The 57,671-nt window shown below is 48.5% G+C and carries 56 protein-coding genes, 1 riboswitch and 1 other annotated feature (1 of these 58 only partly in view); of the genes, 51 read left to right on the forward strand and 5 right to left on the reverse strand.

All coding sequences use genetic code 11. The annotated features are described in order from the left end of the window. Positions 1 to 286: 286 nt before the first annotated feature. The 21 genes from MCG46_RS07830 to MCG46_RS07930 all read left to right on the forward strand — a co-directional run bounded on the left by MCG46_RS07830 (position 287) and on the right by MCG46_RS07930 (position 23,274). Entirely contained in the window at positions 287 to 658 is a 372-nt protein-coding gene (locus MCG46_RS07830; RefSeq protein WP_240279121.1) for a desulfoferrodoxin family protein, read from the forward strand. Positions 659 to 830: 172 nt separating this feature from the next. Continuing rightward, a complete protein-coding gene (pnp, locus tag MCG46_RS07835) occupies positions 831 to 3,026 on the forward strand; it encodes a polyribonucleotide nucleotidyltransferase (RefSeq protein ID WP_020223207.1) in 2,196 nt (731 codons plus the stop codon). Between the two features lie 54 nt (positions 3,027 to 3,080). Further along, positions 3,081 to 3,722 (forward strand): tRNA (guanosine(46)-N7)-methyltransferase TrmB, encoded by a 642-nt coding sequence (trmB, locus tag MCG46_RS07840; RefSeq protein ID WP_240279123.1) that lies wholly within the window; start codon positions 3,081 to 3,083, stop codon positions 3,720 to 3,722. A gap of 48 nt (positions 3,723 to 3,770) precedes the next feature. After that, positions 3,771 to 4,532 (forward strand): hypothetical protein, encoded by a 762-nt coding sequence (locus tag MCG46_RS07845; RefSeq protein WP_240279126.1) that lies wholly within the window; start codon positions 3,771 to 3,773, stop codon positions 4,530 to 4,532. A 50-nt stretch (positions 4,533 to 4,582) separates the two neighbouring features. Beyond that, complete coding sequence (locus MCG46_RS07850) at positions 4,583 to 5,227, forward strand: hypothetical protein (RefSeq protein ID WP_240279128.1); 645 nt, start codon at positions 4,583 to 4,585, stop codon at positions 5,225 to 5,227. A gap of 13 nt (positions 5,228 to 5,240) precedes the next feature. Further along, a complete protein-coding gene (gene murC / locus MCG46_RS07855; protein ID WP_240279130.1) occupies positions 5,241 to 6,548 on the forward strand; it encodes a UDP-N-acetylmuramate--L-alanine ligase in 1,308 nt (435 codons plus the stop codon). Positions 6,549 to 6,800: 252 nt separating this feature from the next. After that, positions 6,801 to 8,570: an oleate hydratase gene (locus MCG46_RS07860; RefSeq protein WP_240279132.1), complete on the forward strand. Its 1,770-nt coding sequence runs from the start codon at positions 6,801 to 6,803 to the stop codon at positions 8,568 to 8,570. Positions 8,571 to 8,859: 289 nt separating this feature from the next. Further along, complete coding sequence (locus MCG46_RS07865) at positions 8,860 to 9,288, forward strand: hypothetical protein (RefSeq protein ID WP_240279134.1); 429 nt, start codon at positions 8,860 to 8,862, stop codon at positions 9,286 to 9,288. After that, on the forward strand, positions 9,281 to 9,970 hold the full coding sequence (locus tag MCG46_RS07870; RefSeq protein ID WP_240279136.1) for a hypothetical protein: 690 nt from the start codon (positions 9,281 to 9,283) through the stop codon (positions 9,968 to 9,970). Before MCG46_RS07865 ends, MCG46_RS07870 begins: the two co-directional genes overlap by 8 nt. Continuing rightward, positions 9,948 to 10,940: a LacI family DNA-binding transcriptional regulator gene (locus tag MCG46_RS07875; RefSeq protein ID WP_240279137.1), complete on the forward strand. Its 993-nt coding sequence runs from the start codon at positions 9,948 to 9,950 to the stop codon at positions 10,938 to 10,940. Before MCG46_RS07870 ends, MCG46_RS07875 begins: the two co-directional genes overlap by 23 nt. A gap of 35 nt (positions 10,941 to 10,975) precedes the next feature. After that, positions 10,976 to 11,178 (forward strand) — a binding site (T-box leader). A gap of 39 nt (positions 11,179 to 11,217) precedes the next feature. Beyond that, positions 11,218 to 12,447: a tyrosine--tRNA ligase gene (gene tyrS / locus MCG46_RS07880; protein ID WP_240279138.1), complete on the forward strand. Its 1,230-nt coding sequence runs from the start codon at positions 11,218 to 11,220 to the stop codon at positions 12,445 to 12,447. Between the two features lie 334 nt (positions 12,448 to 12,781). Beyond that, the gene (locus MCG46_RS07885; RefSeq protein ID WP_240279139.1) at positions 12,782 to 15,826 is read left to right on the forward strand and encodes a transglutaminase domain-containing protein; all 3,045 of its coding nucleotides are present in this window, start codon (positions 12,782 to 12,784) and stop codon (positions 15,824 to 15,826) included. 179 nt (positions 15,827 to 16,005) lie between these two features. Continuing rightward, complete coding sequence (locus MCG46_RS07890) at positions 16,006 to 16,809, forward strand: dipicolinate synthase subunit DpsA (protein WP_240279140.1); 804 nt, start codon at positions 16,006 to 16,008, stop codon at positions 16,807 to 16,809. Then, positions 16,806 to 17,384 (forward strand): dipicolinate synthase subunit B, encoded by a 579-nt coding sequence (locus MCG46_RS07895; protein WP_020223219.1) that lies wholly within the window; start codon positions 16,806 to 16,808, stop codon positions 17,382 to 17,384. Before MCG46_RS07890 ends, MCG46_RS07895 begins: the two co-directional genes overlap by 4 nt. Then, positions 17,381 to 18,253, forward strand: a complete 873-nt coding sequence (gene dapA, locus MCG46_RS07900) for a 4-hydroxy-tetrahydrodipicolinate synthase (RefSeq protein WP_240279141.1) — start codon at positions 17,381 to 17,383, stop codon at positions 18,251 to 18,253. The genes MCG46_RS07895 and dapA overlap by 4 nt, the downstream gene beginning before the upstream one ends. 47 nt (positions 18,254 to 18,300) lie before the next feature. Continuing rightward, the gene (locus tag MCG46_RS07905) at positions 18,301 to 18,528 is read left to right on the forward strand and encodes a sporulation protein Cse60 (RefSeq protein ID WP_020223221.1); all 228 of its coding nucleotides are present in this window, start codon (positions 18,301 to 18,303) and stop codon (positions 18,526 to 18,528) included. Next, positions 18,521 to 18,682: a DUF1540 domain-containing protein gene (locus tag MCG46_RS07910; RefSeq protein ID WP_020223222.1), complete on the forward strand. Its 162-nt coding sequence runs from the start codon at positions 18,521 to 18,523 to the stop codon at positions 18,680 to 18,682. Before MCG46_RS07905 ends, MCG46_RS07910 begins: the two co-directional genes overlap by 8 nt. Positions 18,683 to 18,886: 204 nt before the next feature. Next, positions 18,887 to 19,483, forward strand: a complete 597-nt coding sequence (locus tag MCG46_RS07915; protein ID WP_154240023.1) for a hypothetical protein — start codon at positions 18,887 to 18,889, stop codon at positions 19,481 to 19,483. A 2-nt stretch (positions 19,484 to 19,485) separates the two neighbouring features. Beyond that, positions 19,486 to 21,123, forward strand: a complete 1,638-nt coding sequence (locus MCG46_RS07920) for an oligosaccharide flippase family protein (RefSeq protein ID WP_240279142.1) — start codon at positions 19,486 to 19,488, stop codon at positions 21,121 to 21,123. Beyond that, entirely contained in the window at positions 21,123 to 21,824 is a 702-nt protein-coding gene (locus MCG46_RS07925) for a pseudouridine synthase (RefSeq protein WP_240279144.1), read from the forward strand. The genes MCG46_RS07920 and MCG46_RS07925 overlap by 1 nt, the downstream gene beginning before the upstream one ends. 217 nt (positions 21,825 to 22,041) lie before the next feature. Further along, positions 22,042 to 23,274 carry a WG repeat-containing protein gene (locus MCG46_RS07930; RefSeq protein WP_240279146.1) on the forward strand — a complete coding sequence of 411 codons (1,233 nt, stop codon included), beginning with the start codon at positions 22,042 to 22,044 and terminating at the stop codon, positions 23,272 to 23,274. A gap of 122 nt (positions 23,275 to 23,396) precedes the next feature. On the opposite strand, the gene MCG46_RS07935 is transcribed toward MCG46_RS07930, so the two are convergent. The 3 genes from MCG46_RS07935 to ispH all read right to left on the reverse strand — a co-directional run bounded on the left by MCG46_RS07935 (position 23,397) and on the right by ispH (position 25,338). Then, entirely contained in the window at positions 23,397 to 23,729 is a 333-nt protein-coding gene (locus tag MCG46_RS07935) for a hypothetical protein (protein ID WP_240279147.1), read from the reverse strand. A gap of 11 nt (positions 23,730 to 23,740) precedes the next feature. After that, positions 23,741 to 24,148, reverse strand: coding sequence for a helix-turn-helix transcriptional regulator (locus MCG46_RS07940; RefSeq protein ID WP_240279149.1), 408 nt, complete (start codon positions 24,146 to 24,148; stop codon positions 23,741 to 23,743). Positions 24,149 to 24,426: 278 nt separating this feature from the next. Further along, a complete protein-coding gene (gene ispH / locus MCG46_RS07945) occupies positions 24,427 to 25,338 on the reverse strand; it encodes a 4-hydroxy-3-methylbut-2-enyl diphosphate reductase (RefSeq protein WP_240279151.1) in 912 nt (303 codons plus the stop codon). 304 nt (positions 25,339 to 25,642) lie between these two features. Here ispH and MCG46_RS07950 point away from each other — a divergent pair, with 304 nt between their 5' ends. The 4 genes from MCG46_RS07950 to MCG46_RS07965 all read left to right on the forward strand — a co-directional run bounded on the left by MCG46_RS07950 (position 25,643) and on the right by MCG46_RS07965 (position 30,126). After that, positions 25,643 to 27,013 (forward strand): DEAD/DEAH box helicase, encoded by a 1,371-nt coding sequence (locus tag MCG46_RS07950; protein ID WP_240279153.1) that lies wholly within the window; start codon positions 25,643 to 25,645, stop codon positions 27,011 to 27,013. After that, a complete protein-coding gene (locus MCG46_RS07955) occupies positions 27,006 to 27,893 on the forward strand; it encodes a deoxyribonuclease IV (protein ID WP_240279154.1) in 888 nt (295 codons plus the stop codon). Before MCG46_RS07950 ends, MCG46_RS07955 begins: the two co-directional genes overlap by 8 nt. Before the next feature lie 228 nt (positions 27,894 to 28,121). Continuing rightward, on the forward strand, positions 28,122 to 29,261 hold the full coding sequence (locus tag MCG46_RS07960) for a transglutaminase domain-containing protein (protein WP_240279155.1): 1,140 nt from the start codon (positions 28,122 to 28,124) through the stop codon (positions 29,259 to 29,261). Positions 29,262 to 29,355: 94 nt separating this feature from the next. Beyond that, the gene (locus tag MCG46_RS07965) at positions 29,356 to 30,126 is read left to right on the forward strand and encodes a class I SAM-dependent methyltransferase (protein WP_240279156.1); all 771 of its coding nucleotides are present in this window, start codon (positions 29,356 to 29,358) and stop codon (positions 30,124 to 30,126) included. A gap of 139 nt (positions 30,127 to 30,265) precedes the next feature. Here MCG46_RS07965 and MCG46_RS07970 read toward each other — a convergent pair whose 3' ends face one another. Further along, positions 30,266 to 31,144: a carbohydrate kinase family protein gene (locus MCG46_RS07970; RefSeq protein ID WP_240279157.1), complete on the reverse strand. Its 879-nt coding sequence runs from the start codon at positions 31,142 to 31,144 to the stop codon at positions 30,266 to 30,268. A gap of 53 nt (positions 31,145 to 31,197) precedes the next feature. Continuing rightward, on the reverse strand, positions 31,198 to 32,256 hold the full coding sequence (gene ispG, locus MCG46_RS07975) for a flavodoxin-dependent (E)-4-hydroxy-3-methylbut-2-enyl-diphosphate synthase (RefSeq protein WP_240279158.1): 1,059 nt from the start codon (positions 32,254 to 32,256) through the stop codon (positions 31,198 to 31,200). 193 nt (positions 32,257 to 32,449) lie between these two features. Between ispG and MCG46_RS07980 the strand changes: the two genes are divergently transcribed. The 26 genes from MCG46_RS07980 to MCG46_RS08105 form a co-directional block, all read left to right on the forward strand. Continuing rightward, positions 32,450 to 34,075: a potassium/proton antiporter gene (locus MCG46_RS07980; protein WP_345893097.1), complete on the forward strand. Its 1,626-nt coding sequence runs from the start codon at positions 32,450 to 32,452 to the stop codon at positions 34,073 to 34,075. Between the two features lie 219 nt (positions 34,076 to 34,294). Further along, entirely contained in the window at positions 34,295 to 36,523 is a 2,229-nt protein-coding gene (locus tag MCG46_RS07985) for a peptidoglycan D,D-transpeptidase FtsI family protein (RefSeq protein WP_240279160.1), read from the forward strand. Between the two features lie 96 nt (positions 36,524 to 36,619). Then, complete coding sequence (rpmG, locus tag MCG46_RS07990) at positions 36,620 to 36,769, forward strand: 50S ribosomal protein L33 (protein WP_020223239.1); 150 nt, start codon at positions 36,620 to 36,622, stop codon at positions 36,767 to 36,769. A 164-nt stretch (positions 36,770 to 36,933) separates the two neighbouring features. Next, positions 36,934 to 37,542 carry an MBL fold metallo-hydrolase gene (locus MCG46_RS07995; RefSeq protein WP_020223240.1) on the forward strand — a complete coding sequence of 203 codons (609 nt, stop codon included), beginning with the start codon at positions 36,934 to 36,936 and terminating at the stop codon, positions 37,540 to 37,542. Positions 37,543 to 37,735: 193 nt separating this feature from the next. Then, positions 37,736 to 38,494, forward strand: coding sequence for a DUF2087 domain-containing protein (locus MCG46_RS08000; protein ID WP_240279162.1), 759 nt, complete (start codon positions 37,736 to 37,738; stop codon positions 38,492 to 38,494). A gap of 92 nt (positions 38,495 to 38,586) precedes the next feature. After that, positions 38,587 to 39,561 (forward strand): ATPase, T2SS/T4P/T4SS family, encoded by a 975-nt coding sequence (locus MCG46_RS08005; protein WP_240279164.1) that lies wholly within the window; start codon positions 38,587 to 38,589, stop codon positions 39,559 to 39,561. A gap of 451 nt (positions 39,562 to 40,012) precedes the next feature. After that, positions 40,013 to 40,519, forward strand: a complete 507-nt coding sequence (locus tag MCG46_RS08010) for a type II secretion system F family protein (protein ID WP_240281443.1) — start codon at positions 40,013 to 40,015, stop codon at positions 40,517 to 40,519. Positions 40,520 to 40,540: 21 nt separating this feature from the next. After that, a complete protein-coding gene (locus MCG46_RS08015) occupies positions 40,541 to 40,834 on the forward strand; it encodes a competence type IV pilus major pilin ComGC (RefSeq protein WP_006060297.1) in 294 nt (97 codons plus the stop codon). After that, a complete protein-coding gene (locus MCG46_RS08020; RefSeq protein WP_020223244.1) occupies positions 40,824 to 41,141 on the forward strand; it encodes a prepilin-type N-terminal cleavage/methylation domain-containing protein in 318 nt (105 codons plus the stop codon). The genes MCG46_RS08015 and MCG46_RS08020 overlap by 11 nt, the downstream gene beginning before the upstream one ends. Further along, positions 41,131 to 41,382 carry a hypothetical protein gene (locus MCG46_RS08025; protein WP_240279166.1) on the forward strand — a complete coding sequence of 84 codons (252 nt, stop codon included), beginning with the start codon at positions 41,131 to 41,133 and terminating at the stop codon, positions 41,380 to 41,382. The genes MCG46_RS08020 and MCG46_RS08025 overlap by 11 nt, the downstream gene beginning before the upstream one ends. Beyond that, positions 41,319 to 41,750 carry a hypothetical protein gene (locus MCG46_RS08030; RefSeq protein WP_240279168.1) on the forward strand — a complete coding sequence of 144 codons (432 nt, stop codon included), beginning with the start codon at positions 41,319 to 41,321 and terminating at the stop codon, positions 41,748 to 41,750. Before MCG46_RS08025 ends, MCG46_RS08030 begins: the two co-directional genes overlap by 64 nt. Then, positions 41,737 to 42,081, forward strand: coding sequence for a hypothetical protein (locus MCG46_RS08035; RefSeq protein ID WP_240279170.1), 345 nt, complete (start codon positions 41,737 to 41,739; stop codon positions 42,079 to 42,081). Before MCG46_RS08030 ends, MCG46_RS08035 begins: the two co-directional genes overlap by 14 nt. Before the next feature lie 4 nt (positions 42,082 to 42,085). Beyond that, positions 42,086 to 42,454, forward strand: a complete 369-nt coding sequence (locus MCG46_RS08040; RefSeq protein WP_020223248.1) for a hypothetical protein — start codon at positions 42,086 to 42,088, stop codon at positions 42,452 to 42,454. Between the two features lie 49 nt (positions 42,455 to 42,503). Next, the gene (efp, locus tag MCG46_RS08045; RefSeq protein ID WP_020223249.1) at positions 42,504 to 43,061 is read left to right on the forward strand and encodes an elongation factor P; all 558 of its coding nucleotides are present in this window, start codon (positions 42,504 to 42,506) and stop codon (positions 43,059 to 43,061) included. A 110-nt stretch (positions 43,062 to 43,171) separates the two neighbouring features. Continuing rightward, a riboswitch (FMN riboswitch) is annotated at positions 43,172 to 43,287 on the forward strand. Positions 43,288 to 43,386: 99 nt separating this feature from the next. Beyond that, positions 43,387 to 43,989, forward strand: coding sequence for an ECF transporter S component (locus MCG46_RS08050; protein ID WP_020223251.1), 603 nt, complete (start codon positions 43,387 to 43,389; stop codon positions 43,987 to 43,989). Between the two features lie 296 nt (positions 43,990 to 44,285). Next, positions 44,286 to 45,329 (forward strand): hypothetical protein, encoded by a 1,044-nt coding sequence (locus MCG46_RS08055; RefSeq protein ID WP_240279172.1) that lies wholly within the window; start codon positions 44,286 to 44,288, stop codon positions 45,327 to 45,329. Continuing rightward, positions 45,329 to 46,003: a (d)CMP kinase gene (gene cmk, locus MCG46_RS08060; protein ID WP_240279174.1), complete on the forward strand. Its 675-nt coding sequence runs from the start codon at positions 45,329 to 45,331 to the stop codon at positions 46,001 to 46,003. The genes MCG46_RS08055 and cmk overlap by 1 nt, the downstream gene beginning before the upstream one ends. After that, positions 45,996 to 47,300 carry a ribosome biogenesis GTPase Der gene (gene der, locus MCG46_RS08065; protein ID WP_154240354.1) on the forward strand — a complete coding sequence of 435 codons (1,305 nt, stop codon included), beginning with the start codon at positions 45,996 to 45,998 and terminating at the stop codon, positions 47,298 to 47,300. The genes cmk and der overlap by 8 nt, the downstream gene beginning before the upstream one ends. A 12-nt stretch (positions 47,301 to 47,312) precedes the next feature. Further along, positions 47,313 to 48,302 carry an NAD(P)H-dependent glycerol-3-phosphate dehydrogenase gene (locus tag MCG46_RS08070; protein ID WP_020223255.1) on the forward strand — a complete coding sequence of 330 codons (990 nt, stop codon included), beginning with the start codon at positions 47,313 to 47,315 and terminating at the stop codon, positions 48,300 to 48,302. Positions 48,303 to 48,354: 52 nt separating this feature from the next. Beyond that, positions 48,355 to 51,576, forward strand: a complete 3,222-nt coding sequence (locus MCG46_RS08075) for a DEAD/DEAH box helicase (protein WP_240279176.1) — start codon at positions 48,355 to 48,357, stop codon at positions 51,574 to 51,576. Between the two features lie 140 nt (positions 51,577 to 51,716). Further along, on the forward strand, positions 51,717 to 52,559 hold the full coding sequence (locus MCG46_RS08080) for a DegV family protein (protein ID WP_240279178.1): 843 nt from the start codon (positions 51,717 to 51,719) through the stop codon (positions 52,557 to 52,559). 314 nt (positions 52,560 to 52,873) lie between these two features. Continuing rightward, positions 52,874 to 55,627: a sigma 54-interacting transcriptional regulator gene (locus MCG46_RS08085; protein WP_240279187.1), complete on the forward strand. Its 2,754-nt coding sequence runs from the start codon at positions 52,874 to 52,876 to the stop codon at positions 55,625 to 55,627. Beyond that, a complete protein-coding gene (locus tag MCG46_RS08090) occupies positions 55,624 to 56,037 on the forward strand; it encodes a PTS sugar transporter subunit IIA (protein WP_240279189.1) in 414 nt (137 codons plus the stop codon). Before MCG46_RS08085 ends, MCG46_RS08090 begins: the two co-directional genes overlap by 4 nt. Before the next feature lie 65 nt (positions 56,038 to 56,102). Then, positions 56,103 to 56,603, forward strand: coding sequence for a PTS system mannose/fructose/N-acetylgalactosamine-transporter subunit IIB (locus MCG46_RS08095; RefSeq protein ID WP_020223260.1), 501 nt, complete (start codon positions 56,103 to 56,105; stop codon positions 56,601 to 56,603). A 12-nt stretch (positions 56,604 to 56,615) separates the two neighbouring features. Next, a complete protein-coding gene (locus tag MCG46_RS08100) occupies positions 56,616 to 57,413 on the forward strand; it encodes a PTS mannose/fructose/sorbose/N-acetylgalactosamine transporter subunit IIC (RefSeq protein WP_240279191.1) in 798 nt (265 codons plus the stop codon). Beyond that, on the forward strand, positions 57,406 to 57,671 hold the 5' end (the start) of the coding sequence (locus MCG46_RS08105) for a PTS system mannose/fructose/sorbose family transporter subunit IID (RefSeq protein ID WP_020223262.1). 547 nt of this gene lie beyond the right edge of the window; the window shows 266 of its 813 coding nt (coding positions 1-266); the start codon lies at positions 57,406 to 57,408; the stop codon falls past the right edge of the window. Before MCG46_RS08100 ends, MCG46_RS08105 begins: the two co-directional genes overlap by 8 nt.

Below are 57,671 nucleotides of genomic sequence, written 5' to 3' on the forward strand. Positions count from 1 at the left end.
TTTATGAATTATTTGCCAAGCTCAATGGCCCTTCCGAAAAAGGATAATAATGAACGCTGACAGAATGCCTGCAGTCCGCTTATTTTAATCACTTCGCAGGACTTGAACTTGCAGACAGATGGTTTTTGAAAGGCCAAAAAAAGCATGAACGGAAACAAGCGTTCTCCGATTTCGATCCTAAAAAAAGCGGGAATCATCCGCCGCTAAAAATTGTGAGCATATTCGTTGCAGGTTCTCAATTTCCTTAGTACAATAGGCTCATCAAGTCAAAAGGAGGACTGTTGAAATGAAAATTTTACGATGCAACCACTGCGGAAATATGACCTATGTTCTGCACGATTCATCTGTCCCGATGATCTGCTGCGGCGAAGCAATGCAGGAGTTAGTCGCGAATACGACCGAAGCGGCGCTGGAGAAACATCTGCCGGCGGTAACGACGAAGGACGGCAAGATTGAAGTCGTTGTCGGCAGCGTTGAACATCCGATGACCGAAGCGCATTATATTGAATGGATTCTGCTGGAAACAGACAAAGGGGTTCAGGTTCGCCATCTGACGCCATCCGACGCGCCGAAGGCTGTGTTTGAGGTTGGGGAAGGCAAACCGCTGGCGGTTTACGAATACTGCAATCTGCACGGTCTGTGGAAGACTGAACTGTAAAATCCAAATGAAACGGCTCCTTCATGGAGCTTTTCTTTTGGTTTGGGCGAAGTGAAAGGTTCCAGCGGCTGGGAAAACCTCAAAAAATGACGGCTTTTGTCTTAAACTATTCTATGATTTACGCAGAAACTGTGATAAAATTGTAAAGGTTAACATTTAATGAGGTGAACAAATGGCGAAAGAGGTATTTACATTCGACTTCTGCGGCCGCAATCTAACGATTGAAACCGGAGAAATCGCAAAACAGGCAGGTGGAGCTGTCGTAGTCCGTTACCAAGATACAGTAGTGCTTTCAACCGCTACTGCCAACCATACTCCGAAAGACTCAGACTTTTTCCCGCTGACTGTCAGCTTTGAAGAAAAGCTGTATTCTGTCGGTAAGATTCCAGGCGGCTTTTTACGCCGCGAAGGCCGGCCGAGCGAACACGCGACGCTGACTGCGCGGATGATCGACCGTCCGATCCGTCCGCTGTTTGCGGAAGGTTTCCGCAACGAGGTCCAGGTCGTCAATACCGTCCTGTCCGTAGATCAGGATTGTTCAGCGGAAATGGCGGCGATGTTCGGAGCTTCCTGTGCGCTGTGCATTTCGGATATTCCGTTCAACGGTCCAATTGCTGGGGTGATTGTCGGTCGTGTTGACGGCAAGTTTATCATCAACCCTTCCGTGGAGGATGCCGAGAAATCCGATATTCATCTGACCGTTGCCGGAACGAAGGATGCGATCAACATGGTCGAAGCCGGAGCGAAGGAAGTCAGTGAAGAAGAAATGATCGATGCGCTGATGTTTGGACATGATCACATCAAAATGCTGTGTGAATTCCAGGAACAGATCATCGCGAAGTGTGCGAAGCCGAAAATGGAGATCAAGCTGGACGTTGTTCCAGATGAAATCAAGGCTGAGATTGATGAAAAAGCAAAGGCTCGTCTGATTGAAGCGGTTTCGATCAAGCTGAAGCTGGAACGCTATGGCAAAATCGATGAGATTACCGATGAGATGGCGGCGCTGTTTGAGGCTCGCGAATATCCAACTGAAAAAATCAAGGATAAAACGGTGAAGCAGGTTCGTGCTTACTGCACTGAAATCGTGGCGAATGAAGTCCGCCGCTTAATCTCCGAAGAAAAGATCAGACCGGACGGCCGGGCTGTGGATGAGCTGCGTCCGCTGAATTCGCAGGTGGATCTGCTGCCGCGCGTTCATGGCTCCGCGATGTTTACGCGTGGGGAAACTCAGGTGCTTTCGGCTTGTACCTTAGGCGCACTGGGCGACAATCAGATCATTGATGATCTGACGGAAATTGAAACTAAGCGCTTTATGCATCACTATAACTTCCCGCCGTATTCTGTTGGAGAAACCGGCCGGATGGGTTCGCCGGGACGGCGTGAAATTGGTCATGGCGCACTGGGTGAACGAGCCTTGTCGGCGGTGATCCCGAGCGAAGAAGAATTCCCATATACGATTCGTCTGGTCGCGGAAGTGCTGGAATCCAATGGTTCCTCTTCTCAGGCCTCAATCTGTGCCGGAACGATGTCGCTGATGTCTGCCGGTGTTCCGATCAAGGCTCCGGTAGCCGGCGTTGCCATGGGGTTGATCAAGACCAGTGATGAGCACTATACCGTTCTGACGGACATTCAGGGCATGGAAGATCACTATGGTGATATGGACTTCAAGGTTGCAGGGACGCCGAAGGGCATCACCGCTCTGCAGATGGACATCAAGATCGACGGCATCAACCGCGCGATCCTGGAAGAGGCGCTGGCTCAGGCGAAAAAAGGCCGTGCTGAAATCATGGCGAACATGATGGCAGCGATCAGCGAACCGCGCGCAGAAGTCAGTCCGTATGCACCGAAGATGTACCGCATGATGATTCCGGTCGATAAGATCCGTGAAGTCATCGGCACCGGCGGCAAGATGATCAACCAGATCATTGCGGATTGCGACAATGTGAAGATTGATATTGAGGATGACGGATCGGTTGTCATCTATCACAGCGATAAAAATGCGATCATGAAAGCAGCGGAAACGATCAACCAGATCATCCGTGAAGCCAAGGTCGGCGAGATTTATGACGGCAAGGTTGTGCGGCTGGAAAAGTTCGGAGCCTTTGTCGAACTGTTCCCGGGTACTGACGGCCTGCTGCATGTCTCCAAGATTGATTACAAGCGGGTTGAAAAGCCGGAAGACGTTCTGAAACTGGGCGATGTCATTCAGGTCATCGTCACGGAGATTGATGAGAAAGGCCGCGTTAACGTTTCCCATCGGGATCTGATGGAAAAGCCGGAAGGCTGGGACGAAGAACAGCGTGCGAAGCGGGCCGCGCGGGATCGCCGGGATGGCGAGAAACGCGTGTTCCGGAAACGAGAACAATAAGCTGACAGCGGGTCAAATCTGATCCGCTGTTTTATTCCAAAGGAGGATCTGAGAATGAGAATGCGTAAAAAAGCCTGGGCAGAACCTTTTTTAAAGGAAAATGCTGAATTTGTCATAGAAAAACCGGAAATTTGGGCGGGACATTGGCGTGAAAAATTAGCTTGTCAACGGCTGCGGATTGAAATCGGCAGCGGCAAAGGCGATTATTTCACAAAAATGGCAGCGATGAACCCGGATGAGGGCTGGATTGGAATCGAAAAAGAACACAATGTAGCGGCGGTGGCGGCGAAGAAAGCGCTGGCGCAGCCGCATGAACACATGGCGCTGATCGCTCAGGATGCCGATCAGCTTAGCCGTTGGTTTGCGGAAGGAGAATTGGATGTCATTCATCTGAACTTTTCCGATCCCTGGCCGAAAAGCGGTTATGCCAAACGGCGTTTATCCCATGCTCGTTTTTTAAAGCAATATGAAGCGCTGCTGAACCGGCAGGGTCAGGTCATCATGAAGACAGACAATCCCAAACTGTTTGAATTTTCACTAACAGAATTTTCCAGAGAGAACTGGCAGCTATGCGAGGTCAGCGTTGATTTCCGCCGCCAGCCCCATCCGGAAGACGCCATTACCGAATATGAACAGAAATTTATGGATCTCGGACAGCCAATTTATCGTGCGGTTTGGCAGAAGAAAGACATTTAAAAAACATGGGAAACATGATAGAATAAACGAAACGAAGGGAGGCCTTTCATGCGCAAAATTACCTTGCTTCTGTTTGGCCTGTGTTTGTGCGGCTGTTCCGCACAGGCAGGATTGGACAGTCGGCTTCAGGCAGCCTGTACGCAGGCCAGTGAACTGGCAATCAATGTCCGCGCGGATAACGTGAAGGATTTGTATAGTTATTATGTCGAGCCGGGGATTGGCCGGCGAAGCTCGACGGCTTCCTCAAATATCTTTGTCATGGATAATCAGGAATTCATTATGAATTTGAATATCGCAGAGATCGTTAACGTCAAGCTCTATGATCAGACCCAAAGCGTTGCGCTGCCGCAGGGCGAAGCGTGGATGAGCGTCACGGAGGGTGAATTCACGGATGTTCAAAAGCGGACGCAGAACTATGCGGCGGGTGTTCTGGCGGCAGGGAAGGATCAGCTGCTGGTCATGGTGAAAACTCCGTATTTTACCTTTACGGGACTCAGCAATGAAACCGCAGCGCCGCTGCTGGCGCAGGCGATGATTAAGATTGCGCGGACAGCTGCGGTAGATGAAGAGGCGGTGCTGAAGGCTTATTCAACACGCACGAAAATCAGTTATGTCAAAGAAAATTTGAATCTGTTTGAAGATGAAATTCCAGAAAACGGGCGTCTGGAAGAAATGATGCCCAATAAACCGGCGCATACCGGCGGGGATATTGATCAAAGCGGTGAAACCTTTGATGACGGCACCAATGCTGACGATCTGCCGCTGAATGAAAATGACGACGATTTGCAGATGTCGCCGGAGGGTGAATAGGCAACAATGTTCCCAATGATGAATACAATGAAAAGGCAGGATGATTCCCTATGATGAAAAAATTAATGTCGCTTATTTTTGAAGAAGAAGTAGTCGATGAAGTTGAGGAAGAACCGGTACCGGTTCGCCGTGCTAATCCAGCCAAGCCGTCAGTTCAGTCTGAGGTGAAGCCGTCTGTGCCGCTGCCTCAGGAAGTAAAAGCAGTGTATCTGGATACGAAAAAAGAGAAAGAAAAAGAACCAGCGGCGAAGAAGGAACCTTCCAGCAAACTGGGGAAAATGACGATTGCGGAAGAAAAGCCCGTCAAGAAAAAGCCAGTACGCGTGGAACCCAAGGAAGATTATGAATTCTCACCTGTGATTTCACCGATTTTTGGTGTGCTTGGAGAAAAGAGCCAGCCAGCCAAAACGCCGGCGGTAAAGAAAGTCAGCCCAGTTAAAAGTTCACTGGGAACGGTGATCTCCCCAATTTATGGTATGGATAAACCGAATGAGGACAAGGTAGAAGAAATTTCAGAGCGTTTGGACAAACCGGCGGCTGCCGTAAAAGAAGAGCCGTTGCTTAATGTATCGCTGGATGAATTGCTGCAGAAGCCGCAGGAATCGGAAATCAGCGGCAAATCTGAGGAGGAAGGCGCAGACAAGACGGTGGTTTCCCAGAATCTCAGCTTGTTTGACGACGATCTGAATTCATAGAAAGGGTGTTGTTATGGTCTTTTTTATCGGCATCAAGGGAACGGGCATGGCGGCGCTGGCCTGTATTCTCAACGATTTAGGCATGGAAGTTTCCGGTTCAGATCTTTCAAAGCATTTTTTTACCGAAGAACCGCTGGTGGCTCGGCAGATTGCCATTCTGCCGTTTGATCCGAAGAATATTCAGGACGGAATGACGGTCATCATCGGCAATGCCTTCAAAGAAGACTTCCCGGAGGTTATTGCAGCCCGCCGCAATCCGACCGTTACGTGTTATCGGTATCATGAGTATTTAGGCGCCCTGATGAAAGACTATACGAGTTTGTGCGTTGCGGGCAGCCATGGCAAGACGACGACGACCGGCATGCTGGCGGCGATGATGGATCCGATTGCACCGACAGGGCATTTGATCGGCGACGGTTCCGGTGAAATTCACCCTGACAGTCAGTATCTGGCGGTGGAGGCGTGCGAGTACCGGCGGCACTTTTTAGCGTATCATCCGGACTATGCGATCATTACCAATGCGGATCTGGACCATGTCGATTACTTTAAAACGGAAGAAGACTATGCAAAAGCTTATGAAGAATTTGCCTGTCAGGTAAAAAAAGGGCTGGTTCTGTTCGGCGATGATCCGAAAGTCAGAGCGCTGCGAATTGATCCAGCGGTGACGCATTATTATTACGGCGTGGAAGAGGGGAATGATTTCCAGGCGGTGAACATTACGGAAACCAGTGAGGATATGCATTTCGATGTTTTGTTTCAGGGACAGATGCAGGGACATTTTGATCTCCCCTTTGTCGGCCGGCATTTATTATGGAACAGTCTGGGCGTCATCGCACTGGGCTTGCTGGAAGGATATACGGCGGAACAGATTGAACCGGGACTGGCTTCTTTTCAGGGGACAAAGCGGCGGTTTGCGATTGAAAAGCATGGTGAAAACATCTTTGTCGACGACTATGCCCATCACCCAACAGAGGTGTCGATTACGATTGACGCGGCCCGCAAACGCTTCCCGGGCAAGAAACTGATCGCAATTTTCAAACCCCATCGGGTATCCCGCGTCTTTCATTTTGCTGACGATTTTGCTGACGCTTTAAAGAAGGCCGATGAAGTGTTTTTATGCGATTTTACCAGTATTGACGACAAGGAAGATGGTATTGATATTGATATCACCTATCTGCAGGCGCGGATTCCAGGCTCGAAAATCTTAAGTGAAGACGAGCAAGGAGCTGCCGAGCTGGCCGCACTGGCGCCGGCGGTATATTTGTTTATGTCCAGCAAGGATATTTACGGACTCAGCGGTTTAGTCAAGCAGAAGCTGTAGTCCGAATGATTGAAAACTGATCTGATCAGTCAGGAATACCGAGTTCTTTATCGGGAGTTCCTGATTTTTTTTGTTTTTTAGAAGCCACAGCGGACGGGTTTTGACATATCCAGGAATTTGACTAAATTCAGGACAGATTTTTCGGCTTGTCGGAATTTTATACAGCCTTCAAGTCGTGTCTATGGTGAGTGCGGTATGGATGTTGTATGCTGAAGACGGTTAGAAAAAAGGTAAACAGGAGGAATTCAATTTATGTATTACAGCAATGGCAATTACGAAGCGTTCGCTCATCCCCGCAAGCCGGAAGGCGTCGATCACAAATCCGCATATCTGGTTGGATCCGGTCTGGCTTCTCTGTCTGCGGCTTGTTTCTTAGTCCGTGACGGTCAGATGCCGGGAGAACACATCCACATTTTAGAGGAAGGCAAGCTGCCCGGCGGTGCCTGCGATGGGATTAAAGATCCGCAGAAAGGCTTTATCATCCGCGGCGGCCGGGAAATGGAAAATCACTTTGAATGTCTGTGGGATTTGTTCCGCTCCATTCCTTCCCTCGAAACCGAAGGTGTTTCAGTATTGGATGAATATTACTGGCTGAACAAAGAGGACCCGAATTACTCGTTGATGCGCGCGACTATCAACCGCGGCGAGGACGCCCATACCGACGGCAAGTTTGGCCTGAGTGATAAAGCCGCAATGGAAATCATGAAGCTGTTCTTTACGAAGGATGAGGATCTTTATGACAAGAAGATTACTGACGTCTTCGATGAGGAATTCTTTTCCAGCAATTTCTGGCTGTACTGGCGTACGATGTTCGCTTTTGAAGACTGGCATTCCGCATTGGAAATGAAACTGTATATCCAGCGCTTCATTCATCATGTCGGCGGTCTGCCGGACTTCTCGGCGCTGAAATTCACGAAGTACAATCAGTATGAATCGCTGATTCTGCCGATGGTCAAATATCTGGAAGAGCATCATGTTCAGTTCGAATATGACACGCGCGTGACAAACGTTCAGTTTGAAATCACGGATGAAAAGAAAGTGGCCCGGCAGCTGTTCTGTGTTCATGAAGGTCAACAGAAAACGATTGATCTTACCGAAAATGATCTTGTCTTTGTCACCAACGGCAGCTGTACCGAAAATTCCAGTTTGGGCGATAACGACCATGCTCCGCAGTTCAATACGGAAGAGGGCGGCTGCTGGCAGCTGTGGCGCAATATTGCGGCGCAGGATCCGGCTTTCGGACATCCGGATAAATTCTGTACGCATACCGACAAGACGTATTGGGAATCGGCGACCGTCACTACGCTGGATGACCGCATCCCACCGTATATTCAGAAAATCTGCAAGCGTGATCCGTTCAGCGGCAAGGTCGTGACCGGTGGGATTATCACGGTCAAGGATTCCAACTGGCTGATGAGCTATACGCTGAACCGCCAGCCGCATTTTAAAGATCAACCGAAGGATCAGCTGGTCGTCTGGGTTTACGGTTTGTTCGGCGATGTCGAAGGCAATTATATTAAGAAGCCGATGCGGGAGTGCACAGGGACGGAAATCACGGAGGAATGGCTGTACCATCTGGGCGTGCCAGAAGCGGAAATCCATGACATGGCGGTGCATTCTGCCCGCTGTATTCCATGCATGATGCCGTATATTACCGCGTTCTTCATGCCGCGGACAGCCGGCGACCGGCCGAAGGTTGTGCCGGAAGGCTGTGTCAACTTTGCCTTTATCGGGCAGTTTGCCGACACGGTTCGGGATACTGTGTTTACGACTGAATATTCTGTCCGTACAGGCATGGAAGCGGTCTATACACTTCTGGATATTGATCGCGGGGTACCGGAGGTTTTCAATTCCGTTTATGATGTTCGGGTTCTGCTGGACTCCACATATAAGATGCTGGATGGCCGCCAGCTGAAAGAGATCAAAGTACCGTGGCTGGTTCATCTGATTGAAAAGCAGGGCTTAAAAAAGATCCAGGGAACCGTGATTGAAGAACTGCTTCAGGAATATCATCTGATCTGAAAACAAGCTTGAAAGATCCTGATCTGACGGATTCGGGATCTTTTTTCATGGCAAGACCGATTACAGGCAGATCATGAAAAAAGGAAACAAAATGATGAAAAAGGCAGGCATGGAAGAAGTTTCGCCGAATCTTCACATTCTCCTTTTTTTCCAGAATGGCAGAAAAAGCCTTTTATTTCCAGCTTTTTTGAAAGACCGTAAAGTTTTATAAATAAACAGTCGGTTAAGCGCTATCAAATTTATTGAAAATCTTTTCATAATTGAGTATAATACCATTGAGGTGATTTTGATGGACGAATTGTTGGCGGCCATGTATAAAGTTTCCGTACAGCTGGTTCCGATTCTGGGAGTCGCTGTACTTTGTTTTCTTATTTATTTATTACGCCATTGCGTTACATTTATTAAGGAATTGACGGCTATGGTTCAGAAGGCCGGTTCCGCGATGGAGGGGGTAGATAAAAGCATTGACAAGCTTCAGGCGCCCTTGGACACAGTGGTCCGGCTATCGGGAACGATTGATCAAGTTCAGGAAAGTGCTGTGGGAGCTGTCAAAAATATGGCTGGTTTTATGGCCGGGAATCTCGACAGCGCCAAGGAGGCGGCGGCCGCGCGGACTGCGAAGAAAAGACCGGCGCAGCCGATGGAGCCGACGGTGGTAACCCCAGCGGAAAGTGAAGAACCCATAACTCAAAGTGAAGGAGGAACAGAACATGAGTGATGAAAACAAAAGAGTAGACGAAGAAGTTGAAAAAACGGTAGAAGATCTGAAAAAGCAGATTGAAGAAATCAATCGGGAAGCGGAAGATGCCGGCAGTCAGCAGTCATCGGAAGTGAAGGAAAAGATTGAAGCGGCCGCAAAGCGGGCGATTGAAATTCTGAATCAGAGCATCGATCAGCTGAAATTGTTGACCGCTCAGGTTCAGGACAGCGACACGTATCGAAAAACAATGAATCAGATTAAAACGGCGGCGGATAAAGCCGTAGCGGAATCGCAGCGGCTGTTTCATGAATTGAAGACCGATCCGAAAGTCAACAAAGCGGTAGAGGACATTAAAAAATCGGTGAACGATGTCAGTGAAAAAGTATCAGATTGTGTAAAAAGCGGTCTGGATGAATTGAAAAGTAATGAAGAACTGATGGAAAAAGTGGATCAGATTAAAGAAGGTACGGCCTCTTTGGTTGAAAAAGGCCAGCGGGCTGTCAAGGACTTTACAAGCAAGCCGGAAGTGCATCAGAATATAGAAAAAGCGAAGGACGTGACGATTGATGTTGCTGAAAAGACGGTCGATGCGTTGAAGAACTGGTTAAGACCGCAGCCGTCTGACGAAGCCGAAGTCCAATCCAAAAATGAGGAAGAAAAGGAGAAGAATGCAGAGCATGAAGAGAGTAACAATCTATGATGTAGCCAATGAAGCCGGCGTATCTCTGGCCACGGTATCCCGCGTTATTAATGGGAGCAATGTCGTTAAAGGCGGCACAAAGCAAAAGGTCGAGGAAGCCATTGAAAAACTGGGTTATAAGCCAAACGCGATTGCGCAGGGGCTGGCTCTGCAGAAAACAACGACAATTGCTTTGGTGATTCCGGAAGCAAGCTTTACGTATACCGGACAGATCATCAACGGACTTTTGGATGTTGCCAAAATTTATAAATACAACATTATGCTGCATACGACAACCGAAGGCATCAATGAAATTAATGATATCATCGAAAACATCATTAAGTCCCGTGTTGACGGCGTCGTCATTTATAACGATAAGCTGATGCGGGAAGAACTGAACACCCTGACCAAATACAATGTACCGATTGTTATCATCGGCAACAAAGTTTCCGATAGCAAGATCAGCTCGGTTTACGTTGACATTGAAAATGCTGTCTATGAGCTCGTTATGAAATACTTAGAGGGCGGCAAGCGTGATATTGCAATTATTCAGGATCGGAAGAATGGCTATTCAATCGACCAGATGATCCATGGTGCAAAGAAAGCGTATGCGACCAAGGGACTGGAATTCAACGGTTATCTGGAAATCCCCGGACAATATCGGACATCCTATGATTTTATGAAGGATTATCTGCAGGAACATAAGCATGATCTGATCATCGCCAATCGGGATTCCCAGGCGATTGCGGTTGTCAATGCCGCTAAGGAAAACGGCATCGACATTCCAAAGGAAATGGAAATCGTCTGTGTTATTGATACGAAATACAATTCGATGATGCGGCCGCAGATTTCCAGCTTTGCGATTCCGTCCTATGATTTGGGTGCGGTTTCGATGCGCGTCATGACCAAGATGCTGCAGGAGAATACTGACGATATTGATAAGGAAATTGAATTGAGCTATCTGTTTACACCGCGGCAGTCTACTTTGTGATTGACAGGACGGCTGAACTGCGGCTATAATAGCTCTGACAGGCTGAGAAGAGAAAGAGTAGCCTTGGAATGCTGAAAGAGAGCCTTTGGTTGGTGTGAAAAGGCAGCAGGAAAAGGGGAATACACCTTGGAGCCGCCTATGGCAAAGATAGGCCGCGGACTTCGGCGTTATGAAGAAGAGCATATCCTTGAAAATCAGGATATGAATTAAGGTGGTACCGCGCAAAGACGTCCTTGAATGAGGCGTCTTTTTTTATTTTTGAAGGAGGAAAAATACAATGGGTATCTATGAAGAATTAGAGTGGCGGGGATTGATTAAGGATGTCAGTTCACCGCAGCTGCGGGAAAAACTGAATGCCGGAGGCATGACATTCTATATCGGCACAGATCCGACGGGCGATAGTCTGCATATCGGACATTTCTCATCCTTTCTGATCAGCAAGCGTTTAAAAGATGCCGGTCATAATCCAATTCTGTTGGTTGGCGGGGGCACCGGTTTGATCGGCGATCCCAAACCGGACAGCGAACGGCCGATGGTGACGAAAGAGGAAGTCAATCACAATTTTGAATGCCTGAAGAAGCAGGCTCAGAACTTATTTGGTTTTGAAGTCGTCAACAATTATGATTGGTATAAAGATATCAACTTTATCGATTTTCTGCGTGACTACGGCAAATATTTCAATATCAATTACATGCTGAACAAGGATATCGTACGCCGCCGGTTGGATGCCGGGATTACCTACACCGAATTTTCTTATATGCTGATGCAGGCAATGGATTTCTGGTGGCTGCATGAAAACAAGAACTGTACGCTGCAGGTAGCCGGTCAGGATCAGTGGGGCAATATTACCGCCGGAATTGAACTGATCCGCAAAAAGACCGGACAGGAAGCCTATGGATTTACAATGCCGTTATTGACAAAATCCGACGGAACGAAGTTTGGCAAAACCAACGGGCATGCGATCTGGCTGGATATCAACAAGACTTCAGCGTATGAAATGTACCAGTTCTTCATCAATTCTGAGGACAGCAAGGTCATTGATTACCTGAAGTTCCTGACGTTCTTAAGCCGCGAAGAAATTGAAGCGCTGGAAGAAAAGAACCGCACACAGCCGCATCTGCGGGAAGCACACAAGGCTTTGGCAAAAGAGGTCATTACCTTTGTACATGGCGAAGAAGCCTACAACACGGCGATTAAAATTGCTCAGACCTTGTTTGGCGGCAATCTTCAGGATCTGACAGTCGATGAGCTGAAACAGGGTGTTTCCGATATGCCGCGCTTTGTCATTGAAGACAAGCAGCCGTTAATCGAGGTACTGGTAAACTGCGGAATTGCCAAAAGCAAGCGCGAAGGCCGCGAATGGATTGTTGGCGGTTCCATCCAGGTCAATGGGGAAAAGGTCACGGATCCGATGACGCCGGTCTGCCGCAGCGAAGCGTTTGACCAGGAATTTACGATTCTGCGCAAAGGCAAAAAGAACTATTTCGTCTGCGATTTTAATCAATAAGAGAATTGCGAAAAGTAAATGAGAGCGATGCTTCCTGCGACGAAAGTATCGCTTTTTTTATGATTCTTAAACCTTTATTTTCACCCTGAATTTTGATTCTTAAACGTAAAATTGACTAAATTCACTTCGGTCTAGAAATAAAAATATTGTCAGGATTTGTAACAAATGTTATGATTAATTTAACATTCCAAGCAGGATGATGAAAGTCAGTGAAGCACTGAGTTTTTTTCTAGCTCGGTGGTTATAAAAAAGATTTAAATATAACGAGTTGATGGAAAACTGCCTTTTATAGGTCTGCTTGAGGATTCAATAACAGAGAGGAAGAAAAGGGGAAATGACCAAACGTATATTTAAGGCTGGAATTGCTTTGCTTTTAGCCCTGTCTTGTGTAACGATGACAAAGCAAAGTATTCATGCCGAAACGAACAATGATGAATACCATGCCTACTACCGCAAACAATTAAATGAGGAAAATGAGCGGATCTTCTACAATGCTCTGTTGGAATTATATCTCAATGGAAATTTGAAGGAAGGCGTTTGTTCTTATGATGTGACGCTGCAGTTAGGCCAGGCTGAATTAAGCCGATATGCTGATGGGGATTTGGCTTTAGCCCGACAATTCCAAAATGCTCGGGATGCTTTCATGGGGGATTATGCCGAAATCTTTTATGTCGATTGGTCGAAGATTTCGCTGCGGGTCGGCAGTGATGGGCATGGCTATGTAGCCAACGTGGGAAACGGCGGTTATGCAGATCTTTATAAGGATTCCCGTTTATCCAGTGCGGACTCGATCGAAAATATGGAAGCACAGTTAAATTCCGCGGTCAGTTCGCTTACTGAGCAAGCTCGTTCTTACGCCACTCGGCAGGAACAAATTCGCTTTGTTCACGATGCGATTGTAGAGCGTGTAGACTACACTTATCGGGAAGAGGCATCAGCGGAGGCGGCACCGCATGTTGATGATACCGTGGGAGCTTTCGTTTTTGGCCAGGCTTGGTGCGAGGGCTATGCCCGTGCTTTTAAGATGGTGATGGATCGTCTGGAGATTCCTTCCGTTTTAGTCATCGGCGGCGGCATTCGCTCTTCGGAAACCGCTTCTTCAACGCCGATCGTGGAAAACCACATGTGGAATGATGTGCAGATGGAGGATGGACAATGGTATGCGGTGGATGTCACCTTTGATGACCCGATCTCCGGCAATACCGTCAGCCGCGATAAGTTCTTGCTGAAAGGTTCGGATTTTTTCTATGCCCAGCACAAAGAAACCGGAGAATTGTCACAGGGCGGCAAAACGTTTGCTTATCCCACCTTATCTCTATCTAATTATGGTGAAGTTCAAGCAGAAGAAGAATCAAAAATAAAAATCCTGGTAACCAATGGAGAAACTGCCAGTGAAGAAGGGACAGACGGACTGATCTCCTATACAGAATTCCTGTTTGAATATGACGGGATGACGGAAGCTCAGATGCAAGAAAAAGGGATGCGCTGGGCTGTCAGAAGTCAATATAAGGATGAACAGGGAGAGCTGCAGTATTCTGCGTGGATCGGCTTAAACAGCTATGGAGATTTTGAAAATTCCAGCTATATCCGCATTGATTATAATGATCAGAGTGCCCATGTTCTGGGATATGAATTTGCCGTAACGACGAATTTACAGGATGAAATCAATTTGGATGTGAATGAGTCCAATCTGGTGGAGCTCAGTGATTTATATGCGGTGAATGATCAACATGCCTATCGGACACGGCCGTGGATCATTTCTGCCAGTCCTGATCCACGCAGCGTCTACTATGGTGGGAAGACCAAAGTTACACTGGTTTATGATTCACCGCTGGTGACCGTCGAAGGCATCGAACCCCATTTGGAGGTCACAACCGAGTATTCCAATCCCAATTTCAGCGTAGACAACCTGCAATGGGAAAATACAACCCAGATCATTTCAAATCTTAATGGTGAACGCGAACAGGAAGTCTGCATTGTCACCTTTGATTTTACGCCGGATATGAGCTATAACTATTCCGGTACCGGGTATACCTTCAATTTAGTCGGATTAGTTGGCAAGGCTAACGGATCTGTTCCAAAAGCTTATTCTCTAAGGCGGCAGGAATACAGTTTGTCTGTTGCACCTTGTCCATTAAGAACACCGCCGGACAGCCGGTTATTAAGTGCTTATCCTAAACCAGCGATGTCTTCTTATCCATATGATATGTTTGAAGATCCAACCGGTTCTTTGATCCAAACGACGCAGGGAAGTATTGGCTTATCCTTAATTGCTTCAAAAGTAAGTGAAGAGAACGAAGCCGCTCTGGATTCGGCACTTGCTTCTTCGGGAATTCATGTTGCTGATAGTTCGCTGGTGAAAGAATATCAAACTTATGATCTGGCAATTTCCTGCAAGGGGACAAGATTGTCTATCAAAAAAGGAAACAAGCTGACGATTGCGCTGCCTTATCCCAATGGTTTCGATCCGCGAACAATGCAGGGTGTGACGTTTGAAGCTTATCACTTTACAGAGCAGCCGGAAGGCTCAGGGCAATATGTTGCTGAGAAACTGATCTGCAATGCAACTGAAACGGGACTGTGGGTGATCGTGAATAGTTTCAGTCCATTTGCGGTGGTGATGGTTGACAGTGCAAAGGCGCCGAAATCCGAACCTGTCCTGTCTGTTAATACGAATGAAGTGATGGCTTCCGTTCAGATTGAAGGAAGCAGCGCACTTCCGGCTGCTACGGTTTTAGAGCCGCTGGATACGGAGAAGACGGTTATTTTAAACGCAAAAGAAGGCTATATTTTGGATGCGCTGATGGTCAATGGGACACGCTTAGAGTCGTCGCAGTTTGAAAGCAGCGAAACGGATTCCTCTGCTCAGTATCGTGTTACGATCGCTGCCGGGAATCAGGATGTTGCGATGACGGCAGCGTTTAAAGCACGAACCGTTGCTGAAAAAGAAGCCGAAGAAGGTTTTGAAGTTATTTTGCCGATCGTGGATAAGCCGCAGCTTCCGGAAACTCCAAGCACGCCAGGGACATCGCAGGATTCTGCATCGAATTCAGAAAATCTTCCGCAGAATGAATCGGGAATCAGTTCGCTGGTCATTTCTCCAAATCAAAAGACCTCATATGTTCCATCAAAGACACAAACGAAGGAAACCGCGGATCCGACGGATGAACCCACAGTGCATCCGGAGGCATCGGCTGAAAGCCAGCCTCAGGCAACGCCGAAGAACACAGCTGTGCCGTCTGTCAATGCCGATGCTAAGACAGAGAAGAACTCAAAGTCAAATTCCATTTGGCCTTGGGTCATCGGGGGTGCGGCAGTGCTCCTGCTGGCCGGTGCAGCCTGCTTTTTCATCAAAAACTATGTAACGGACAAAGAATAAATCTAAAAAGCAAAAGCAGAAAGACAGAATGATTGATTTACCCCCTGTCAAGTAGACAGGGGGCAGATCATTGCATACTTAGTTTCTGTTTTTTTTATTGCAAAGCAGAGGAGGGAACACAGGATCAGGAACCCTTCTTTTTTTCCTTCATAGAATGGGATACAAGAGGAGGTGCATCCATGAAAGCGGTCGTGTTTGTGAATGACCAGCGTATGGAAATTATCATTCAACGTTTACGGTCGGCAGGGATTCAGGTTCAGGAAGGCCGATGTGAAAAAGACATGGAACAGATCGAACGGATGGCAGGCAGAATCGATCTGGTTATTTTGCCGATTCAAGGCGTCAGTGACGACGGATTTATCGAATTGAAAAAAAGGGGCTACTGCATGAAGGCTTTTTTTGCGGCGCTGCGCAAAGAAACCTTAATTTTTACAGGGGTGATTACACCGTATATTAAAAAACTGCCGCAGACGGTAATCTCGTTGTTGGCACGGGAAGAAGTCATCTCGGCCAACGCTGCCTTAACGGCTGAAGGTATTTTGGCCATGATCATTCAGAACACACCGCGTTCCCTGGCGGAATATCGCTATGATGTGATCGGTTTTGGGCATTGCGGACGAGCCATCGCCCAGTTGCTTGATTGTCTGAAGCTCAAAGTGAGAATTGTTTCAGCGCACTCTCATCCCGAGTGTGCGGATCTGCCTTATGATTTCATCAGTCTGCCGCAGTGGCAGTTTCAGCAGCCCTGGCCGGTCGTCATCAATACTGCGCCGGTAGAGGTCATCAACGATGCTATGGTAGCCCTCTGGCAGGACAAGCCGTTGATCATTGATATTGCCTCTCGTGCCGCAGGGGTCAATGAACGTGTTTATAAGCGCAAAGATACACAGGTGATCGCGGCTCCGCCGCTGCCGGGACTTGTGGCGTGGCAGAGCGCCGGTGAAATCTTGGCGGATGTGATTTTGAAAGAGGTGAAACGATGAAATTGTTATGGGGAATGTGCGGCTCTTTCTGCAATCATGCCGCCGTAATTGAACAGCTGCGGGATATGGTCCAGCGCTGGCCGATCACGATGATCGTCAGTGAAAACACAGCCCAGCTCGATACCCGCTTTGGACCCGCCTGTGAACGTATGGAGCTGCTGGAAACACTGAGCACCCGTCCGGTAATGACGACTTTGCAGGAAGCAGAGCGGACCGGCCCGATTGATCATTTTGACGCGATGATCATTGCGCCGATCACGGCAACCGAGCTGAACAAGCTGACACTGGGAATTTATGACACGCCGATTACACTGGCCGCCAAGGCACTGCTGCGCAATCAGAAGCCATTGGTGCTGGGGATTGCTTCCAATGATTTTCTGGGGCTTTCCGGCGTGAATCTTCTGCGTTTGAAACAGCTTCGGCATATCTTTTTCGTGCCGTTTGGACAAGATGATTATGTCCATAAGCCAAACAGTCTGGTCAGCGACTGGAAGCAGATCGAAGCCGCGTTGTGCGCGGCGCTGGAAGACCGGCAGCTTCAGCCGTTGTTATTGGAAGGGAAGGGATCACAATGAGATTGGGCCATTGCATGACGGCGTTGATCACGCCGATGAAAGAAACGGGACAGATAGATGAGCTGGCGTTAAGTAATCTTGTCGAGAAACTGATTGCGGAAGGCTGCGATGGATTTGTCGTATGCGGGACGACCGCTGAAGCCAGTGCTTTAAGTCTGGAAGAAAAAAAGCAGGTGCTGCACTGCGTGATTGAACAGAGTGACCAGCGGGTTTGTGTCTGGATGGGCTGCGGATCCAACAATACTGCCGAAACGCTGAACATGATCCGCTGGGCCAACACCGAACCGATCGACGGCATCATGCTTGTCTGTCCTTATTATGTCCGACCTTCACAACAGGGACTGTATGCCCATTTTGCGGCTTGTGCCCGAATCAGTGAAAAACCAGTGATGCTGTATAACGTACCGAAACGAACCGGCGTCGCACTGAGTGCTCAGACTGTACTCCAGCTGGCTCAGGATTTTCCCAATATTCGGGCCTTAAAACAGGCTTGTCATGATATGGAAATGGTCAGAGCCATCCTTACGGAAAATGATCAGGTCCAGATTCTCAGCGGTGAGGACGGCTATTTTCTTGAGGGACTGCGCGAAGGAATCAGTGGAATTGTTTCGGTTGCCGGTCATTGTGTAATGCCGATGATCGTTAAAATCTGGGAAGATTATCAATATGGTGTTGAAAATACGGAGCTGGATCAGTTTCTAAAACAGGTCAGCAATCAGATCTTTCAAGTTTCCTCACCGTCCGATATTAAAGCCATGCTTGCTTTGCAGGGATGGTGTGAAGATGGGGTGAGGCTGCCTTTAGTACCGCTTTCACCGCAGGAAAAACAAGCGCTGCAGGAGTTTATGCAGCAGCATAGCTTGCTTTAGACAAATTTCACCCGCTTAAACCGGTATGCTGAAACAGGGTGAAAATCATGATTCAGGTAAAAGTGTTCGATGAGCAGCATGAAGACGATCTGACCGACAGTCTGAACGAATTTCTGGCGGAACTGGACGAACGCGACGTCTTATCAGTCCAGCTGGCAACCTCGCATTTTTCAGTCATTCCCGAACAGCTGTACAGTTTCAGCGGAATGATCGTCTATCGGATAAAATCCGAAAAGACGGGAAGCCTAAATGCGGGAGGCGATGACGATGAATAAGAACCGGATCGGCTGCAATGTCAAGACCTGTGTTTACAACACGCAATGCGAATGTACCGCAGAGAAGATCGAAGTCGGCTGTGACGAATGTGTTCAGCCATGCTGCGACCATGAAACACTGTGCCGGACCTTTAAGAAAAAGGCCGAACACTAAAGAAAAAGGAACTGATGGCTTCGGCGGGATGAAACCGGCTGAAAGATCGTCAGTTTCTTTTTCTTACGCATGTTGATGTTCATGCCGTAAGACCCCTTCTGAAAAGGCTGCGTGAATGATTTTTATCAGCTCTGGAACAAAAGCCGGAATTAATTCTTTTGTAAGCTTAATGTCTTATGTTATAATACTCTGGAGGTGTTGTTTATGCGCAGACAAATACTTTGCCTGATGGCTGCTGCTTTGTTGTTGATCAGCGGCTGTTCCAAAAAGGATCCGAATCAAATCAGTACAGAGAAAATGCAGCTGTATACTGCTTACTATAAATCCATTATGGATATGGACCGATTTCAGGAAAAATCGGATTTTTATGATATTGAAGTCGTCATGAATCAGCTTCCTGACGGCACCTATCGTTATTATGTGATTTTGGATAATCCGCAGGTGGCGATGGTGGATGTTGAAATGCTGGTTGTCGATGCAGCTGTGGATTACCTGCAGACATCGGTCATTGCGCCTTCAGTCGGCCTGCTGGAAAACGAAGATTACTCGCTGATCCCCAACCAGGTCTATCCGGAACTGGGGTATGTTAAAGGCTTGATGGCCAGCGGTGAAACCTCTTCTCCAACAATTTCATTAAACGTTATGGTGCTGTGGAAGGATTATGCCAAATTAAAGGAAACCCGCGAATATCTTCAGCTGACAGGAGACTTTGTAAATCAGTCAGCGACACCGGAAGCGGAGCCTCAGACAGAAGGCGCCCATGATGATCTTCCGATTGAGGATGAGGATGACAGTGAGTAATCATGACCAAGGGTAAGAAACAGTCTTTGATCGCCGGGGCGTTAACCAGCTCGGCCGGGATCTTTATATCCAAAGCTTTGGGACTTCTTTATGTTGTCCCTTTTACTGCAATTGCTGGAGAAGCCAATATGTCGTTTTACAGCGTTGCTTATACCTATTATGATATCCTGCTGAGTATTTGTTCGGCTGGTATTCCGTTTGCGGTAGCGGCAATGGTCGCAAAGTATTCCAACAATGAAGATTATAAAACAGTCATTTTGGTACGCCGGCTGTCGATGGCTTTGATGCTTTTGAGCGGCTTTGTCATGGCGGTGCTGTTTATCATGGTATCGGGTCCATTGGCGTCCTCGGTGCTGGGGGCTAAGAAAACACCGGAGGATGTTGCGATTCTGCGCAATGTCTTCATGATCCTTTCGCTTGCGGTTGTCTGCGTGCCGTTTCTCAGTTCGTTCCGCGGATTTTATCAGGGCTTGAAGGATTTGAAGTCCTATGCGTTTTCTCAGGTTCTGGAACAGCTGACCCGAGTTGTTTCCTTGTTGGCGCTGGGTGCTTTTTTTGTTTACATTCTGGATATGAACAATATTTTTGCGGTGTATATGGCGGTCTTATCAACTTCGCTGGCCGCGATAGCCGCTATCGCCTATTATCTGATTTATGACCGTAAGCATTATCAGCCGATTAAGGATTTGGCCCGGCATCAGTCAACCCGGCCGAAAGAGGTCGGTGAGCTGTTTCAGGAACTGCTGCTGTTCGGTCTGCCGTATTTGATCACCGCTTTATTGGGCAACAGTATGAACATTGTGAATAACAACTTTTTCATCAATACTGCGACATCGGCCGGAAGCAGTTATGAGGATGCCAAGCTCGCGTTAGGCATCATCCAGGTGCAGTGCAACAAGCTGACGTCCATCCCGCAGGTACTGGCACTGGGCTTCTCGACTGGAATTGTTCCGTATGTTACAATTTCTCTGGAAAACCGCAACTTTAAAGAACTGCGGCGGAATGTTCTGGATTGTCTGGATACGGTTTTGTATATTGGTGCGCCGCTGTGCTTCTGTCTGTTTGCACTGGCTTCGCCGATTTATTACATCATGTATGGCAAAGGAAATCTCAGCCTGGGCAGTGAAATGCTGGCATGGAGTTCCTTGCTGGCGTTAACCGGTACGCTTTCACCGATCTGCAGCTCACTAATGATGTCGCTGCGCTTTCGGCGTCAGAGTATTCTGTATCTGATCATCGGTTTTGGCGTGAAGCTGGCAACCTTTTTCCCTTTGGTTAAATATACAGGATTCAGCGGGGCGATTACTTCCAGTGTTGCGACATCGCTGGTCATTATTTTTCTGAATCTGAATTTAATCAAGCAGAAATATAAAGTACAGTATGCCCGGGTCTGGCGGCGGTTAGGTGTGATTGTGATCGGCTTGATTGCGATGAATGGCTGCTTTGTTTTGCTGCGCTGGGCAGGACTGACTGTAGTCAACGCTTCGCGGCTGATCGGTGTTCTGCAGTTGGCGGCCTATGGTATTTTGGGCATGATAACCTACTTTATCACGACCGCGTTTTTCCGGCTTCCGCAGCATTTATTCCACATGAGTCTGCCGGCGATGGTTCGTCGCATGACGCGAAAGGTGATCCGATGATGCGGCTGGATAAATTTCTGGCGCATGCCGGATTGGGGACACGGAAGGAAGTCAAAGAGCTGGTTCGCAAAGGCCGGGTGGAGATCAACGGACAGCGTGTTAAAAAGGATGATCTGAAGATTGATGAACAAACGGATCAGGTGTGTGTGGACGGCGAAATCATTGCTTATGAATCTGCGGTTTATATTATGTTGAACAAGCCTCAAGGAGTGGTCAGTGCGACTGAGGACAGCCGCTATTCTACGGTACTGGATTGTCTGGAAAGCAGCCGCAATGATTTGTTCCCGGTGGGTAGGCTGGATATTGATACCGAAGGTCTGCTTTTGATCACTAATGACGGAGCCTTGGCTCACGATCTGCTTTCGCCGAAAAAGCATGTTGATAAAACGTATGAAGTCCATTTGGAAAAAGCTTGGGATCCTCAGTATGAGCCAGCGATTCTCGAAGGAATTCGAATTAGCGATGAAGAAATCTGCCAGCCGGCAGTGCTGAAACAAATTGAGGATCAGGTGATTCTGCTGACGATTCAGGAAGGAAAATTTCATCAGGTCAAGCGGATGATGCATGCCTGTGATAATGAAGTCACTTACTTAAAGCGTTTGACAATGGGGCCGCTGACTTTGGATGAAGCGTTGGAGCCAGGCCAGTGGCGAGCCTGTACCGAAGAGGAAATCACGGCTTTAAAAAAACATAAAAAGTAGAATCAGGAAGGGATTGGCGAATCAGCTAATCCTTTATTTTTAGCTGTTTTCCTATTTTCCTGCGGGAATGCAGAATTTTGAACAGTTAACTTATGAATAAATAAAGTTTGCTTTAAATCTTACAAATTCATGAAACCTGTCTTTTATACCGTTTTCTTTTGAAGACTTTCGATATAATGGAAGAAAGAAGCGTAAGCAGGGAAAGAAGGGAAAAAGAATGCGACGTTTTCCAATCCTAATTTTAATCTTATTTTTAATCAGCGGCTGTGGAAAGAACGATGAACCCAAGATGACGGCCACTCCGGAGCCGACACCGATCTCAACGCCGCAGATTAAACCTACGCCAACTCCCAAGCCGACATCGACGCCGGTCATTGAAGGGGAGATTGAAGTGGTTTTAGAATGTGTCTGGACAGGTCGGATGATTGAGGGTGACAATCAATATCTTGTCACTGTTGGCGATAAACGAATGAAGTCAGGGAACTTTGTAAAACTAAAAGATTGTGTCGGGAGTGAATATGCCAGCTTAAAAGTAAATTATCATTCTGCCTATCGCGATGAATGGGGGACATGGATTATTGAAGACTATGAGATGGAGAAACTAGATAATACAGTGCCGGGATTGCCTTCGGTATGGGAAACTGACTTCGATCATGTTTATCCATTAGTTAATCGTTTTCCAGAACACGCTGCCGAGTTGGAACTGGTCGAAGGAATGGTTGTGCTGGAAAAGAACGGACGCTATGGCGTAGCCGGACGGAATCAGGAAGTTGTGGTGGAAATTCTGGGGAGTGCTTATCCAATTTTGGATTCCTTGGAGCTGCATTGCGATGCACGTGCCTATGACTTCAAGTATGTTTCAGGGACACCCTACTTTTTGTGTTCTGGTGAACATGGTCTTAGTGCTAAAGCCTTTTATGCTGATATGGATACACAGAAGATCTATACGGTCTTTTCTGGCGATGATGGTCCTGGCTCATTTTATTCTCTGGATGGCTCGCGCATGAAGGGCGAGCTGGGGTTATATCATGCGATCAGGGGATATTCTGAAAGCCAGGAAGGGATCCCCGAATATGAATGGCTGAATCGTGTGGGAGTTTTTAATCGTCAGGGAGAGCTTGTGACAGATGCAATTTATGATGATGGTTTAGCGATCACTGGCGATCTGATTCCGGTCGCTCGGGATGGACTATGGGGTTATGTCAACGCGGCAGGAGAAGAGATTATTCCTTGTCAATACCGGGCGTTGCTGTTAGTAGATCCGGATCATGATCGCTGGACGGCTTATCCGCCAGATCATGGCCGCATTGTCGCCCAGGATCTGGCTGGCTACTATGGTGTATTGGGGATGGATGGAACGATCTTAGTCCCTTTTGAATATAATTATGCCGCACCGTTTTATGATGGTCAGATTTTGTTGGAAAAGGATGGCGTGCGGAGTTTTGTTTGAGGCGCTGTATTGAAGGGAATATTATAAAATGAAGCTCTTTGCCAGAGCTTCGTTTTTATAGATCAGTTTTTGTTTTTATTTTCCGTCAAGAAAAATCCTATTCTACGCGGGTTTCTGTCGCATTAAAGCGAAAAGCCACCCGAGAGAACAAGAACTATAAGCAGAATCGTACTTACTGCGATAAAACCTAATGAAATCCCAGCTTTCTGCTTGTAGGATATCATCGTTTGGCACTGCGCTGAAGTCATTGTAATCGGGTATTTGCGACGGCCAATCAGATAAAGAATCAAGCCTCCGGAGCCATTATTTCCGCTTAATGAAAACAGACCCCAGAACTTCGGATGCTTTAAATTGCGGCAGCTGGCATCCAGTTCTGTGAGCCGATAAATCTGAAACGCCAAGGAAGCCGCCCCTAATAAAACGGCAAATACAAGAATAATCAATAAAGCAGTCATCTTTTTTCCTCCTAAAACTTCTTGATAATCTGATAAAACAGAACGCAGGTACTCAGAATTCCGATCACAGCGCTAATGCCGATCAACAGGCGGTTATTGGAAATCAGACCGTTGAAGGTCACCAGAATGATCATGAGTGCGACGTTGACAATGACGGCCGCGATCAACCGGCGATTGCTGCTGACGACATCGGTGCTTTCTTCAAGGTGTTCAATCATCTTTTTATCTCCTTTCAACAGCTCGTCCAGCGATATTGCATAGAGATCGCTGAGTTTGATTACGCTGAGGATATCCGGATAGAATTTTCCCGTTTCCCAATTGGAGATCGTCTGCCGCGATACCTGAATCGCTTCTGCGACTTCTTCCTGAGTCAATCCGGCATGGGATCGCGCTTCCTTAAGTTTGATATTCAGTTCCATGAGATGTTCTCCCTTCGGTTTAAGCATGCCATTTTGCGCTGAGGTTGTCTATCAAAAGTCTTTGACATCGGCTCAAATTTAGTCTAAAACAGGAGATTTTAGAAGAAAATTCATACCTTGATAATAAGAAAAAGCAAGATCATCAGAAAGACTTGATGAGCTTGCTTTTTGAGAAGGATTAATAAAACCCATGAAAGCGGGAAAACTGTCAAATACCTGAATGATATGTCTTATTGCCAAGTAAAAAAATCACCAGGTTTAAATTGCGAATTTGGGTTCTATAACAGCTTATCCAATTCAATTTGCGGCATGTCCGGCGTGTTGCCGCGGGCAACTTCGTTCAGATAGCCGATAACCTGCTGAGTTAGATAGGTCGGTGTTGATGCCCCGCTGGTCACGGCAATCCGGCCGCGGTTTTGGTAATTTTCAGGTTTTAGCTGTTGGACGGTTTCGATCAGCAGGACTTCCGGGATTCCGCTTTGAATCGCAATGTCTTTAAGCTTGTTGGAATTGTTGGATTGGGGATCGCCGACGACAATCAAGAGATCGATATCCTTTAGTTTCTGAATTGCTTCCTGTCGAATCCGTGTGGCGTTGCAGATTTCTTTTTCAAATTGAGCATGTGGGTAGCGCAAACGGATCTGTTCCATCAGACGGCTGATTTCCAGAATACTCATTGTGGTTTGATTGGTGACGAGAATCTTTTCGTTGTCAAGGGACAAGGCGGCCAATGATTCCTGGTCATAAACGGGATGGACGCGCGGACTGATCGCCAGCACCGCTTCGGCTTCGGGATGATGACGCTTGCCGATATACAGCACATCGGCTCCCTCACAGATTGCCTGCCGAACTAACCGCTGGGTTTCCTTGACATCCGTACAGGAAGCGTCAACACAGGTTAATCCTTTCTGCCGGGCTTTTTGAGCGACTTCCTCACTGATGCCGTGCGCGGTAAATATGACGATGCCTTCGTTGATTTCATCTAATAACTCTAACCGTGTTTTTCCGGCCTGTTCAATACAGCGAATGTGATCGAGTTTCAGGGCATCTACAACATACCGGTTATGTACGATCATGCCAAGCATTGTAATCGGAACGCCGGGATTTTCGCGGGCTGTTTTGCGCGCCAGAGCGATGGCCTGGGTAACCCCTTTGCAGTAACCGCGGGGAATGACGGGGATGATTTCCATAAATGAAACACTCCTTTTTCTTCAATCATTATAGCCTGAACGTTAATTTGGGTGCAAGTGAAATAAAATCCAGGGAAATGGGATATAGAAACGTTGATTCAGATCAGTCTTTCGCTGTGAATGGAAAAAAGCATCTCAAGACCGGTAAAAAACTGAAAAAAAGGAGCAAAAGATTGAGGAAAATCAGCGTGACAATTGCACAAATGGCTTAAAATCTGTATAATTGATGGGCAAAGTGAGAAGTTTAACGATCGGAACAAAGTCGACAATAAACAAGTTTTCACCCCTTTAAAGGAGGAAGAGTATGACACAATTCAACGATTTTCATCTGCGGGAAAGTGCGCAGAAATTAATTGAGCTGGAAGGCTTCACTGAGCCGACAGCGATTCAGGCAGCGGTGATTCCCGCGGCATTAAAAGGTCGGGATATCATCGGAATTTCAGAAACGGGTACCGGCAAAACCCACGCTTTTTTAATTCCGTTAATGGAAAAAATAAAACCGGAGCTGCCGCAGGTTCAGGCGGTGATCACCGCTCCAACCCGCGAGCTGGCGATGCAGATTTACAACCGCGCTAAGAAAATGATGCAGGCAGATTCGCGGCTGAGAGTGCGGTTAATTACCGGCGGATTGGATCGGGAAAAGATGGCGGATTCAATTAAAACGCAGCCGCATCTGGTTATCGGAACCCCGGGCCGAATCAAAGATTTATTTTTAGATCAGGAAGTGCTGCGGGTAGACACCGCTTCCATTCTGATCGTCGATGAAGCGGATATGACGCTGGAATTTGGCTTTCTGGAGGACATCGATGCGATTGCCTCCCGCATGGGCAGTCATTTACAGATGATGGCGTTCAGCGCAACGATTCCTCAAGGCTTAAAGCCTTTCCTAAAAAAATACATGCAGGCACCACAGACGATTAAAATTGACCAGGAAACGAAAATGGATCCTAAGATTGAGCATATCCTCGTTCCCTGCAAGCACCGCAGTTACGCAGAAACGCTTCTGCAGATCCTGCCGGGATTTATGCCTTATGTCTGCCTGATCTTCGCCAATACCCGTGAAGAAGCGGCGGCTACGGCAAACGCCCTGCGCGATGCGAATGTCCCTGTGATTGAAATCCATGGTGGACTGCAGCCACGTCAGCGTAGGCAGGCGATGAAGCAGCTGGAACATGCGGATCACAGCTACATTGTGGCCACGGATATTGCGGCACGAGGGATTGATATCGATGGGATTACACATGTCGTTTCATTGGGCTTCCCAAATGAGCTGGATTTCTATATTCACCGCGCCGGACGAACAGGCCGGGCCGGTCGTGAGGGGACCTGCTTCGCGTTATATCAGGAACAGGATGAGCGGGCAATCCGGTTGTTAAAAGAACGCGGCGTACATTTTGAGGTGCGCTCCTTTAAAAATGGACAATGGCAGGCGCAGCGGCAGACAGATCGCCGCAAAATGTCACCAAGTCAGCAGCGCGAAAAAGAAATTGCGCGGTCATTGAACCGGAAAAAGGAAAAGGTTAAACCGGGATACAAGAAGAAAAAAGCTGAGCTGGTCAAGCAGATTCAGCGTAAGGAACGCCGGGCGATGATTCAGAGCGAGATCCGTGCGCAGCGCAAAGAACGCTATAAAGCGCAGCAGCGGCAGAAGCGCGAGGAGGGCAATGATGAATAAGATCGGCTGTCATGTTTCGATGAAAGCACCGGAATATTTCGTCGGTGCTGTAAAAGAAGCGTTGTCCTATAACGCCAATGCCTTGATGATTTATACCGGACCGCCGCAGAATACGCTGCGAAAACCGGTTGATCAGCTGCGGATAGAGGAAGGCCAAACTTTGTTGAAGAAACAGGGAATTCCTTTGGAAAATGTGATTGTGCATGCCCCGTATATTATCAACTTAGGCAATGTCCAAAACCCGGACACGTTTGAGTTGGGAGTTCGTTTTCTGAAGCAGGAATTGGCACGCACTGCCGCGATGGGTGCGCGTTATTTAGTGCTGCACCCAGGCTCCAGCGTCAAAGCGAGCGCAGAAGATGGGCTTGCTAAGATCATTGAAGGATTGAATCAGGCTTTGGAACAGGATGAGCATGATGTATTCATTTGCTTGGAAACGATGGCCGGCAAGGGAAGTGAGCTAGGCTGGAATTTTGAACAGCTGCGGCAGCTGCGCGAAGGGGTTGTCAAGAAGGAACGGATTGCATTCTGTTTGGATACCTGTCATATTCATGACGCAGGATACCCAGTGGCCGAACTGGATACTGTATTGAAACAATGGGATGAAGTCATCGGACTGTCGCTTCTGAAGGTAATTCATCTCAATGATTCCAAAAACATCCGCGGTGCCCGTAAGGATCGCCATGCGAATCTGGGACAGGGTGAAATTGGTTTTGACGCATTGTATCAGGTGTTTGCGGATCCGCGATTGGACGGCGTTGTCAAAATTTTGGAAACTCCGTATGTCGAGGATCATGCACCTTATGGCCTGGAAATTGAAATGCTGCGGGACGGTGTGTTTGATCCGCAGAAGTTAGATTGTTTGAAAGCTGAAAAATAGTGCGGAAACGTTACGGTTTTCTCAGCAAGAAATTGTACAGAACTGATGATTTCATGGCAATAGAAAGCTTAACGATGGCGTGTTTTTCACAGAACGCTCCTTTTTTCGCAGGAAGAACTCAATCATATGCAGACTTGAAAAGGTCTTGTGTTTTTCATAATTTAATGATACTGTATTATTGTAAATAGTACAGATTGTTTTGGTTACGAATGAGTGGAGGGAAAAACAATGCCAAAAAGAATCATCATGATGATCGGATTGATTTGTCTGTTGATCAGCGGATGCACAGTAAGAACCAATCCATCCGTTTCGCTGGAATCACTGCCGATTGGCTATTACCAAGGTACAGGATATATTGGTACTCAAGATCAGCAACTGCTTCTAATGAACACCGGCTATGGCTGGTTGGGGAAGGTTGGACTCTATGGGACGATTCAGCAGTTGCAGGAACAGGAAGGAACATTAACGTTCGTATTTAGAGACGAAGAGTTTACTTTGGAGCTGCAAAAACAAGGCGACAGTTATCAGGGAACGCTGCAGTCGCAAGATCGGCAGTTAACGATGGACTTAACGTGGATTGAGCCGGATACCCAAGCTTTGTTGAATTTCAGCGTCCTTGCACCGCTGGAGGAAAAATCTGCGCTGTTAGCGAACTATCAGCAGTTTCCTGCCGATGGTCAGGTGCCGCCGTATCAATTTGAACTGGGAAAGGATTCAGAAGCGTCAGCATGGCTTGATCGGCATCAGCTGGATACGATTCTCGGGGATAAGACCGATACGGATCTGATGAAAGCGGCCTTATTTTGGGTTTGCGAACAATATGATCATGTTTCAAATTCACAGTACCGAGGTGAATCTCAATTTGACAATGTCGGTAATTTCGCGGACGATGGAAATGGCTTAAACTGCAACAATCTTTCCGTGCTCTTAAGCGGAATCCTGCGCAGCTATGGTGTTAAAGCCGTACCGATTTGGTGTCTGTCTGCGAGTGAGTGGGATAGTGATTGCCATGTCATCGTTCAGGCGTACAGCGAATCGTTGGATCAATGGGTTTTTCTGGATCCAACTTACAATTTAATGCTCAGCGATGATCAGGGAAACTATATTGATGTTGAAGCGCTGCGCTCGATTTTGATTGAAGGACAGCCGCTGAATGCCAATCCGGAAGCTAATTATAATGGAAAACCCTTTGATTTGGAGAATTATCGGAATTATATGACAAAGAATACGTTTCGATTTGAACGGCCGGCCTTTTGCGGACGATTCATTAGTGAAATGGTAATGTTGGTACCGGAGGGAACAAATTATTCCAAAAACACGATAATGACGACGGATTGGGAAGCCTTCTGGGTGTTGCCGGAAAGATAAGAAGTCATGGATTCAGCAGGAAAAAAACAAACGAAAGGGTAAGGAGAATAAAAGCGTTTATGCTACAATAAAGGCATAAAGGGGGAATTGAGGAATGGAGCTGCGATTAAAATTCGACGAGGATGAGCTGAATTATGAACGTTATCGACCACAATATCCTGAGGCGCTGATGAAAGAGGTGCTGCAAAGTTTTCATCTTGGCCCGCACAGCCAGGTTCTGGAAATCGGGATTGGCACGGGACAGGCAACCCAGCCGATTTTAGATACAGGCTGTTCGCTGACCGCTGTGGAACTTGGCAGAAAGCTGGCTGCGTTTGCGGAGAAAAAGTTTCAGAAGGCACCGAACTTTCAGGTGATTCAAGGTGATTTCATGGATTTAGAGCTCAGGGAAAACAGTTGGGATGCGCTGTATTCGGCTACGGCCTTCCATTGGCTGCCACAACCGCAGGCTTTGGAAAAAGTAATGCGTTTGCTTAAACCCCAGGGATGTCTGGCTTTGTTTTGGAATCATCCCTATCCCAATCGCCTCGATGATTGTTCCAATCAGATTAATCGCCAGGTTTATCAACAATTTTGTCCGTCTGATCAGGAATTGAAGGAATTTGATGAATCTGATTTAAAGCCCTGGACGGATCGTTTGATCAAAGCTGGTTTTGATTCCGTGCAGGCGCATCTCTACCATCGCGTCAGAACTCTGGATATTCAGGACTATATAGGCTTACTAAACACGTATTCCGATCATCGGGTATTGCCGGAAGCAACACGTCTGGCCTTTGAACAGGCGATGGCAAAGGGACTGCAGTCAGTCGGCGGACAGATCCGAATCTATGACACACTGGATCTGTATCTTGCCAGAAAATTTTGACGGATTGATCTAAATAAAAAAAACAGGAAATTCATGCAGCAAGTCACCATGCCGATGAGATTCCTGTTTTTTTAATCTTTAACGTGGAAAGGGTTTGTTCTTAGTCTTATTAGAATTTGGAAAAGGATTGGATAAGACGTCAGATCAGCGGCCAGGGCAGCGTGTCTTTGTTCAACGGAACGGTGTTGGCGCCGACCCATTGAACGGCCAGCGCTCCGCACCAGCAGCCATTATCCAAGGCTTGAGGGAAAGACAGTCCCGCTGCGTGGCTGGCGATAAAGCCGGCGCAGAAGCTGTCCCCAGCTCCGGTTGTATCGATCACCTTTGCAGGATAACCATCACAGCTCCACTTTTGGGTTTCCTGATAAACCGCCGCACCTGCCGCACCCATTTTTAAAACGACAGTTTGACAGCCGTAGCGAAGCAGTTCTTCCGCAATCTCATCGGGCTGAAGGCGGGAACACAGCGGTCGGATTTCCTCGAATGACGGCATGAAAACATCAATGATAGGAAGCAGGTGTGCAACGCCGGCCAGTCCTTTGTGGTGCCGGTCACGGGTTGTATCGCTGTATATTGTTAAACCGTGCGCATGAGCCTGCTGAAAGATGGAAAGCAGACCGGAGATTTCCAGTTCATGCAGGGTAAATAAGGATCCTAGGGATAAAACTTTGAAAGCCGGCAAAGCCTTGAAAGGAAAGTCAGCCAGGGTGAAATGACGGTGAGCTTCCCCAGTCACGATAAACTGCCGTTCCCCATTTTCATCCAGCTGAATGAACGAATGCGTCGTGATCTGATCCGGTCGTTGGGACAGCCAGCGAATATCGACGCCCTGCGCTTTCAGCTGGCTGCGGATCAGGTCTGCTTCTTCGTCCTGCCCTAGCAGCGCGCAGCAGGCTGCAGATAGGCCTAATTTCGTCAAAAGGATGGCTTGGTTGGCGGCATCGCCCCCGACCGTCGGTTTTCGATCCTGAGCATAAAGATCCAGTACGCAGCTGCCCAGGCATAAAACATCGCTCATTTCATATCCCTCCTTAAAAAATGCCGCAATTCAGTTTCATTGCGGCAGAACAACTATTGGATCATCGCTAAAATTTCTTCCTTCAGGACCTCAACGATTTGATCCTGCGGAATTTTGCGGATGAGCTGTCCTTTCTTAAACAACAGGCCTTCCTCTTTCCCTCCGGCAATGCCGATATCAGCCCGGCTGGCTTCCTGCGGCCCATTGACGGCGCAGCCCATAACCGCCACGGTGATATCAGCGTTAATCGTTGCCAAGAACCGTTCGACTTCCTCGGCGATAGGAATCATGTTGTACTGAATCCGGCCGCAGGTTGGGCAGCTGACTAAATTCGGGACTCGATCAATCAGATTAAAGCAGCGCAGTAACTGCTTGCAGATGCGCAGTTCCTCAACCGGATCGGCACTGACGGATACCCGAATTGTATCGCCGATTCCATCCATAAGCAAGGCACCCAAGGCTGCGCTGGATTTGATCGCACTGGAAGTAAAGGTACCGGCTTCCGTAACCCCTAAGTGCAGCGGATAAGGAAAGACGTCAGCCGCTAACCGGTAGGCTTCAATCGTCAACATAACGTCGCTGGATTTAAAGGATAAGCAGATGTCATGGAAGTCCAGTTCTTCCAGGATGTCGACGTGTTTTTGGGCACTTTCAATCATCGCTTCAGCGCATGGCCGGCCATATTTTTCAAGCACTGCTTTTTCCAGAGAACCGCTGTTGATACCGATGCGGATAGGGACATGATGCTGCTTGCAGGCTTCCACTACCGCCGCAACGTTTTCCCGCGCCCCGATGTTGCCGGGATTGATGCGGATCTTATCGACGCCCGATTCAATCGCGGTTAAAGCTAATTTATAATCAAAATGAATATCGGCCACCAGCGGAACATTAACCTGAGCTTTGATCTGTTTGATCGCCCGGGCATCCTCCTGGTCGTAGACTGCCATGCGTACGATCTGGCATCCCGCTTCACACAGCTGTTGGATTTGCCGAACTGTCGCTTCTACATTTTTCGTCTTTGTATTGGTCATTGACTGAATGATCACTTGATTTTGACCGCCGATCTGCAGGTTTCCTACCTGAATAGGGCGGGTTTCCGTTCTTTTTTTCATGAAATTCACCTCGTTTCTATTATAGCATAAATTTGAAATCGGACACGAAGGAGAAAGAAAAGGAAAAGATGGGGAAGAGATGTCAGGTGTAGCGATCCCATGGGAAATTGAATATGATATAATATTAAAAAGGCTTTGCCGAATCAGGATAATCTGCTTGCTTTCGGATCGATGCTAAAGAGGAGGGAAAGTTATCGACTTCAATCTTTTATTAATCTTGTGCGGCGGGGTGCTGATGATCTGCATCCTCTGCAATAAGCTTTCATTTCGGCTGGGAGTGCCGAGTCTGCTCCTGTTTATTTTGTTGGGAATGGTTTTCGGCAGCGACGGATTATTCCGCATTCCCTTTGAAAATTATGCGTTTGCGGAGAAGCTGTGTACCGCAGCTTTGATTTATATTATGTTCTACGGCGGCTTTGGAACACGCTGGAAACAGGCGCGGCCAGTCGCTAAGGGAGCGCTGTTATTATCGTCGCTGGGTGTTTTTCTGACAGCGGCATTGACCGGCGTGTTCTGCCATTGGGGATTAGGAATGGAATGGCAGGAAAGTTTTTTGATCGGAGCGGTGATCAGCTCCACCGATGCGGCCTCGATGTTCTCAATTCTGCGAAGCAAGAAGCTGGCCTTAAAAGAGAATACCGACTCCCTTTTGGAATTGGAAAGCGGAAGCAATGATCCGTTCTCCTATATGCTGACGGTGATGCTTTTAACGATGATGGCGGGACAGGGCAGCCCGGAAACCTTCGCCTGGATGCTTGCTAAGCAGCTGATGATCGGCGGTTTAAGCGGCTGGTTATGCGCGAAAGTTGGGATTGCTTGTCTGAATCGGTTTGATTTTGCGACCGAAGGGTTTGATTCCATCTTTGTCGTCGGTTTGGTTTTGCTGACCTATGCGCTATGCAGTTATGGCGGAGGAAATGGATATCTTTGCGTCTATCTGGCTGGAATACTGATGGGCAATGCATCTCTTCGCAATAAACGGTCGCTTGTCCATTTCTTTGACGGCGTGACAGGGTTGATGCAGATCGTGATTTTCTTTCTGTTAGGTCTGTTGGCATTTCCATCGCAGCTGTCATCCGTGATCCTTCCCGCTTTACTGATCATGGCGTTTCTGACGCTGATTGCCCGCCCGGTTACCGTGAGCTTGTTGTTGAAACCGTTTGCGGGTTCGTGGCGGCAGACGGTCTTAGTCAGTGCTGCGGGTCTGCGCGGGGCGTCTTCGATTGTTTTTGCAATCATGGTGACAGTGAGTCCGGCGTATACACGTTATGATGTCTTCCATGTTGTATTTTGCCTGGTCTTGCTTTCAATCAGTCTGCAGGGGACGCTGCTGCCCTGGATTGCGCGCAAATTAGAGATGATTGATACCGGTGCTGATGTATTGAAAACCTTTAATGACTACAAAGATGACCCGGCGATTGAGATGATTCAGCTGGATATCCGTTCAGGCCATGCCTGGATTGGACAGTCGGTGCAGTCGCTGAAGCTGCCTGGGGATGTTCTGCTGGCCATGATTCGCCGGCAAAACGAGAATTTAGTCCCGCATGGACAGACGATCATTAAACAGGGTGATGTTGTCATTGCTATTGCCCCGGCAGTCACAGAACCGGCACAGCTGGAATTGACGGAGATGCTGATTGAGGAAGGACATTCCTGGCAGGGACGCAGGATCAAAGATCTGAAGCTGCCGCCTGCGCTTTTGATCATGATGATTCTGCGGGATGAAACACTGATGGTTCCGGATGGCAATACGCAGATCGCTGCCGAGGATGTGCTGATCATTCATCAGCCTTCCAATACCAAAAAACGAATAAAATAGATCGTTGGAATCTGTCGGGTCGCAGGCAAAAGCATCCTTGTTGGCTGAGAAAGTAAATTGAGAGCGTAGAAATGAGAGTCGGCAGCTTTCTGTGTTCTTTAAGGCAAGAAAAGACAAGGCATAGAAGCAGGGCGTGAACAGGATTTCATCCTTGCCGTGCAAATTTTCATTTCACGCAGAAAAAAATAAGGTATAATAAGGCATACGAGGAGATCGTGCATGACAAATAAACCATTACTTGGACCAAGAAAAACCAAAGATGATAAAAAACTGCACTGGGAAGGCAGCAGCGAACACCTGCGGAAAGCGCTGGATTTAAGCAAGATTGTTACCCGGCGTTTTCAGTTGGTTGCCTTGGCGGTGTGCGTGGGTATGGCCGCTATCGTTGTGCGTCTGTATTCCATTCAAATGCTGAAAACAGAGGATTACGCGCAGAAGCTCGCCACCTATACCCGTCGTTATCAAACGGTCACGACGCCGCGGGGAGAAATGCTGGACCGCAACGGACAGGTGCTGGTTGGCAATAAACAACGCCTGAATATCACTTATTTCCCGCCGCAGGGGATTAAAGATGAAAAAGAATGGGAACTGGCCCGGCGCTTTTCAAATGATTTTGAAGTCGATGAAACGCAGCTGGGAACACGGGATTTAAAGGATTTGTATTTGAGTCTGCATAAAAAGGAAATTGATGCCGAGCGGATCACCGAAGAAGAAATGGCGGCGTATTACAAAGGGGATCTGAATGACAATGATATCTATTATCTGGAACTGGCCCGGATTACGGAGGAAGATTTAGCGACGCTGGATACGGATCTGCGTCGAGCCTATGTCGTCAAACAGGCCATGGATATGCCTTCCAGCGGACAGACTAAGATTATTAAAAGTGATGTTACTGTTGAAGAAGCGGCATTTTTGATTGAACACATGGAAGATTATCAGGGCTTCAACGTGGATTTTGACTGGGATCGGGAATATCCGTTCGGATCTATGCTGAAGTCAGTGCTGGGGACTGTAACGACTTCCAAACAGGGACTGCCGTCGGAAGATCTGGATTATTATCTGGCTCTGGATTATTCTCGAAATGAGAAGGTAGGCCGGTCTGGCTTGGAGAAACAATATGAAGGATTGCTCAGCGGCAAGCGTTCGGTATATGATCTGGCGTATGATGAAAATGGAACAGGTTATCTGAGCGAGGTCAATGAAGGCTCGAAGGGGTATGATCTGGAATTATCGATCGACGCACGCCTGCAGCAGAAACTGGATGAGATTTTGTCTCAGGTGCTGCTTGAATATCAGAATGATCCGCTGCGTCCGTATATGGACCGGATCATGTATGTTCTGCAGGATCCGAATACCGGAGATATTCTGGCTATGTCCTGTATGATCCGCAATGCCGATGGTACGATTAGTTCCAGTCCAACGAGTATTTATGCGGATGCTTATGCCCCGGGTTCCGTGGTGAAAGGGGCTACGGTCTATATGGGGCTGGATCAGGGGGTAATTCAGCCCGGCGAAAAGATTTTGGATAACTATATTAAAATTAAGGATACGCCGATCAAGAAATCCTGGAAAACGCTGGGATGGGTGGATGATGTCCAGGCCTTGGCTCAGTCCTCCAACGTATTTATGTTCAATGTCGCAATCCGCCTGGGCGGCGGCACTTATGTTGAAAACAATCCGCTGAAAATCAATGCTGATACGTATTTGTTAATGCGCAGCTATTACAGTCAGTTTGGCTTGGGCGTATTGACTGGAATTGATGTGCCGAACGAAGCCATTGGTTATATTCCAGGTAAGCTTACCAATGCCGGCAATACCCTGGACTTTGCGATTGGACAGCTGGATAACTATACGACGATTGAACTGGCGCAGTATGTTTCTACGATTGCCAACGGCGGGAAAAAGATTCAGCCACGCTTGGTTCGCCGGGCGTTTGATCCGGGAACTCAGAATGTCGTTTACGAAAATTATGTCAATGTGCAGTCAACCCTTGAAAATACAGGAGCTTTGGAACGGGTTCGCCAAGGGTTTAACGCCTGCGTTTACGGCGGGATTTGTTATGGTTTGACTGATTTGCCGGTAACGATATCGGCAAAGACCGGAACTGCCGAATCGTTTATCAATATCACCGGCGAAGATGGGGTAAAAACTACGGTTGACACAACCAACAACAGTCTGGTTGCTTATGCTCCGGCAGAGAATCCGCAGTATTCAATGGCCTGCATGATTCCGAATGCCTGGGTTACCGGCGGAGGTTCGCAAAGCAATCTCTGCTTACGGATTACCAATGAATTGACCAAAGCGATTTATAACCCGGATGATGTGGCGGAAAATGACAGTCCATCTACAGATGAAGATACGAATCTCAACGTGCCGGCGGAAAATCCGGCACTGCCGCCAACCCAGGATCCCAATGATCCGCAGGGAAACGGCAATCCGGTACAATAACCGTTAAAAACCCAAGAATTAACAGGTTTTTGAAAAAAGATAGTAATTTAAAAAAAACTATGTTATACTTGTTTAGCATTATTAGGAGGAATATTCATGAGAGACGCAATTACTTTCAAATGTTCTGAATGCGGCGAAGAAAATTACATTGGGACAAGAAACAAGAGAAAACACCCTGAAAAGATGGAAATCAAGAAATACTGCCCACGCTGCAATAAGAAAACGACTCACAAGGAGAAAAAATAAAAGAAGCCGGTTTCTGGCTTTTTTTATTTTTCTTAATTTATGAAGGAAATAGCAGGTTTAATCAGATAATTCAGCTGCAAGTTACAGCTTTTTCTAATAAAGTGGGTAAATTTGAGCTCGGATTTGAAGATCAGAAGCAAGAAAGGTGAAAAAAGGAATATAGGATGAAAATAGAAACCATTCCCTCCGGTGCATTTGCGACCAACTGTTACATTCTGGAAGATCAGGGTACCGTGCTGGTCATGGATCCGACAGGCAAAGCCCAGCGAATCCTGGATCGTCTGCAGGGGCGTGTACCGTTGGCAATTATTTTGACGCACGGCCATTTTGATCATATTGGAGCCGTCGATGAACTGGTTCGACAGTTTCATTGTCCGGTGTATGTGCATCCTGAGGATCAGATTCTGCTGGAAGATGAAACACTTAACAGTATGGCGCAAATGACGGCTCATGTCCGCAGTCAGACCAGACCTTTGATTGAGGGCACAATGAAATTAGGAACAATCGAATTCCAGGTGATTGAAGCGCCGGGACATACGCCGGGCAGTGTGCTGATTGTGATCGGTCAGGATTGCTTCTGTGGTGATGTCATTTTTGAAGGCAGCATTGGACGGACAGACTTGCCGTTGGGCAATGATTCTCAGATGCGGCAGACGCTGAAAATGATTCGTACCCTGAATCCGCAGCTGAGGCTTTATCCGGGGCATGGCGCAGCTACGGTGCTAGAAAAAGAACTGATGAATAATCCGTTTTTGCGGACACATCGATCATGATTACACAGAAAGCATCGCTTTGAGGGTGATGCTTTTTGTTTTGCGAAGGGGATGCGGCAAACCAAATTAGTCGATTTCTTTGAAGGAAGTTAGGGCATTTTTACTTTTTTATGTAGATATATTTAATATTATCTATCTAAAAAGTAGATGCCGTTGTATAATGTTTGTATAAAATATAGAAGGAAGTGAAATGATGGAAAAACAGGAACTTTGGGATGCTTCTGTAGAAGAGATGCGCCGTGGTTATCGAATTATGGAAGACGAGGCTGAATGCTTATTCTGCGGACAGCGGTATTATACGCAGGAAATTTACGCACAGGATGAACGTTGGGTCTTAGGCGAACGAAAGATGAAATCGCATGTAAAAAATGTGCACGGTTCGCCATTGGCTATGTTATTGAAGTTAGGGCCCGAGGCGTTAGGCATCAGTGCGATGCAGCTGGAAATGCTGCAGGCTTTTGCCTGCGGACAAAGTGATCAGCAGATTGCCAAAGAGAAAGGTGTTACCTTGTCAACGATCCGCAATTATCGGTTTAAGCTGCGGGAAAAACAAAAACAGGCGCAGCTGTTTGTCATGATGATGACCCTGCTGAATGAGAACAGCGGCCATTCGATCCAGCAGCTCAGTGATACAGCGCTGATCGACGCCCATGCGGCTGCCGTGATGCGGGATGAACGTTATGAATTGACGGAAAAAGAGAAGGAAACAATTTTAAAAACGTATTTTGACCCGCAGGGGGCATTAAAGGAAATGCCGGCGAAGGCAAAGCGCAAGCTTGCGGTTTTGGCGCAAATTGCGGAGAATTTCAAACCGGAAGTCCGCTATACCGAAAAACAGATCAATACGCTGCTTCAGCGGATCTGGCCGGATCATGTCTATTTACGCCGGGCTTTGATCGAATATGGATTTTTGGAACGGACGGCGGATGGCAGTGCCTATTGGCGAAAATAAATGGAAAGCTGATGAAAATTCAGCTTTTTTTAATTTTTTTTGGGGCTTTTTTGAAAAATGCGCAATATTGAAGATGTAGGGGGCGAGAGAATATGGAAGAACGATTACTTGCTTTGCTGCGGATGGCAATAAACCAGCACGCCACCGATCTGCATTTTTCCATCCGCAATGAAACAGTAACGCTGCAAATGCGCTGCGGTATTCAGATCAAGGATATCGAAACCGAACCACAGGATCTAAAGTTGTTCCGCTATCTTCAATACCGGGCTAATCTGGAGCTGAGTGACCGCAGCCGGCCGCAGACCGGACGGTTTGAAATGGAGGTGGACGGCAAGATGCTGGCACTGCGGTTTGCGGTTATGCACAGTCTGATGCTGACCAGCGGGGTATTGCGGATTCTTAACGGTACACTGGACTGGACATTGGCAGATTGCTGTTCCGACAAAAAGCAGACCGATCTGCTAAAAAAGGGACTGAAACGCCGCAGCGGCTTATTCCTCGTCAGCGGCCCTACCGGCAGCGGCAAGACGACCACGCTGTATGCCATGCTCAACGAATTAAGTCCGGCCAAGATCTTCACGTTGGAAGATCCGATTGAAATCTATTCGGAACGCTTCGTGCAGATTCAGATCAATGAACGTCAGCATCTGGGCTATGATGAGGGGATCAGCCAACTGCTGCGGCATGATCCCGACGTCATCATGATCGGTGAAATTCGCGAGCCGGTGGCAGCAGCGATGGCGCTGCGCTGCGCACTGACCGGACATCTGGTTCTGACCAGCATTCATGCTTCCTCAGCCCATTCAGCGATCACACGGATGATCGAACTGGGAGTCAGTGAAACTCAGCTGATGGAAATGCTTGTCGGAGTCAGCTGTCAGCGGTTGGTGTCCTTAAAAAATCAAAAGGGAAGGATGTGTATCTATGAAGTGCTTCTGCCCGAGCAGCTGGCACAGCTTCGTCAAGGTCAGATGCCGGATCATTTTATCCCGCTGCAGCAGCGTCTGGACGATCTGCTGCTCAAGAATCGCATCACTCACAAACAATGGGACGCTGTCGGTCTCTGAATGTCAGCAGCTGGCGATTCTTTTAGGCAGTGCAATGAGCTGGCAGACAAGCCTGACCTTTATCGAAACACCGAAGAATCATCCGGTGATCGCCGCGCTTCGCCAGCGGATGCTGGAAGGCGAAGGCTTTGCGGCTTTGTTGGCTCCAGCGCTGCCGCCAGGAATTGCAGCCGATTTTGAAACGATGGCGCAGGTCATGCCGCCCCATCGTGCACTGACCTTATCCCTGCGGCTGCATCAGCTGTATATGGAAAATCGCTCTCAGCTTCGCCGTCTGCTGGGATATCCGCTGGTGTTGGCGGCAGGCAGTCTGGTCGGGCTCGCCCTATTCAATCATCTTTGCTTTCCGGTATTGATCAGTTTGATTCAATCCTTTGAGCGGGATGCCGGCGGTATGCTTTTTCTACATCATGGACTTTACGGCCTGTTTATTCTGCTGATGCTGCTGATGATGCTGGGGGTGGGGATTGTTTTCTGGCTGCGTCAGCCGACAGCCCGGCTGAGCGCGTATGTACTGTTAATTAAACTGCGCCGCGGTCGGTTTTTAAGAAGGTGGCTGGGCTTGGATTTTTCCCGTTATTTTTCCTGCTGCCTCAGCGAAGGCTGTCCGACCCAGACCACACTGACCGTGCTGCAAAAACTGCCGAAAAAGCCCTTCCTAAAATTAATGAGCTGGCATGTCGAGCAGGCACTTTTGGCAGGAGAAAGTCTGGAAACAGCCTTGGGCACGGAATACCTGGATCCCTCTTTAATGCAGTTAATGCGCACGGCTTCCCGCAGCGGGCAGGTGCAGCCGCTTCTGGAAGGCTATGTTGAAGTTCGCCAGGGTCAGCTGCTGAGTCAGCTGCGCTTCATGGCCCGAGGACTGCAGCTGTTTGCATACATAACGATTGCCGGAATGATTTTGATCGTTTATCAGATCCTGCTTCTGCCGCTTTCCATCATGAGTCAGATGTAGCATTGGGAAAGGAGAATTAAGATGAAACGAGGATTTACATTGTTGGAGATGATTATTGTTGTCAGTGTATTGGCGATCTTGTTTTTATTGTCTGTCCCCAATATTCAGCGGGTGATGAAAATTGTGGATGAAAAGGGCTGTGCTGCCCAGCTGAAAGTGATCGATTCGGCAATCCTGCAGTACAAGCTGGATACCGGTCAGCTGCCGCTGAGAATAAACGATCTGGTTTCAGCCGGTCTGTTAACAAAGCAACAGACGGAATGCTCCGGCGGCGAACAGCTGGAGATTCGCGAGGGTCAGGCCTATGTCCGCTAAAGCTGGGATGACGTTCGTCGAAATGTTGTTGGCACTGGCGGTTCTGTCGGTTTGCGAGCTGTTAACTATACCGTTGATCAGAGAGCCGGATTTAAGTCCGGGCCAGTTTATCGCTGAGGTTTTGCCGTACCAAGCCCAGGCGATCCGTGAAAACCGGGAACTGAATGCTCAAATTAGTGCGGACCCCCTTGTGCCGGTTCGCATACACTACAATGCGAAGGGGCGGATTGATCAGGCTCGAACGCTGTGTTTCAGCCGGCGCTGTCTTGTGATGGAGCTGGCAGGAGGGCGAATCGTTGGAAAATAAACGTGGTTTTCTTTTAAGCGATGCACTGATCGCGATTGCGTTGTGTACAGCCTGCCTGCTTTTAGTCGGCGGGTTGCTGAGCAGCCGGTATCATCTGGATGAAATTGTCAGGCGGCAGCGTCAGGAAAGCAATCAACGTTTAGCTGAGGCACTGCAGGCAAAGGGGGAATGTCCAAGATGCACGCCGCTTCCAGTCGAAACGCTCGATCCGCTAGTTCCGCCCGAGCCGGAAGCATCCTGATCGATCTGCTTCTCAGTCTGTGGATCATTGCGTTGTTTTTGCCGTTGATTCCTGTGATCGTTAATTTGTTGAGCAGGCAGGATTGGCTGATGCGTTCAGCCCAGGATCAGATTCAGCTGCAGCAGCTGCGCCGGCTGTTGTTAGGCAGCGAACAAATCGAAGTCAGCCATGATCAGCTCGCATTCTATGCCGAAGGTCAGAACCGACGGTTAGTCCAGAGCGGAAACTGGCTGCTGGTGCAGCCGGGAACCTGGATTTTTTTCGATCAGGTCATCTCGGTTCAGTTTGAACAGCGGCAGGATCAGATCTGGATGCGGTTAGTAAGCGAAACGGGGGAGTGGGAGGCGATTGTCGGTGATGCTCAATAAACGGGGATTTGTCAGTCTGTTCTTCTTATCCTGGTTTCTGATCATCAGTGCCTGGGTGTCGCTGGGCTATCTTCAGCTCCGTGCGGAAATGGATGTCGCGCAGCAGCTGCAGCTGAGCGAGCAGCAGGATCTGCGCTTGATTCCAATCTTCCGCTGGGTTCGTTGTCAGCTGCAACAACAATACCGCTGCGATGGCTGGCGGCCGGAAATTCAGGCGGATGTAGCGTGGTCACAGGGTGCAGTTGAAATCCGAACAGAATTTGAAAAAATTGCGTTCAGATTGGATGAAACTGATCGGAAAGTGACAAACTATGAGATAGAGATGAGGTGAAACGATGAAACAATTCATTGACAGTCTGATTGCATCGGTGTTTTTTCTGATCCTGATGCTGCTGGGGGAAACGCTGCAGTTTCTGCCTTCGGGAAGTTCCGCTTTTCTGACCTGTGTGTACGGTGCTGAGCTGTTCTTTGTTTCCTGGGTTTTGATGTATCGGTCTAAAAATACAGTGGAACTGCTTGATTTCTTTGTCAGTGCTGTGATCCTGGGAGTACAATTTCTGATTCTGGGAGGACGCCTGGATTTTGATCAATGGTGTTATCTGAGCTTTGCAACGATTGCTTCTACGATCAGTTTTGGTTGCAACCGCCGCTTCGGCAATCGCATCCATCTGGAAAATCGTCGCCCGCAGCCGGGAAATCATTGACAAAATCGGCTATTCCTATAAAATATACTAGGTAGGATGGTGAATAGTAATGATTATTGTCAATGATTTAAAACCAGGAACAACATTTGAAAATGAAGGTAATATTTTTGTCGTTCTGGATATTCAGCACAACAAAACTGCGATGCGTCAGATGATCGTTAAGGTCAAGGTTAAAAATCTGCGTACCGGAGTCATCAACGAAATTTCCTTTACCGGCGGCGATAAGGTTGAACAGGCTCATATCGACAAGCGGGAAATGCAGTATCTGTATGATACCGACGATGCGTTAGTCTTTATGGACAATGAAACCTATGATCAGATTGAAATCCAGAAGGATCATCTGGAATGGGAAATGAAGTTCATGAAACCAAATGATAACGTAACCATCTCGATGTATGAAGGTGAAATTCTGGGAATTATTCTGCCGGATAAAGTCGAGCTGCAGATCGTTGAATGCGAACCAGCTGTTAAGGGTGATACAGCGACATCCGCTTCAAAAATGGCGAAGCTGGAAACGGGCTTGGAAATTCGTGTTCCGCTGTTTATTGAACAGGATGAAATGGTCGTCATCAACACGGCGGACGGCAAATATTCCGGACGCGCTTAAGCAGTCATGAAAGGTTTGGTCAGAGAGTGATCAAATCTTTTTTCATTTTCCGCTGCTTTTTTTGTGGAATGTCTTTACAAATAGACTTGTGAAGGTTATGATAAAGACGATGAAAACTTCAGGGCAGGGTGCAATTCCCGACCGGCGGTAAACCCCGCGAGCCAAATTTGGCTGAACTGGTGAAATTCCAGTGGCGACAGTACAGTCTGGATGAAAGAATGTTTTTTTTCTTTTTCATAGAGTGATTCCCCGAAGGTTTTGTTGAAACCTTTTTTTGTCGCTTCGGCATAAAAAGTGAAAGTTGTCAGAAATAGGAGGAAAAACGATGACAAACAGAAAATTTTTCAACATTAAAACCATGGCTAAGGTCAGCATCTTGGCAGCGATTGCCTTTATCCTGATGGAATTTGATTTCCCGATTCCATTTATTGCCCCGCCGTTTTATAAGCTGGATTTCAGCGAAGTTGCGGTTTTGATCGGCGGTTTTGCGATGGGGCCGCTGGCCGGGGTTGCGATTGAGGCGATGAAGGTCTTCCTAAGCTGTCTGTTCTTCGGTTCCGGTACGGCTTATGTCGGGGAATTGGCGAATTTTGTGATGGGCTGCGCGTTTATTCTGCCGGCCGCCTGGTTCTACCGCCGGCATAAAAATCTGAAAAGCGCACTGATCGGCATGATCTTCGGAACACTGTCGCTGATGCTGGTCGGCGGTCTGACGAATTACTTTGTTATGCTGCCGGCGTATTCGTTCTTCTTTCATATGCCGCTGGAAGCGATCATTTCCATGGGGGCCGAGGTTGTTCCGTTTGTCAACAATGCGTTTACGCTGGTGCTGTTCTGCACGACACCGTTTAACTTGATTAAGGGCATTGTGACATCGCTGATGGTCTTCTTACTGTATAAGCATATTTCACCGATCCTGCACCGCTAAGATACGGACAAACGTGGGGACGGAGGCTGAATCAGCGGGAAACCGAAAAGGGCTGTGTCAGCGTTTGTTGTGATAAGCATGAAGCCGGGAACGCTCCGGCTTTTTCTTTTTTTTGCTGTGAATTTCTGTTGGATGGGCTGTGACGGATTAAAAAAAGCAACGTTGTTGACTGGGCAGGAGGATCATTTCTGTTCATTCGACAGACGCTTTCATAAAAGAATCCAGACAAACCGTCAGTTTTCTTCGCAACTGAGGTCAATTTTTGATATAATGAAAAAGATTAGGAGGCACTGTGTATGCAGAATATGTCGCGTAAGGCTAAATATGAAAAACTGAGGCAGGAATTGCAGAACGATGCGGAATCGCAGATCAGTACAAAGGGGATTTCCGCTTATGCTGAACGGTTAAGCCGTTTGGATACCACTGCAACTCAACAGCTGGAAGTGAAGGAAGAAGAAAACCATGATCCGATCCATCTGCGCCGCGAAGCTTATTTTGCGGATGAAACGCAGAAAGAGAAGGCAGGGACGGCAACCTCTTCTTTTAATAATGAATATCTTGACGAATACATCAGCGAAGTAAAGGAGTACAACAAGCAGCGCGGACTGCTGGCCAGCGAAGATACGCAGGTCAATATTTTGAAGCAGCTGCGCGAGCAGAGCTCAATCCGTCCGTTTGAGGAAAAAATGGTTAGCACCAGTAAGGATAATCTGCTGGATGATATGGATATTCCTTCTTTTGTGCTGCCGGAAGATGATACGCTGCGCAACACGATTTCATTGGAGGTCAAACAGCTGCTGGATCAGAGCGGCAATAGCCAAGAAATGCTGAAAACGTTGGAACCGGCGCCGGAAATCAAAAAGCCGCGGCGCATGAAACCGCCGGTCGAGGAGGAAGAATTTACAGACAGTCAGCCGATCATTGAAGAGGATGACGAGGAAGATGACGACGAATGGGATGACGAAGACGAGGAAGAAACGAAGAAGCCGCGTTGGAAGCTGTTCGGCCGTCGTCATGATGACGAAGACGACGAGGAAGATGAAACTCAGGAGGACGATGAGGATTGGGAGGATGATGATGAAACCCAGCCGCACCGCTTCTTCGGTAAACTGCGTTCGCATATGCAGGAGGAAAAAGAGCTGCGCGAAAAGCTGATGAGTGAAACTGTTCAGCTGCGGGCGCAGATGGATGACTATGAAGATGAGCTGAACGATATGAACGATTCAGTTTCCTATACCAATCGTCTGCTGAACTTTATTTTGGTCCTGCTGATCCTGGCGCTGCTTGTGGTTTTAGGCATCGTCGTATACTGGATCCTGCTTCAGAAAGGAATTATTTAATGAAATTGAACATTGCGATCGACGGGCCCAGTGCCGCCGGAAAAAGTACGATTGCTCGGCGATTGGCCCGCGAGTGTGACTATATCCATCTGGATACCGGAGCGATGTACCGCTGCATCGCTTACAAAGCTTTAAATCAGGGCGTCGCATTGGATGATGAAGCGGCGCTGGGAAGTTTGATCGATCAAACGGAAATTCGCTTAACCCCGCAAGGGCAGGTGTTCCTTGACGGTGAGGAAATGAAGGATAAAATCCGTTCGGACGCGGTTTCAATGGCCGCCTCCCAGGTTTCCTCATGGAAGATAGTCCGTCAGAAATTAGTGGAGCGGCAGCAGAAAATGGCGCGCGATAAAGGGGTCGTCATGGACGGCCGGGATATTGGCACAGTCGTGCTGCCGGATGCGGAAATTAAGATTTTCCTGACTGCTTCGCCCCAGGCGCGGGCCCAGCGGCGATTCTTGGAGAATCAGCAGAAGGGAATCAGCTCAGACTATCAACAGCTGGTCGCGGAGATCGCTCAGCGGGATAAACAGGACACGGAACGTGTGAATTCTCCGCTGCGGCAGGCTGAGGATGCCGTGGGCATCGATACCTCAGAGATGACCATTGATCAGGTTGTAGCAGCAATTCAGCGGTTAGTTGAGGAAAAAATGAAGGAGGGAAGCCATGATTAAAGGCGTGGTTGCCATCGTTGGCCGTCCGAATGTCGGAAAGTCAACGATTTTTAATCGAATTCTGGGCGAACGTGTTTCAATCGTCGAGGATACGCCGGGCGTAACCCGGGATCGGATTTATGGAAAAGGAACGTGGCTGACCCAGGATTTCCGCATTATTGATACCGGCGGAATTCAGCTGGAAAATCAGCCGTTTCAGGAAGAAATAAAAGCTCAGGTTGAAATTGCGATCGAGGAAGCCGACGTCATTTTATTCATCGTCAACGGCCGCGATGGCGTAACCGGGGACGACGAATTCATCGCCCGGATGTTAAGACGCAGCGGCAAGCCTGTGGTTCTGGCTGTGAACAAGATTGACGACGCAACGCTGCAGGGCAATATTTATGAATTTTATGCGCTGGGTTTATCCGAGCCGATTGCGGTCAGCGGATCGCACGGCATCGGCATCGGCGATGTGATGGATGCCTTGGTTGAAGCCTTTCCCGAGAAGCAGCAGCCGGAGCTGGAAGGCATTCGCTTTGCGGTGATCGGCCGTCCGAATGTCGGAAAGTCAAGCTTAGTCAATGCCCTGTTAAAGGAAGAACGGGTTATTGTATCGGATATTGAAGGTACGACCCGCGATGCCATTGATACGCCGTTTGAACAGGATGGCAAACATTATGTCGTCGTGGATACGGCGGGCATCCGCAAGCGCGGCAAAGTGTATGAGAACATTGAAAAGTATTCGGTGCTAAGAGCGATGAGCGCGATTGAACGATGCGATGTCGTCTTGTTTGTCATTGATGGCGAAAGCGGAATCCGCGAACAGGATAAGCATGTTGCCGGTTATGCTCATGAAGCAGGCAAGCCGATCATCATTGTTTACAACAAGTGGGATGCGGTGGAAAAAGACGAGAAAACGATGAATCGGGTAACGGAACAGATCCGCACCCAGTTTGTCTATCTGAGCTATGCGCCGATTCTGTTTGTTTCCGCGAAAACCCATCAGCGCGTCAATACCCTGCTGCCGATGATTGAGGATGTTTATCACTATTCGCAGCTGCGGATTGCGACCAACGTCTTAAATGAAGTTGTTATGGACGCTCAGCTGACAACGCCGGCACCGACGCATAACGGACAGCGGTTAAAGATTTTGTATGCATCGCAGGTGGCGGTGGCTCCGCCGACCTTCGTCTTATTTGTCAACGATCCGCAGCTGCTGCACTTCTCTTATCGGCGCTATATTGAGAATCGGCTGCGGGAAGCGTTTGGCTTTGACGGATCACCGATTCGGATCATCGCCCGCAGTAAGGACTAAAGGAGGCGCAGTATGAAAATTTGCGTATTGGGCAGCGGAAGCTGGGGCACAGCGCTGGCACAGGTGCTGGCGGACAATCATCATGACGTGGTTGTCTGGGGCAAAAGCCCGGAGGAAATCGCGGATCTCAAGCTTCACCGGAACACCAAGTATTTTCCCGAGGTTCTGGTCAATCCGGCAATTGAAGCGACGCTGGATTTTGCTGTCGTTGCGTCCGCGGACATTCTGCTTTTAGCCGTGCCGACCGGTGCGGTTGAAGAAGTCAGCCGGCAGGCCGCCGCGGTGCTGGATCATCCGGTCATCGTAATCAATGTCGCGAAGGGCTTTCATCCGACAACCCACAAGCGGCTCAGTGAAGTGATTAAAGAATGCTTTACGCCGCAAACGTTGACCGACGTCGTATCGCTGATCGGACCTTCGCATGCCGAAGAGGTCATTCTGCGCAAGCTGACGTCTGTCAATGCAGTGTGTGAAAACGAAGCCTCCGCTCGCCAGATTCAGGAACTGTTCTCCAATGAATATTTCCGCGTTTACCGCGGGACGGATGTGATCGGCTCGGAAACCGGCGTGGCGATTAAAAATATCATGGCAATTGCCAGCGGCATTATTACCGGCTTAGGTGAAGGCGACAACGCCCGGGCGGCGCTGATGACGCGCGGCCTGGCGGAAATGTCGCGTTATGGAATTGCCCAGGGCGGACGGGCCGAAACCTATTTGGGATTAACCGGTGTCGGGGATTTGATTGTCACCTGTACCTCCCAGCATTCCCGCAATTTCCAAGCCGGCGTGCAGATCGGCCGGCAGGACAGTGCGGAGATCTTCTGGAAAACCAATAAAAAGACGGTTGAGGGCGTGAAAGCGGCCAAGGTCATCTATGAGGAATCCATAAAAAAACACATCAGCATGCCGATCACCGAACAGGTCTACCGCGTTCTCTATGAAGGCGAAAAGCCGTCAAAGGCGATCAAGCTGCTGATGGCCCGGGAACTGAAGTCAGAATAAAAGCCCGTTGCGGGGCTTTTTCTGATGGAATGAGAAGGAGGTGCTGAGACGTATGATTTTGGATGAAACTCAGCTCAGTCAATATTTTGATGAGCGAACGTGGAATCTGGCTCGGCGTTATCATCAGGAACGTTCGATTATCCAGTCACTGTCCGCGGTAGAATACCGCACGCTGCAGCTGATTGAGGTTGAAGCGGTTGTTTATCCGTATCTGCAGCACATCAAACTGTCACTGCATTGGCAAACCGGTGAATTGCTGCGCTTCAGTTGCGAATGTCCGTATTGTGTTCAGGACGAAAAAGCCTGTGCGCACATCGGGGCAGTTTTGATGTTTTTAAAGGAGCGAACCATTGATCATTTTCCCTACTATTACCGTGAGAATGCCGCGGATTATATCCAGCAGCTGCGCCGCCGGCAGATGTTTTCGCAAAGCGAACAGCTGATCGAAACGTATGTCAATGCGGCGGTGCTGGATGATCCGACCCTTTTGCAGAGCGATCCGGTCGGATTGCTTCCGGAGGTCATCTTTTCCAATTCAGAACTGCTGGTCAGCTTTCGGATCGGCCGCAAGAAAAAATACATTCTGAAAAATCTCGGTGAGTTTCTGGCGCGGATGAATGAAGCGGCGATTGTCAGCTATGGCAAGGAGCTGCAGTTCCTGCATGTTCCGGAATCGTTTGACGAAGGTTCGCAGCGAATCCTGCGGTTTATCCGCCGCAATTATGATCCGCAGAAAAGTTTCGGAACGAGTCCGCGCTATGTGAATCTGGTCGGCGGCAGCGTCGATGATTTTTATGAGCTGTTTTTAAATCATCCGGTGATGATGGCGGATGGCCGGCCAATGGTGATGATTGAGGAGAATCCGCAGTTCACGCTGCAGGTAGAAAGCCAGAACCAGGACTATCAGCTGCAGATCACACCCCACGAATATCGGTATCTTGCAAGCAATGAAGCGGACTACGTGTATGTCGGCGGAACGCTGATTCGGCTTCTGCCGCGTTATCGAATCCTGTGCGGACCGCTGCTGAAACGGCTGCAGCAGGGCGGCAAGCTGCTGATCAGTCATGAACAGATCAAGAATTTCTATTACAATGTTCTGCAGCCGATCAGTGAATTGATTCCGGTTTTGGGCATGGAAGATCTGCCGGTTCGCCTGGATCCGTTAGTCACACGGGTGTATATTGACGAGCCGACGCCGCACACGATCATGATTACGATCCGTTTCTGTTACGGCAATAACGAATACATCGGTTTCGATACGCTGACCAATCGGGATAACCGCAATCTACGTAAAGAACAAAAGGTGCGGGCGATTATCCGGCAGTATGTAACCCGGATTGATACGCTGACCCAAATTGCCTGGATTGAGAAAAATGAAACCAAGGAATTCAGCTTCCTGGCAGAAGGGGTAGGCAAGCTGATGGATCTGGCCGAGGTGTATATCTGTGAATCGCTGAAAAATGTCCAGATTCGCTCACGTGCCTCGTTCTCCGTTGGAGTTCGGCTGACTTCCGGACTGCTGGAGCTGCAGCTGGACAGCCCGCAGCTGTCGTCTGAGGAGCTGGAAGAAATTTTCCGCGGTTATCAGCAGAAGAAAAAATATGTGCGGTTAAAAAACGGCGATTACTTCGCGATCGGTGAAGGGGATACCGAAGAGGTGCTGGCGATGCTGGATGCGCTGCAGGTTGATCCAAAGCAGCTTGCGCAAGGTTCGCTGACGTTGGAAAATTATCGGGCGCTGGCGTTGAATGAACGTTTGATGAGTACGCCGGAAATCAAGGTGGAACGCGATCAGGAATTTAAGACGATGATCCGTGATTTCAAAAATATCGAAGAGAGTAAATTTGACGTACCGCCGTCAATGCGGAAGATCCTGCGGACCTATCAGAAGGAAGGCTTCCGCTGGCTAAAAACGATTGCGCATTATGGCTTCGGCGGAATTTTGGCGGACGATATGGGTATCGGCAAGACGCTGCAGATGATCGCGGTGCTACTGGATGCTCAGCTGCACAACGAAGCCGGCTGCAGTCTGGTCGTTACTCCAGCTTCGCTGATCCTCAACTGGCAGGCGGAAATCCGGCGGTTTGCGCCGCAGTTAAAATGCGCCTGTGTTCATGGAACATTAAAAGAGCGTCAGGATCAGTGGGCACTGGCCGATCAGGTCGATGTTCTGATCACTTCTTACGACTATGTCAAGCGCGATGAAGCGATGCTTAAACCGCTGCAATTTCAGTATTTGGTACTGGATGAAGCGCAGGCGATCAAAAACCAGCGAACCAAGAGCGCCCAGGCAGTAAAACAGATCCAGGCTCGCCATCGGTTCGCCTTAACTGGAACGCCGATTGAAAATTCACTGGCAGAACTGTGGTCGATTTTTGATTTTCTGATGCCGGGGTATCTGTTCAGCTACGCCCAATTTAAAGAAAATTACGAACTGCCGATTGTGCGCTATCAGGATGAGGAACGTCTGACACTGTTAAAGAAACTGGTGTCGCCGTTTATTCTGAGGCGGGTCAAACAGGATGTTTTAAAGGAACTGCCGGAGAAGACGGAAACAGTGCTGCAGATCGAATTCAGTGAAGCGGAAAAGAAGCTGTATCAGGCCTCTTTGCAGCAGATTCAGACGCAGCTGGCGCAGACGCTAGACCAACCGGCCAACGTCGGCAGTTCCAAGATCATGATCCTGGCGATGCTGACGCGGCTGCGGCAGATCTGTTGTGATCCGGGGCTGGTATTTGAAGGATACGGGGGCGAGCGAAGCAAGCTGGCAGCCTGTATGGAACTGATTGAAAATGCGGTGGACTCCGGCAAGAAAATTTTGGTATTTTCCCAGTTTACAACGATTCTGGACAAACTGCGTCAGGAATGCGAAAAGCGGCAGATCGCTACTTATCTGTTAACCGGCTCAACGCCGAAGCAGCAGCGTTTTGATTTGATGGAAAGCTTTAATCGGGATAAAACACCGGTCTTTCTGATCTCATTAAAGGCCGGCGGGACCGGGCTGAATCTGACGGGGGCAGAGATTGTCATTCACTATGATCCATGGTGGAACTTGTCGGCTGAAAACCAGGCCACCGACCGTGCTTACCGAATCGGTCAGACGCGCAATGTGCAGGTCGTCAAGCTGATTGTCGAGGGAACGGTAGAAGAGAAAATCAGCAAGCTTCAGCAGCAGAAGCAGCAGCTGTCGCAATCGGTTATCGAAGGCTCTGACGGATCGATTGCCGCAATGAGCCGCGAGGAAATTCTCGAACTGTTTGAAAACGAGTTCTAAATGATACGGCTTTCATTCAAATAATTGTTTGAAATGCCGTTTTTATTTTGTGAAAAGGGGTTGTCAAGGTGGATATACGCTGTTATAATGGGTTAGATTTTTATGTTGATATTCAAACTATCTCAAGGAGGAGAACCGATATGACAGTTCGTATTATTACTGATTCCACCACCGACGTCACACCCGCGGCAGCCCGGCAGCTCAACTTAGGCGTTGTACCGCTCAAGGTGCTGTTTGGTCAGGAGGAATACCGTGATGGAATCGATTTAACGATGGAGGAATTCTATACCAAGCTGACCAGCAATGATCAGCTGCCAACCACTTCGCAGCCTTCACCGAATGATTTTCTGACCGAATTTGAAAAGGCCAAAGCAGCCGGTGAAGAAATCGTTGTGCTGACGTTGTCCAGTCAGCTCAGCGGCACGTATCAATCCGCCCAGCTGGCTAAGGATTATTGTGAATATGAACCAATTTACATCGTCGACAGTTTATCGGCGACGATCGGAACACAGCTGCTTTTGCGCGAGGCGATTGAGCTGCGGGATGCGGGTCAGTCGGCATCGCAGATTGCCCTGCGGCTGGAACAGCTCAAGGAACGCGTTACAATTCTGGCGGCGGTGGATACGCTGGAATATCTGGTTAAAGGCGGACGGCTGTCCAAGGCTGCAGGCTTCGCCGGATCTTTGCTTGGAATTCATCCGATGATCACGCTGGCGGAAGGCAAAATCAGCGTTTTGGGCAAGGCCCGCGGCAAGAAAGCGACGCTGCAGCTGTTCTGGCAGCAGATGGAAAAACTGGGAATGCCGGATCAAACTTTTGAGCCAATCTTTGGTTATACCGGAAATCGGGAAGCGGTTGAAGATCTGATCACCTTCATGGATGAAAAAGCGATTGTCAGTCCGCAGGTGTGCGGCGTCGGCAGCGTAATCGGAACGCATACCGGACCGGGTGTCAGTGCGATTGCCTATATCCGTCAGGCATAAACGAAATAACGTTGGAAACATAAAGCTTGTTTTCCAGCGTTTTTTTATTTGTCATTTTTGATTGCGGCTTTGCAGGAACCCGCGACAACGACAGGGACTTTCGGTATCATAGAAGGCGTGATCGTGCTGATATTTCGGATGAGTCATCCTTTCTATTTATAGCTGAACAGAGTTTCGACACTCACCACACCGGGATCTGAAGTGTCAGATTTTCCCATATTTGAGCCGGCAGTGTTGAATCTTACTGGATCTAAAGATTTTTTGGGTGAATATCCTATAATGAAGCCATCAGCCGATCTGAATGAGGTGAGAGAATGAATAAAACGAAGGAAGAGATTCTCATCTGGCTGAAAAACCAGACCCGGATTTACGGACTGACCCAGCTGGAACAACGAACGACGAAACAGATTGCCGAGCAATTGAATCTATCGCGGACATTGACGAGTCAGTATCTGAACGAACTGTGCAAAGAGCATGCGTGCATTAAGATCAGCTCCCGTCCGGTGTATTATCTGGCTCGTGAAGAGCTGGAAACAAAGTATCAGGTTACGTTTGTGGATGAAGAATATTTCAATCTCGACGATCTGATGCAGGTGCTGAATCAGAAAACACCGCAGTGCCGGAATTTTGAAAAAGTGGTGGGTGCGGAAGGTTCATTGGCAGGTTGTATTGCCCAGCTGAAATCAGCGATGCAGTATCCCAGCGGTTTGACCGTAATTTTGGAAGGGGAGCGCGGCAGCGGAAAACGTTTTCTTGCCCAGTCGGCATTTGAATTTCTTGCCGATCAGCATGCAATTTCCTCTTCAGCGCGGTTTGTACGCCTGACGATCAGTCGGGAAATGTCCCAGCATCGTCAGCTGGTTGAGCTGTTTGGCGGGGAACTTGAAGGAAAACCCACAGAAGGGTTGATCGAAAAAGCGCGGGATGGGGTTGTCTATCTGGCTGAGGCCGATCAGCTGAGTGCGGAATGTCAGCTGAAGCTGGCTGAGCTGATCCGTTCCGGCAGCTATACGCGGACCCATCAAACCCAGCCGGTTCTGAAAAATACCGCCCGCTTTATCCTTTCGCTGACCAGCCGTGCAGCACAAACGCTGCAGCCGGAGCTTCTGCTGAACATTCCGGTGCATTGCCAGATTCCCGCCTTTTCCCGCCGGCCGGTGCAGGAGAGGGAAGAACTGGTCATCCAATTGCTGCTGAAGGAACAGCGAAAACTGGGACGCGAGATCCGCATGTCCGCCCGATTGTTCGGAGCACTGAGCGCCGATCTGCCGGAGCTGAATCTGGCTGAGCTGAACAATGGCTTAAAAACGATGTGCGCCGCGGCGTATTCCCAACAACCGCAGGCTTCCGTGCTGGTTTTAAAAGCCATGGATCTGCCGCCCGAGCTGTTTAGCCGATTGCCGTTAGGGCAAATGCTGAGACCGGCCGAATCAACGCCGCTGGCGATTGAACAGTTTCGCCGTCAGGATGGCAGCGATCAGATTTTAAAGCTGTTTGATCATCTGCTGGACAGCCATCGCGATTATTATAACAACCACCATGTGTTCGCTCAGTTTCTCGATCAGGGACTGGCGCGGATGCGGGAATATTACGATACGATTATCTTTGCGACAAAAGAAGAGGACAGCCGATTAGTCTGGATCGAAGCACAGATCCGCCATGAACTGGAGGCTCTGGATCTTGACCAGCGGCTGACGCTGCCGCCTAACTGCAGCTTTGTGCTGGCTCGCATGACCTGTGCCTTAGCCCGGATTCATTCCAGTTTGGCTTTGTGGGAAAGTCAGCGGCGGGAAGCTATTCAGCTGTGCCTGAACACGTTGCGCCAACAGCTTCCGGAAGCGGCATCGTTAGCAGAGGCTTTGATCGAAAAGCTCTGCGCCGGCCTGGAAATGCAATCACAGCCGTTAAACACAATCTTTCTTACGCTGAATCTGAGGTTCTACAACCAGGAACCGCTGCGTCGGCAAAGCTGCGGCATCATCATCAGTCATGGCTACTCCACGGCTTCCAGCATCGCGGATGCCGCGAATCAGCTTTTAGGAAAACGGATATTTGATGCGTTGGATATGCCGCTAGATACTGAGGTCAAAGCGATCGAAAAGAAACTGAACGATTTCATTCGATTTCATTCCTATCTGCGTTCCTTGATTCTGCTCGTTGACATGGGTTCGCTGGAAGGTCTTGCCGAACATCTGGACTGCATGATGGAAGTCGGCATCATCAACAACATTTCCACCGGTTTGGCGCTGGATATCGGAATGCGTTTAAGCCGCGGGGAAGAATTGGAAATGATTTTGAAATCAGCCTGTGAGAGCTATCAGTGCCGCTATCGGATTCTGATGCGGAAGCAGAAAGAAAAAGCGATTGTGTTTACCAGCGATATTTCAATCAAGATCAGCGGCAAGTTGGCAGAGCTGTTTGCCCGCTCGCTCCCCCGGCCGCTCAACATCCGTTTTATTGAAGCTGATTATGCGACGCTGCAGTCTGCGGCACAGCGAGCATCGTTGTTTGATCGCTACGAGGTTCTGCTTTTAATCGGTCCGTTAGGCTTTCATCCGGAAAACGTCAACACGATGGCGTTAGAGGATATCGTCAGCTTCCGGACGATGGAACCGCTCAATGAAGCGCTGGATGGGGAACTGAATGAGGCGGAGCTGGACTTGTTTCAGCAGCAGCTGTTAAAGAACTTCTCGCTACAAAGCTTAATGGAAAATCTGACGATTCTCAATCCGGCGCGGCTGTTGGACTGTGTTTATGAAGCGGTCAGTGAACTGCAGCGGCAGATGCAGCGGCGCTTTCAAAGCCGGACGTTAGTCGGGATTTATATTCACGTCAGCTTTTTGATCGAACGGCTGGTCACCCGCACCGCGATTGAATCGCTGGCTGATCTGACGCCGTTTATCAGCGCGCACAGCGACTTCATCGACCAGGTCAACATCAGCTTTGCGTCGCTGTTGAAAAATTACAACGTCACCGTTCCGATCGATGAGATTTCTTATCTTTACGATTATATCGAAAATGATCGGCAGGATTTGACGAGAGGCAACATGCAGGAGGAAGGACTATGAGAGAAATCATTCTAGCCTCCCACGGCGCTTTGGCGGCGGGGATGGCGGATACAGCCCAGATGATCATCGGCGATCAGCCGGGCTTAAGGGTATTGTCCCTGCAGCCGGGCAGTCATCCTGATGCTTTGAAGCGTCAGATTGAAAACTGGCTGGCTGAAACATCGGCGGACGAGGTTCTGATTCTCACAGATTTGTGGGGTGGCAGCGTCAATAATGCCTTGTTAGGTCTGACGCAGGATCCGCGCGTGCATATCATCGCCGGCATGAATTTGAATCTGGTGCTGCAGCTGTGCCTGAGCCCCGAGCCGCTGGCGGACGTAATCCCTACGGCGCTGAAGGAGGCGCGGCAGGGGATGATCTACGGCAATGCCGTTCTGGCTTGTCCGCAAGCCGAAGACGAGCTGTTTTAAGCCGTCATGAACATGGAATTCACCGGAATGATCCGGAGAAATCAGAAAAGAAAGGAGGAGTGAAAATGATTAAGATGCTGCGAATTGACGACCGGCTGCTGCATGGTCAGGTGGTGTTCATGTGGACGAAGCAGTTAAACATTAAAGGCATTATCGTGGCCAATGATGAACTAGTCAACGATCCGATTCAGAGTCTGGCGATGAAGCTGGCGGTTCCGGAACATCTGAAGCTGCTGATCAAGACCATCGATGAAGCGGCCAAGCTGATCAATGATCCGCGGGCAACAGGCATGAATATTCTGGTCGTGATGAAAAATCCGATTGATGCGGCGCGTCTGCTGCACAAGATCGAGGACAAGGCTGTGATTGAGTGTGTCAATATCGGCAACAGCGGCCGGATTGACAAAGGGGATCGGATGATGATGACCAAGGAAGTCTATGTTGACGCTGCCGACATTGCGGCGATTGAAGAGATTCTGGCAACGGGACTGCCGTTTGAAATTCAGATGATTCCGACAAGCAACAAAGTTCAGGTCAAAGAGGCGTTGAAAAACGTCAGAAAATAGGGAGGGCTGTTTATGACTTTGATTCAAGCACTTCTGATCGCTCTGGTAGCGGCACTGGGCCAGGCTGCCGGCGATATCGGCGGCAACGTGATGGTCAACCGGCCGATCGTTCTGGCGCCGATTGTCGGTGCGATCTTAGGCGATTTACAACAAGGGTTAATGATGGGGGCTGCGCTGGAATTAATCTTCTTAGGCGTCGTTTCGATCGGCGGCGCAACGCCGTCGGATGCCAACATGGGTTCAGTATTGGGAACGGCTTTTGCCATGAGCATGCATCAGGGCGTGGAGATCGCACTGGCGCTAGCAGTTCCGATCGGCATTCTCCAGCAGATGGTCAAGTATCTCATTTATTTCTTCCGTGCAACAACGATGCACAAGGTCGAAGAATTTGCCGAGGCCGGCGATTTTGGAAAAATCACGCGCTTCCATTTCGGTCATTGCGCCCTGTATGCTGGCCTGTACGGTCTGATCGCTTTTGTTTCACTGCAGTTTGGCGCCAGTGCGATGCAGACATTGGTTGAGAAAATCCCGGCGATCATCATCACCGGGCTGGGCGCAGCCAGTCAGATGCTGCCGGCGGTCGGATTTGCACTGTTAATGAATATGCTTTGGGATAACCGGCTGTGCGTCTTCCTGTTTTTCGGATTCATCCTGTCCGTTTATCTGAATCTGCCGATCATCGCGATTGCCGGTATTGCCTTAACCATCGGAATTATTATGATCGTCCAGGATATCAGTGCCAGCCGCGGCCAGCGTACTGCCGTGCCAATGGATGCCAAGAGTGAAGAGGAGGCGTTCTTCAATGAGTAATGAAATGAAGCACGAAGAGAAAAAACTGATTCATCAGCTGTTCTGGCGTTCCTTTGCCCTGGAAGGCTCATTCAACTATGAAAAGATGCAGGCACTCGGCTTTGCCTGGGCGATGTTTCCCGCGATCAAGCTGTACTGCAAGACACCGCAGGAGCAGGTAGAGGCCTTAAAGCGGCATACCGCTTTCTTCAACATCACCCCGAATATCTGTACGTTCTCCCTAGGCATGGCGGCTTCCATGGAAAAGGAATATGCGCA

It is taken from the genome of Holdemania massiliensis (assembly GCF_022440805.1).
Taxonomy (GTDB): Bacteria; Bacillota_I; Bacilli_A; order Erysipelotrichales; family Erysipelotrichaceae; genus Holdemania; species Holdemania massiliensis_A.

Bases quoted from the DNA above. Each gene is read 5' to 3' on its own strand.
- MCG46_RS07830 (WP_240279121.1), top strand. From the start codon at position 287: ATGAAAATTTTACGATGCAACCACTGCGGAAATATGACCTATGTTCTG.
- pnp (WP_020223207.1), top strand. From the start codon at position 831: ATGGCGAAAGAGGTATTTACATTCGACTTCTGCGGCCGCAATCTAACG.
- trmB (WP_240279123.1), top strand. From the start codon at position 3,081: ATGAGAATGCGTAAAAAAGCCTGGGCAGAACCTTTTTTAAAGGAAAAT.
- MCG46_RS07845 (WP_240279126.1), top strand. From the start codon at position 3,771: ATGCGCAAAATTACCTTGCTTCTGTTTGGCCTGTGTTTGTGCGGCTGT.
- MCG46_RS07850 (WP_240279128.1), top strand. From the start codon at position 4,583: ATGATGAAAAAATTAATGTCGCTTATTTTTGAAGAAGAAGTAGTCGAT.
- murC (WP_240279130.1), top strand. From the start codon at position 5,241: ATGGTCTTTTTTATCGGCATCAAGGGAACGGGCATGGCGGCGCTGGCC.
- MCG46_RS07860 (WP_240279132.1), top strand. From the start codon at position 6,801: ATGTATTACAGCAATGGCAATTACGAAGCGTTCGCTCATCCCCGCAAG.
- MCG46_RS07865 (WP_240279134.1), top strand. From the start codon at position 8,860: ATGGACGAATTGTTGGCGGCCATGTATAAAGTTTCCGTACAGCTGGTT.
- MCG46_RS07870 (WP_240279136.1), top strand. From the start codon at position 9,281: ATGAGTGATGAAAACAAAAGAGTAGACGAAGAAGTTGAAAAAACGGTA.
- MCG46_RS07875 (WP_240279137.1), top strand. From the start codon at position 9,948: ATGAAGAGAGTAACAATCTATGATGTAGCCAATGAAGCCGGCGTATCT.
- tyrS (WP_240279138.1), top strand. From the start codon at position 11,218: ATGGGTATCTATGAAGAATTAGAGTGGCGGGGATTGATTAAGGATGTC.
- MCG46_RS07885 (WP_240279139.1), top strand. From the start codon at position 12,782: ATGACCAAACGTATATTTAAGGCTGGAATTGCTTTGCTTTTAGCCCTG.
- MCG46_RS07890 (WP_240279140.1), top strand. From the start codon at position 16,006: ATGAAAGCGGTCGTGTTTGTGAATGACCAGCGTATGGAAATTATCATT.
- MCG46_RS07895 (WP_020223219.1), top strand. From the start codon at position 16,806: ATGAAATTGTTATGGGGAATGTGCGGCTCTTTCTGCAATCATGCCGCC.
- dapA (WP_240279141.1), top strand. From the start codon at position 17,381: ATGAGATTGGGCCATTGCATGACGGCGTTGATCACGCCGATGAAAGAA.
- MCG46_RS07905 (WP_020223221.1), top strand. From the start codon at position 18,301: ATGATTCAGGTAAAAGTGTTCGATGAGCAGCATGAAGACGATCTGACC.
- MCG46_RS07910 (WP_020223222.1), top strand. From the start codon at position 18,521: ATGAATAAGAACCGGATCGGCTGCAATGTCAAGACCTGTGTTTACAAC.
- MCG46_RS07915 (WP_154240023.1), top strand. From the start codon at position 18,887: ATGCGCAGACAAATACTTTGCCTGATGGCTGCTGCTTTGTTGTTGATC.
- MCG46_RS07920 (WP_240279142.1), top strand. From the start codon at position 19,486: ATGACCAAGGGTAAGAAACAGTCTTTGATCGCCGGGGCGTTAACCAGC.
- MCG46_RS07925 (WP_240279144.1), top strand. From the start codon at position 21,123: ATGCGGCTGGATAAATTTCTGGCGCATGCCGGATTGGGGACACGGAAG.
- MCG46_RS07930 (WP_240279146.1), top strand. From the start codon at position 22,042: ATGCGACGTTTTCCAATCCTAATTTTAATCTTATTTTTAATCAGCGGC.
- MCG46_RS07935 (WP_240279147.1), bottom strand. From the start codon at position 23,729: ATGACTGCTTTATTGATTATTCTTGTATTTGCCGTTTTATTAGGGGCG.
- MCG46_RS07940 (WP_240279149.1), bottom strand. From the start codon at position 24,148: ATGGAACTGAATATCAAACTTAAGGAAGCGCGATCCCATGCCGGATTG.
- ispH (WP_240279151.1), bottom strand. From the start codon at position 25,338: ATGGAAATCATCCCCGTCATTCCCCGCGGTTACTGCAAAGGGGTTACC.
- MCG46_RS07950 (WP_240279153.1), top strand. From the start codon at position 25,643: ATGACACAATTCAACGATTTTCATCTGCGGGAAAGTGCGCAGAAATTA.
- MCG46_RS07955 (WP_240279154.1), top strand. From the start codon at position 27,006: ATGAATAAGATCGGCTGTCATGTTTCGATGAAAGCACCGGAATATTTC.
- MCG46_RS07960 (WP_240279155.1), top strand. From the start codon at position 28,122: ATGCCAAAAAGAATCATCATGATGATCGGATTGATTTGTCTGTTGATC.
- MCG46_RS07965 (WP_240279156.1), top strand. From the start codon at position 29,356: ATGGAGCTGCGATTAAAATTCGACGAGGATGAGCTGAATTATGAACGT.
- MCG46_RS07970 (WP_240279157.1), bottom strand. From the start codon at position 31,144: ATGAGCGATGTTTTATGCCTGGGCAGCTGCGTACTGGATCTTTATGCT.
- ispG (WP_240279158.1), bottom strand. From the start codon at position 32,256: ATGAAAAAAAGAACGGAAACCCGCCCTATTCAGGTAGGAAACCTGCAG.
- MCG46_RS07985 (WP_240279160.1), top strand. From the start codon at position 34,295: ATGACAAATAAACCATTACTTGGACCAAGAAAAACCAAAGATGATAAA.
- rpmG (WP_020223239.1), top strand. From the start codon at position 36,620: ATGAGAGACGCAATTACTTTCAAATGTTCTGAATGCGGCGAAGAAAAT.
- MCG46_RS07995 (WP_020223240.1), top strand. From the start codon at position 36,934: ATGAAAATAGAAACCATTCCCTCCGGTGCATTTGCGACCAACTGTTAC.
- MCG46_RS08000 (WP_240279162.1), top strand. From the start codon at position 37,736: ATGGAAAAACAGGAACTTTGGGATGCTTCTGTAGAAGAGATGCGCCGT.
- MCG46_RS08005 (WP_240279164.1), top strand. From the start codon at position 38,587: ATGGAAGAACGATTACTTGCTTTGCTGCGGATGGCAATAAACCAGCAC.
- MCG46_RS08010 (WP_240281443.1), top strand. From the start codon at position 40,013: ATGCTGGGGGTGGGGATTGTTTTCTGGCTGCGTCAGCCGACAGCCCGG.
- MCG46_RS08015 (WP_006060297.1), top strand. From the start codon at position 40,541: ATGAAACGAGGATTTACATTGTTGGAGATGATTATTGTTGTCAGTGTA.
- MCG46_RS08020 (WP_020223244.1), top strand. From the start codon at position 40,824: ATGTCCGCTAAAGCTGGGATGACGTTCGTCGAAATGTTGTTGGCACTG.
- MCG46_RS08030 (WP_240279168.1), top strand. From the start codon at position 41,319: ATGCACGCCGCTTCCAGTCGAAACGCTCGATCCGCTAGTTCCGCCCGA.
- MCG46_RS08040 (WP_020223248.1), top strand. From the start codon at position 42,086: ATGAAACAATTCATTGACAGTCTGATTGCATCGGTGTTTTTTCTGATC.
- efp (WP_020223249.1), top strand. From the start codon at position 42,504: ATGATTATTGTCAATGATTTAAAACCAGGAACAACATTTGAAAATGAA.
- MCG46_RS08050 (WP_020223251.1), top strand. From the start codon at position 43,387: ATGACAAACAGAAAATTTTTCAACATTAAAACCATGGCTAAGGTCAGC.
- MCG46_RS08055 (WP_240279172.1), top strand. From the start codon at position 44,286: ATGCAGAATATGTCGCGTAAGGCTAAATATGAAAAACTGAGGCAGGAA.
- cmk (WP_240279174.1), top strand. From the start codon at position 45,329: ATGAAATTGAACATTGCGATCGACGGGCCCAGTGCCGCCGGAAAAAGT.
- der (WP_154240354.1), top strand. From the start codon at position 45,996: ATGATTAAAGGCGTGGTTGCCATCGTTGGCCGTCCGAATGTCGGAAAG.
- MCG46_RS08070 (WP_020223255.1), top strand. From the start codon at position 47,313: ATGAAAATTTGCGTATTGGGCAGCGGAAGCTGGGGCACAGCGCTGGCA.
- MCG46_RS08075 (WP_240279176.1), top strand. From the start codon at position 48,355: ATGATTTTGGATGAAACTCAGCTCAGTCAATATTTTGATGAGCGAACG.
- MCG46_RS08080 (WP_240279178.1), top strand. From the start codon at position 51,717: ATGACAGTTCGTATTATTACTGATTCCACCACCGACGTCACACCCGCG.
- MCG46_RS08085 (WP_240279187.1), top strand. From the start codon at position 52,874: ATGAATAAAACGAAGGAAGAGATTCTCATCTGGCTGAAAAACCAGACC.
- MCG46_RS08090 (WP_240279189.1), top strand. From the start codon at position 55,624: ATGAGAGAAATCATTCTAGCCTCCCACGGCGCTTTGGCGGCGGGGATG.
- MCG46_RS08095 (WP_020223260.1), top strand. From the start codon at position 56,103: ATGATTAAGATGCTGCGAATTGACGACCGGCTGCTGCATGGTCAGGTG.
- MCG46_RS08100 (WP_240279191.1), top strand. From the start codon at position 56,616: ATGACTTTGATTCAAGCACTTCTGATCGCTCTGGTAGCGGCACTGGGC.